The sequence below is a fragment of the Streptomyces sp. NBRC 110611 genome, assembly GCF_001590865.1.
In the GTDB taxonomy this organism is placed as follows: Bacteria; Actinomycetota; Actinomycetes; order Streptomycetales; family Streptomycetaceae; genus Streptomyces.
Genome location: NZ_BBUY01000021.1, coordinates 35170 through 92840 on the forward strand (window position 1 = coordinate 35170; position 57671 = coordinate 92840).

The 57671-nt window shown below is 70.1% G+C and carries 41 protein-coding genes and 1 pseudogene; 19 read left to right on the forward strand and 23 right to left on the reverse strand.

What is annotated here, in order from left to right:
* Positions 1 to 251: pseudogene (locus AZE13_RS38530) on the forward strand (hypothetical protein); the annotation flags it as partial.
* A gap of 191 nt (positions 252 to 442) precedes the next feature.
* Here the strand turns inward: AZE13_RS38530 and AZE13_RS28920 are convergent.
* The 3 genes from AZE13_RS28920 to AZE13_RS28930 form a co-directional block, all read right to left on the reverse strand.
* Complete coding sequence (locus AZE13_RS28920) at positions 443 to 1189, reverse strand: SAVMC3_10250 family protein (protein WP_066938403.1); 747 nt, start codon at positions 1187 to 1189, stop codon at positions 443 to 445.
* Between the two features lie 230 nt (positions 1190 to 1419).
* Positions 1420 to 1650 carry a DUF397 domain-containing protein gene (locus AZE13_RS28925; protein ID WP_066938405.1) on the reverse strand — a complete coding sequence of 77 codons (231 nt, stop codon included), beginning with the start codon at positions 1648 to 1650 and terminating at the stop codon, positions 1420 to 1422.
* Positions 1647 to 2510, reverse strand: a complete 864-nt coding sequence (locus tag AZE13_RS28930) for a helix-turn-helix domain-containing protein (RefSeq protein WP_066938408.1) — start codon at positions 2508 to 2510, stop codon at positions 1647 to 1649. Before AZE13_RS28930 ends, AZE13_RS28925 begins: the two co-directional genes overlap by 4 nt.
* Before the next feature lie 376 nt (positions 2511 to 2886).
* On the opposite strand from AZE13_RS28930, the gene AZE13_RS28935 reads away from it, so the two are divergent.
* From AZE13_RS28935 to AZE13_RS28955, 6 genes are all read left to right on the forward strand, one after another.
* Positions 2887 to 3315: an ATP-binding protein gene (locus AZE13_RS28935; RefSeq protein WP_258528051.1), complete on the forward strand. Its 429-nt coding sequence runs from the start codon at positions 2887 to 2889 to the stop codon at positions 3313 to 3315.
* A gap of 142 nt (positions 3316 to 3457) precedes the next feature.
* Positions 3458 to 3820: a hypothetical protein gene (locus tag AZE13_RS28940; protein WP_147264749.1), complete on the forward strand. Its 363-nt coding sequence runs from the start codon at positions 3458 to 3460 to the stop codon at positions 3818 to 3820.
* Between the two features lie 261 nt (positions 3821 to 4081).
* Positions 4082 to 4228 carry an albusnodin family lasso peptide gene (locus AZE13_RS35970; RefSeq protein WP_107288496.1) on the forward strand — a complete coding sequence of 49 codons (147 nt, stop codon included), beginning with the start codon at positions 4082 to 4084 and terminating at the stop codon, positions 4226 to 4228.
* 543 nt (positions 4229 to 4771) lie between these two features.
* Complete coding sequence (locus AZE13_RS28945) at positions 4772 to 5989, forward strand: albusnodin/ikarugamycin family macrolactam cyclase (RefSeq protein ID WP_258528052.1); 1218 nt, start codon at positions 4772 to 4774, stop codon at positions 5987 to 5989.
* Entirely contained in the window at positions 5986 to 6618 is a 633-nt protein-coding gene (locus AZE13_RS28950) for a lasso peptide biosynthesis B2 protein (protein WP_066938413.1), read from the forward strand. The genes AZE13_RS28945 and AZE13_RS28950 overlap by 4 nt, the downstream gene beginning before the upstream one ends.
* Positions 6615 to 7190: a GNAT family N-acetyltransferase gene (locus AZE13_RS28955; RefSeq protein WP_066938416.1), complete on the forward strand. Its 576-nt coding sequence runs from the start codon at positions 6615 to 6617 to the stop codon at positions 7188 to 7190. Before AZE13_RS28950 ends, AZE13_RS28955 begins: the two co-directional genes overlap by 4 nt.
* A 95-nt stretch (positions 7191 to 7285) precedes the next feature.
* Here AZE13_RS28955 and AZE13_RS28960 read toward each other — a convergent pair whose 3' ends face one another.
* The 6 genes from AZE13_RS28960 to AZE13_RS38535 are packed head-to-tail and all read right to left on the reverse strand — an operon-like array spanning position 7286 to position 13136.
* Positions 7286 to 7780 carry a hypothetical protein gene (locus tag AZE13_RS28960; RefSeq protein ID WP_066938418.1) on the reverse strand — a complete coding sequence of 165 codons (495 nt, stop codon included), beginning with the start codon at positions 7778 to 7780 and terminating at the stop codon, positions 7286 to 7288.
* Position 7781: 1 nt separating this feature from the next.
* Positions 7782 to 9959, reverse strand: coding sequence for a hypothetical protein (locus AZE13_RS28965; RefSeq protein ID WP_066938420.1), 2178 nt, complete (start codon positions 9957 to 9959; stop codon positions 7782 to 7784).
* The gene (locus tag AZE13_RS37200; RefSeq protein ID WP_181690481.1) at positions 9956 to 10120 is read right to left on the reverse strand and encodes a hypothetical protein; all 165 of its coding nucleotides are present in this window, start codon (positions 10118 to 10120) and stop codon (positions 9956 to 9958) included. Before AZE13_RS37200 ends, AZE13_RS28965 begins: the two co-directional genes overlap by 4 nt.
* Complete coding sequence (locus AZE13_RS28970; protein ID WP_079124484.1) at positions 10069 to 11682, reverse strand: hypothetical protein; 1614 nt, start codon at positions 11680 to 11682, stop codon at positions 10069 to 10071. Before AZE13_RS28970 ends, AZE13_RS37200 begins: the two co-directional genes overlap by 52 nt.
* Complete coding sequence (locus tag AZE13_RS28975; RefSeq protein ID WP_258528053.1) at positions 11682 to 12980, reverse strand: site-specific integrase; 1299 nt, start codon at positions 12978 to 12980, stop codon at positions 11682 to 11684. Before AZE13_RS28975 ends, AZE13_RS28970 begins: the two co-directional genes overlap by 1 nt.
* Positions 12981 to 13136 (reverse strand): hypothetical protein, encoded by a 156-nt coding sequence (locus tag AZE13_RS38535; RefSeq protein ID WP_258528054.1) that lies wholly within the window; start codon positions 13134 to 13136, stop codon positions 12981 to 12983.
* Positions 13137 to 13279: 143 nt separating this feature from the next.
* Here AZE13_RS38535 and AZE13_RS28980 point away from each other — a divergent pair, with 143 nt between their 5' ends.
* Positions 13280 to 13705 carry a hypothetical protein gene (locus AZE13_RS28980; protein WP_066938423.1) on the forward strand — a complete coding sequence of 142 codons (426 nt, stop codon included), beginning with the start codon at positions 13280 to 13282 and terminating at the stop codon, positions 13703 to 13705.
* 144 nt (positions 13706 to 13849) lie between these two features.
* Here the strand turns inward: AZE13_RS28980 and AZE13_RS28985 are convergent, their stop codons facing one another.
* Positions 13850 to 14542 carry a tRNA-dependent cyclodipeptide synthase gene (locus tag AZE13_RS28985; protein WP_066938425.1) on the reverse strand — a complete coding sequence of 231 codons (693 nt, stop codon included), beginning with the start codon at positions 14540 to 14542 and terminating at the stop codon, positions 13850 to 13852.
* A gap of 717 nt (positions 14543 to 15259) precedes the next feature.
* On the opposite strand from AZE13_RS28985, the gene AZE13_RS37205 reads away from it, so the two are divergent.
* Positions 15260 to 15436, forward strand: a complete 177-nt coding sequence (locus AZE13_RS37205) for a hypothetical protein (protein WP_181690482.1) — start codon at positions 15260 to 15262, stop codon at positions 15434 to 15436.
* A gap of 726 nt (positions 15437 to 16162) precedes the next feature.
* On the opposite strand, the gene AZE13_RS28990 is transcribed toward AZE13_RS37205, so the two are convergent.
* Complete coding sequence (locus tag AZE13_RS28990) at positions 16163 to 17209, reverse strand: hypothetical protein (protein WP_066938428.1); 1047 nt, start codon at positions 17207 to 17209, stop codon at positions 16163 to 16165.
* Positions 17210 to 17411: 202 nt separating this feature from the next.
* Positions 17412 to 18089: a hypothetical protein gene (locus AZE13_RS28995; protein ID WP_066938431.1), complete on the reverse strand. Its 678-nt coding sequence runs from the start codon at positions 18087 to 18089 to the stop codon at positions 17412 to 17414.
* A 991-nt stretch (positions 18090 to 19080) separates the two neighbouring features.
* On the opposite strand from AZE13_RS28995, the gene AZE13_RS29000 reads away from it, so the two are divergent.
* The 3 genes from AZE13_RS29000 to AZE13_RS29010 are packed head-to-tail and all read left to right on the forward strand — an operon-like array spanning position 19081 to position 22952.
* A complete protein-coding gene (locus AZE13_RS29000) occupies positions 19081 to 20073 on the forward strand; it encodes a sensor domain-containing protein (protein WP_079124486.1) in 993 nt (330 codons plus the stop codon).
* On the forward strand, positions 20070 to 21863 hold the full coding sequence (locus AZE13_RS29005) for a DNA/RNA non-specific endonuclease (RefSeq protein WP_066938436.1): 1794 nt from the start codon (positions 20070 to 20072) through the stop codon (positions 21861 to 21863). The genes AZE13_RS29000 and AZE13_RS29005 overlap by 4 nt, the downstream gene beginning before the upstream one ends.
* A 48-nt stretch (positions 21864 to 21911) precedes the next feature.
* Positions 21912 to 22952 carry a hypothetical protein gene (locus AZE13_RS29010; protein ID WP_066938491.1) on the forward strand — a complete coding sequence of 347 codons (1041 nt, stop codon included), beginning with the start codon at positions 21912 to 21914 and terminating at the stop codon, positions 22950 to 22952.
* 5 nt (positions 22953 to 22957) lie between these two features.
* Here the strand turns inward: AZE13_RS29010 and AZE13_RS29015 are convergent, their stop codons facing one another.
* From AZE13_RS29015 to AZE13_RS29025, 3 genes are all read right to left on the reverse strand, one after another.
* Positions 22958 to 23569: a hypothetical protein gene (locus AZE13_RS29015; protein WP_147264750.1), complete on the reverse strand. Its 612-nt coding sequence runs from the start codon at positions 23567 to 23569 to the stop codon at positions 22958 to 22960.
* A 130-nt stretch (positions 23570 to 23699) separates the two neighbouring features.
* Positions 23700 to 25295: a sensor histidine kinase gene (locus AZE13_RS29020; RefSeq protein ID WP_079124488.1), complete on the reverse strand. Its 1596-nt coding sequence runs from the start codon at positions 25293 to 25295 to the stop codon at positions 23700 to 23702.
* Positions 25288 to 25986 carry a response regulator transcription factor gene (locus tag AZE13_RS29025; protein ID WP_066938442.1) on the reverse strand — a complete coding sequence of 233 codons (699 nt, stop codon included), beginning with the start codon at positions 25984 to 25986 and terminating at the stop codon, positions 25288 to 25290. The genes AZE13_RS29020 and AZE13_RS29025 overlap by 8 nt, the downstream gene beginning before the upstream one ends.
* Positions 25987 to 26267: 281 nt before the next feature.
* Here AZE13_RS29025 and AZE13_RS29030 point away from each other — a divergent pair, with 281 nt between their 5' ends.
* The 3 genes from AZE13_RS29030 to AZE13_RS29040 all read left to right on the forward strand — a co-directional run bounded on the left by AZE13_RS29030 (position 26268) and on the right by AZE13_RS29040 (position 29699).
* Positions 26268 to 27020, forward strand: coding sequence for a polysaccharide deacetylase family protein (locus AZE13_RS29030; protein ID WP_258528055.1), 753 nt, complete (start codon positions 26268 to 26270; stop codon positions 27018 to 27020).
* Between the two features lie 146 nt (positions 27021 to 27166).
* Positions 27167 to 28453, forward strand: a complete 1287-nt coding sequence (locus AZE13_RS29035; protein WP_066938445.1) for a glycosyltransferase family 4 protein — start codon at positions 27167 to 27169, stop codon at positions 28451 to 28453.
* A gap of 187 nt (positions 28454 to 28640) precedes the next feature.
* Complete coding sequence (locus tag AZE13_RS29040) at positions 28641 to 29699, forward strand: aldo/keto reductase (RefSeq protein WP_066938448.1); 1059 nt, start codon at positions 28641 to 28643, stop codon at positions 29697 to 29699.
* Positions 29700 to 30168: 469 nt separating this feature from the next.
* Here AZE13_RS29040 and AZE13_RS29045 read toward each other — a convergent pair whose 3' ends face one another.
* Positions 30169 to 31470: a hypothetical protein gene (locus AZE13_RS29045; protein WP_079124490.1), complete on the reverse strand. Its 1302-nt coding sequence runs from the start codon at positions 31468 to 31470 to the stop codon at positions 30169 to 30171.
* 873 nt (positions 31471 to 32343) lie between these two features.
* Here AZE13_RS29045 and AZE13_RS29050 point away from each other — a divergent pair.
* Together AZE13_RS29050 and AZE13_RS29055 are read left to right on the forward strand one after the other, a co-directional pair.
* Positions 32344 to 33450: a DNA/RNA non-specific endonuclease gene (locus AZE13_RS29050; protein ID WP_079124495.1), complete on the forward strand. Its 1107-nt coding sequence runs from the start codon at positions 32344 to 32346 to the stop codon at positions 33448 to 33450.
* A gap of 31 nt (positions 33451 to 33481) precedes the next feature.
* Positions 33482 to 34531, forward strand: a complete 1050-nt coding sequence (locus AZE13_RS29055; RefSeq protein ID WP_066938453.1) for a hypothetical protein — start codon at positions 33482 to 33484, stop codon at positions 34529 to 34531.
* Positions 34532 to 34793: 262 nt separating this feature from the next.
* On the opposite strand, the gene AZE13_RS34645 is transcribed toward AZE13_RS29055, so the two are convergent.
* From AZE13_RS34645 to AZE13_RS29090, 6 genes are all read right to left on the reverse strand, one after another.
* A complete protein-coding gene (locus tag AZE13_RS34645; RefSeq protein WP_079124491.1) occupies positions 34794 to 36593 on the reverse strand; it encodes a M60 family metallopeptidase in 1800 nt (599 codons plus the stop codon).
* Positions 36594 to 36654: 61 nt separating this feature from the next.
* Positions 36655 to 38172, reverse strand: a complete 1518-nt coding sequence (locus AZE13_RS29070; protein ID WP_066938461.1) for a hypothetical protein — start codon at positions 38170 to 38172, stop codon at positions 36655 to 36657.
* The gene (locus AZE13_RS29075) at positions 38169 to 41990 is read right to left on the reverse strand and encodes a hypothetical protein (RefSeq protein WP_147264751.1); all 3822 of its coding nucleotides are present in this window, start codon (positions 41988 to 41990) and stop codon (positions 38169 to 38171) included. Before AZE13_RS29075 ends, AZE13_RS29070 begins: the two co-directional genes overlap by 4 nt.
* A 35-nt stretch (positions 41991 to 42025) precedes the next feature.
* Positions 42026 to 44359: a hypothetical protein gene (locus tag AZE13_RS29080; RefSeq protein ID WP_066938464.1), complete on the reverse strand. Its 2334-nt coding sequence runs from the start codon at positions 44357 to 44359 to the stop codon at positions 42026 to 42028.
* Positions 44356 to 49773 carry a DUF6603 domain-containing protein gene (locus AZE13_RS29085; RefSeq protein ID WP_147264752.1) on the reverse strand — a complete coding sequence of 1806 codons (5418 nt, stop codon included), beginning with the start codon at positions 49771 to 49773 and terminating at the stop codon, positions 44356 to 44358. Before AZE13_RS29085 ends, AZE13_RS29080 begins: the two co-directional genes overlap by 4 nt.
* Before the next feature lie 9 nt (positions 49774 to 49782).
* A complete protein-coding gene (locus tag AZE13_RS29090) occupies positions 49783 to 50964 on the reverse strand; it encodes a ComEC/Rec2 family competence protein (protein WP_066938468.1) in 1182 nt (393 codons plus the stop codon).
* A gap of 500 nt (positions 50965 to 51464) precedes the next feature.
* Between AZE13_RS29090 and AZE13_RS29095 the strand changes: the two genes are divergently transcribed.
* Positions 51465 to 56543 carry a DUF6531 domain-containing protein gene (locus AZE13_RS29095; protein ID WP_066938470.1) on the forward strand — a complete coding sequence of 1693 codons (5079 nt, stop codon included), beginning with the start codon at positions 51465 to 51467 and terminating at the stop codon, positions 56541 to 56543.
* Positions 56544 to 56661: 118 nt separating this feature from the next.
* Entirely contained in the window at positions 56662 to 57459 is a 798-nt protein-coding gene (locus AZE13_RS29100) for a DUF4253 domain-containing protein (RefSeq protein WP_079124492.1), read from the forward strand.
* A 9-nt stretch (positions 57460 to 57468) separates the two neighbouring features.
* Here AZE13_RS29100 and AZE13_RS37210 read toward each other — a convergent pair whose 3' ends face one another.
* Complete coding sequence (locus AZE13_RS37210) at positions 57469 to 57633, reverse strand: hypothetical protein (protein WP_181690483.1); 165 nt, start codon at positions 57631 to 57633, stop codon at positions 57469 to 57471.
* Between the last annotated feature and the right edge of the window lie 38 nt (positions 57634 to 57671).

Here is a 57671-nt window from a genome sequence, read left to right on the forward strand (position 1 = left end):
CCCGCCAAGCCCGCACCGGCACCGAGGGCTCGGCGCAGGACAGCGGGCTGCCGGCCCACAGCTATCTGTTGGCCACGCGCATGCTGATCAAGCTGGACGAGCAGCAGCTCGGCCGGAGGGCCGCCGACCACGGACGAGCGCGCGGTGACGATCCGGCTCTGGCCGCTCAGCGGGGGCTGCTGATCCAGTCCGCCGGAGTCGTTGCACTTGCCGTGTCCCACACATCCTGTGTCGCTTTACACGGCGGTTGACCCGTCGGTGCGCATCGCGCCTGTGTGGCCCATCGTGTCTCTTTCGAGGTCTGCCGAGTGACGGAAGTCACGGTTCTTGGTGTTCTCAAAGCGTGTGCTCAAGAACCTCAGTATGCGGTACTGCCCAGGTTGCCTTCTGTGGAATCGGGCGGGTCTGGCACTCGACCACATGGGTCGCCGGGCTTGGCTTCTCAGCGCGGTGCGTATTCCAGGTACAGGGGAGTGGCCAGGATCATGTGCCGCCCATCGCGGTGCTGCTTGACCGCGAGTACGCGTGCATGGCCCGCGAGCCGTACAGGGGGCGACCACTCGTCGTGCGACGACCTGCCGTTCCGCCCTGACGCCCACAGAAATCCAACGGCAGTGAACACAACTGGGGCAGCGATCGGAGGGGTCGTGCCGCCGCCCGCGGCCTCGTCGGGCAGATCACGCAGACGCCGCGCGTACATGCGGAGGCCCTCCACGTAATAGCGGCCAACCTGTCGGCCAGGCGGCTCTTCCGGGGGCCGACGGTCAAGGACATGGGCTGCGGACCCGACAAGTACGAACGCTGGGGCATCGGCAGATGCGAAGTAGACCAACCCCTCGATCGTGGAGTGGCGACCCCGGACCCCGGGCCAGGCGTCGCCGTACCTGAACTCCTCCTCGAACCGGATCCAATCTCCGGCTCGGATGTCATCGTCCGTACGCAGACGGCGTCCGTACTTGCCCTCGATCAGGTTCACCACAGCATCCAAAGCGCCGACCGGGGAAGGCTGTTGGTTCTCACCGGCCGCCAGTGTGGCCTTCATCGAGATCAGCCCCGCATTCAGGCCCGCTTCGGCACCCAGCCGTTTACGAATCCGATCCGGGAGTTGCGGAGCTAGGGCGGCCAACTTGCTCTCGGACAGATACAGCAGGTCACGCATCGCCCCAGCCCGGTGTCTGCGCAGCGGCATGGCCCCCCACCTTGGGCATGAACACGGCCAAGTTGTTACGGGAAGAGTACAACCATTTGGTGTGCCCTCGCCGGGCCCGATGAGAGCGAGGTGCCCTCGGGGTTGCCGGGACACAGGGGCGGGAATGGGTGAGACTTGGTGGCCGGTCCGGGCGACTGGGGTTCGTTCGGACCGGCCTATGCCGCTGCCAAGCTGGTCTGCAGCCAGCGGGTATGGGGATTTCCCCGGAGTCAGGGACGGTTGAACTCCCCGCCCTGGGCTCCGTGGAGGAAGGCGTCCCACTCGTCCGGCCAGAACAGCAGAACGGAGCCGTGGGGGTTCTTCGAGTCGCGCATGGCGACGGCGCCTTCGGGGAAGGCGACTTCCACGCATGCGCCGTTTTGGGCACTGCGGGTGCTCTTGCGCCACACCGCGCCGTTCAGGTCGACCTGGGGCGTCTCGCGCCTGGCCTGGTTGTTCATGTCTTTTGCATCTCCCTTGCGATGCCCTTCAGCAACGCGGTTGTTTGCTGTGGATCGGGGGCTGCCGCCCGCAGCAGGTCGAAGCTCTGGGTAAACCTGCGGACATCGCGCTCCTTCTCCAGGTAGATGTTCCCGGCCGCAGATTCGACGTATATGACCGTGGGGGTCATCTGGCCGAAGTCCATCAGGGTGAAGGCTCCCACCATCGCCGCGTGGGCACCCTTGGCCAACGGCATGATCTGGATGGTCACGTTCGGCAGGGCGGCCACCTCGATGAGGTGGTCCAGCTGTTGCAGCATCACCTCCTTGCCGCCGACGGGCCGCCGCAGCACCGTCTCCTCCAGCACCACCCACAGTTCCAGCGGGCCGGATGGCCTCTCCAGCATCTGCTGGCGTCGCAGGCGGAACTTCACGAGCTGCTCGATGTCGGTCTGGTCCATCGGGTTGCCCGAGTCCATCAGCGCTCTGATGTACGGCTCGGTCTGCAAAAGGCCGTGCATGACGAACGGCTCGAAGGACCGCAGGGACACGGCGTCGGACTCCAGCCCGGCGTACGTGCTCATCCCCGAAGGCAGCACGTCGTCGAACTGGGCCCACCAGCCCTGCTGCTGGGCATCTTTGTGGATCTGCATGACCGCTTCCACCTGAGCCGCGTCATCCACGCCGTACCAGCCCAGCAGATCCCGCACATCCCGGGCCTTGATCGGGGCCTGCCCCGTCTCCACCCGGCTGACCTTGGACTGGGAGCACTCCAGGTGCGCTGCCACGTCCTCGATCTTCTTGCCGGCCTTCTCCCGCAGCCGACGCAGCTCGGCACCGAGCTGGCGTCTGCGGACTGTCGGACCGCTCGCAGGACTCATCGCCCCTCCTGACAACAACGTGCTGACGGTGTTGCTCTACGCAAGTCTGCCGCACCGGGCCGCCTCCGCGCTGCCGCCCAGGTGTTCGTTTGCGCGATGCCCAGACAAGTGAATATGCCACCTCCTCCACGCACTTGCGTGAGAGAACTTCGCTCCGCCATTCTGATGACGCTTCACGATCCGTAGCGCAACCGTCGCCGATCGTTCATGCGGGGTGTGTGCGGACGCCGTCGAAACGGGAGGAGCCCCGGCGATGCGAGCGGTGCCAGACCTGACGCACGAGCGGCCAAAGGACGACATCCCCACGCACCACCTTGCGGTCGGCGTGGTCAACACACGCCATCTGTCCTTCTCTGTCAACGCAGTTGAACCTGCGGTGCCTCTCGCACGCCGCGAGGTCGCCGCCCAGCTGGCTCTGTGGGGGCTGCCGCGCGGGTCCGCAGTGGTGGACACCGCCTTGCTCGTGGTCAGTGAGCTGGTCACCAACTCGGTGCAGCATGCCGCCGACGCCTCGCCGACCGTGGACGTGAGCCTCGCGTTGGGCGGCGGGGAGCTGACGGTCGCTGTGCACGACCGGCATCCGCGGCTGCCCCAGCCGGTGGAGGTCCCGCACCTGGACGGCAGCGGCGGATGGGGCCTGCGGCTCGTCAAAGCCCTGGCCGCCGAGGCGGGCGGCCAGGCCCGCATGCCGCCGGATGCGGACGGGCTCGGCAAGACCGTCACCGTCCGGCTGCCCCTACCAGCACTTCGGCCGGCAGCGGCACGCTCCCCCGTAACGCCGCTGCCCGCCGAGCCACACCCCTGACCCGGGTGTGTGGCGGGCGCCGCCCCCTCCCTGCGGCGCCGTCGGCGGCCCTGCCCTGCCACACATCAGCGGCGGGGCCGCCCCCAGGACTCGACCGAGACCGGCCAGCACATCGACTGCCACCTCACTCCAGGAGGAGAAAATGCCGGAACCAGCCCCCGCGCAGATGCCGTTGAGGGTCGAATTCGATGCCGCCAAGCGCGAGGTCGTCGTGGCGATGACCTACGGCGTCCCGCCGGACCAGACGACGCGGCGCAAGGCCATATCGTCGCTGGAAGCTCTCGTGATCGAGATCGCCGAACACCGCCACGAAGCCTTCCTGCAGACCCGTCTCGCCCAGCACCTGACCCGGGCGGCCGTCCAGCACCTCGAGGCCGATCCGACCCAGCTGGAGGCCGCCGTGCGCTCACTGGCCGACCCCACGAACGCAGTGCCGCTGGCGACCATCCTGCATGGCACATCCCAGCAGGCCGCCGCGGGCACTGCCCCGGCCGGCCAACGCTGACACCCCAGACTCCGGTCCCGCCACCGGTGATCATCCGCCCGTCCGGCACCCCCGAGGCCGACGGACGTCCACCGTGCCGGTGGCGGGCCGGTCCAGACGTCCGCCCAGTTCCCTGAACCGAGGCGGACCGGGCCCGCAGCAGTACGCGGGCCTCAGCACCACCTCGCCGCGACGGCCACGGGCCCGGCCCGGCGGCGAGTCATCCAGGCCCTGCCGCAGGCGGGGCGTTGTTCCACTCAACGGCGGAGAGGAGGAACGCACATGGAACACCAGAGTGGTGAGACCAACCGGCACGAGCGCGAGGAAAAGCGCATCCGGCCGACGGTGATTGACCTGGGCGACGCTGCCACCCTGACCAAGGGCAACAACAGCACCAGCGTCGAGTCCAAGCAGACGCCGTACAGCTGACGCGAACCGGCGGCGGCCTCCCTGACGGGAGGCCGCCGTCTCGCTGTTCAACCCATCAGTGTGGAAAGGGGTTTCGATGCGTTGGTTCGGAGGGTGTGCCCCAGGCGGCAGGCCGGTGGTCCCCGCGGATGCCCGGATGGTGTGGCACGATCCGCCGCTGTGGACGGTGGGACCGTGGCCGACGCGGCTGCTGCACACCTGCGACGGCGGCGGCGTACGGCTTGCCGTGTTCGGTTCCTGCTCGGCCGGCGAGGAGGACCTCGCCGCAGCGTTGACCGCCCGCGACTTCGCCGCCGCTGTCACAGGGTGGGCTGGTTCGTACACGGCCGTCCGGCTCAGCGCGACGGGGGTGGTCGAGGTGGTCACCGACGCGGCCTCTGCCTGCCCCGTCTATACCGTGGACACGCCGGGCGGCACGGTGTGGGGTTCGAGCTCGCGGGCCCTGTCGGGCCTGACCGGCGGGCGAGTCGATGCCGAGTGGATGGCCTCCTACCTGCTGGACCGCCAAACCCCCGGGCTGACCGCAGTTCCTGGGAAGGCGTCGTGCCCGTCCCGCCCGGGTGCCGGCTCGCCCTGGACGCCGACGGTCGGGCGAGCGTCTCGGCCTGGTGGACGCCGGTGTCGAGGCCGTACGAGGACGCCCTGCCGCTGGTGCACCGCGCACTGACCGCGGGGGTGCGGGCCCGGGTCGAGACGGCAGCAGCGGTCTCGACGGACCTGGCCGGGATGGACTCCACCACCGTCACGCTGATCGCCGCCCAGCACGGTCCGGTTACGGGCATCACCGTGCATCCCGACGGCATCACCGAGGGCGGGGACATGGCCTATGCCCGCGCGCTGACCACTTCGGGCCTTCGCCGGGTCAGCTTCCCGCTGCGGGCCGAGCACCTGCCTTTCACGCCTGCCGCGGACCGGCTCCCGGCGACGGATGAGCCCGCACCCTCGGCCGTCGTGTGGGCGATGCTGTCCGCCCAGCTGCACACGGCCATGCTGGACGGCTCCGTGTGCCATCTGACCGGGGATGGCGGGGACAATTTGTTCCTGGCGCCGCCCGCCCATCTGGCTGACCTCGCCCGCCGAGGACGTCTGCTGAAGGTGGCGGCCGATGCCCAGGCATGGGCCCACTTACGGAAGATCAGCCCCTGGCCGGTCCTGAAGTTCGCTCTGCGGGGTGAGGCGGCCCGGCTGGCTCGCCCCTGGCTCGCCCGACCGCCGTGGGTCACCACCACGGCGGCGGCTGGGGCCGTCAACGCGGCGGCGGGCAACGACGCGGACGCCGTGCTCGTCGCCGACGTCCGCGGAGCCGCCCGCCTCGCGAGTGCGGACGTCCAGCTCGCCGACGCGCTCGGCATCGAGTTGCACAACCCGTATTTCGACGGGGCTTTGCTCGATGCGGTCGTCTCCGTCCCCTCCTGGAGGCGGTTCTCAGTCCGCCGCTACAAGCCCATGCTGGTCGACTCGATTGGGGACCTGCTGCCCGAGGAACATCGTCAGCGGGACACCAAGGGCGTGTTCGCCGCCGACTTCCACCACGGCGTGCGGGCCAACCTGTCGCGCGTCCTCGCGCTGGCCGACGCTCGCCTGGCGGGGATGGGGCTGATCGATCCGGCGCCGCTGCGGGCCGCCGTGCACGGGGTGGCTCTGGGGGCGGACACGATCTGGCCCTCGCTGCTGACGGTGATGAGCGCCGAGATGTGGCTCGAAGCCGTCGAGACGGCACCGGCCACCAGCTGGGGCCCGGCGAAGGAGGTCGTGGCGTGAACGATGCGAACACGGTGTCGGTGATCACCCCGGACGCGTGTGTCACGATCGACTACCGTACGGGCCATACCCAGTTGAGGCCCTTCGCACCCGCCTCGGGCCCCGCTGGGGCCGGTAGCGTGGTGCGGCATGACGGCTCAGCCTTCTCCTGGGGGACGCTCGAAGTCTCCGCCATCCTCCCCGCCCCCACCGTGGTTCCGTTGCGGTGGCGGATCGGGGCCGTGCCTGCCGTGGCAGTGACCGCCGCAGCCCTGGTGATCGGTCCCCGCAAAGGAAGGTTCGCCCGCATGGTGCGGCTCGCCCGCGCAGGCCACTGGCTTCCGCCGGCCACTGATCAGCAGGCAGCGTATGCGGTGCGGGCCATGCGCCGGGCCGCTGCGGTGATCCTTGCCCGCTGGGCCTGCCTGGAACAGTCCACCGCCGCAGCCTTTCTCCTCGCCCTCGCCGGGCGGCGGGCCGAATGGCGCCACGGCCTGGCCACCGACCCCATACGGCTGCACGCCTGGATCGCCGACCCGGCCGGACGCCCGGTCGAGGAGCCGGCCGACACAGCCCTGTACACCCCGACCTGCACGCCAGACGCCCCCGGCCCCGCCAACCAGCGGGGCGCGAAAGGGAAATCCGCATGAGCAGTCCGCACATCCTCCTGTCCGGCGACCGCCTCGCCCTGGGCCAGCCCCGCCACGAGATGCTCGCCGAGTACCACAAGTGGGAGAACGACCCTGGCACCATCCTCGGCTACGGCAACCAGTTCCCCCAGTCCTGGGAAGTCCGCGAGGCCGGGTGGGAGGGCCAGCGCGGCAACCACAACTACCCCCAGTTCGAGGTCGTACGACTTGAGGACATGACGCCTGTCGGCATGACCGTGCTGCAGGTCAACCAGTTCGTCCGTACCGCCGAGTTCGTCATGGTCCTCGCCCCCGAGGCCCGCGGAAAGGGGCACGCGACGGAGGCCGCCCGCCTCACCCTCGACTGGGGCTTCCACCTCGGCGCCCTGCGCATGATCTGGCTGAAGGTCCTCGAACCCAACCAGGCCGGCATCGCCGCATACGAGAAGGCCGGCTTCCGGCCGGTGGGACGGCTTCGGCAGTCCGGCTACTGGCTCGGCCAGCCCGTCGACGAACTCATCATGGACGCCCTGCCCGCCGACTTCCCCGGCCCCTCCGCCGTCCGCACCGCCCTCGACACCGACTGTCCCTGACTACCGACAGTGGCCCCATCAGCAGTGGGGGTGCCGGGCGACCCACGCCTGGCACCCCCACTGTCGTCACAGCGAGCTTCGCGGGGTCGTCACCGTCAGCTGCACGACCCGTACGGTGCCGTACCGCTGGGCGCCGGGATTCGACGGACGTTGCCGCCAGCGGCAGCTTGCTTGCGCAGACGCTCGATCTCGTCGTGCTGAGCGGCAAGCCGGGAGATCGCCAGGGTCTTGAAATGGATCAGCTTCGCCAGTTCCTCGTCGCGAGCGGCGATGCGCTTTTTCAGCTCGGAGTTCTCCTTCTTGAGCCGTTCGATCTGCGCGACCCGAGGATCGACGACCTCTCCGGCGTCCTGGAGCTCCTTCACCCGCCGCTCGAACTCCTCGGCCAGGTGCTGGTAGGTGCCGGGCCGGGCGGTGCCGTCGCGGTTCTTCTTCGGATAGAAGCCGGTGCGGGTCACACTCGCCATGGAGGCGAGGGTCTTGAGGTCGGCTTTGCCGCCGGGCGGCAGGTTGCCGCTGAGGATCCGTTCCATGGCCGCGCGGATCGCGGCCTCGTTGCGGGTCTTGTCATCCTCGGTGAGCCGGGCCACCTCAGTCCTTTCCTGCCGGTGCCGTGGAGGCAGCGGCGTCGATCTCGGCGACGACCCGCAGGGCACGGTCGCGTTCGGGCACCAGCCGCGTCTTCTCACCCTTGGCCACCCGCGGGCTGTCGAGGAGGGCGTCAATCGTGGTGATCGTTCCGATCCACACCGGCCGCTGGCTGCGGTGGTGGGTGGCCTGCGGGCAGCGGGCCGAGTCACACAGGCCCACCAGGGGGCGCGTCGCGTCAGGGGTTCCCGCGAGGCGCAGGCACAGGGCCTTGGACGGATCGCGGAACCAGCAGAAGTTGGCCGGCCCGACATGCAGCGCCTTCGCCAGCTTGCGCAGGAGGCTCTCCAGGTGGCGGTCGTCGGTGAGGACCTTCGGGTCGGTACGGGCCGCTTCATTGAGCTGGGCATCGACATGGCGGAGCGCATCGATCAGGCCCCGAGCGCCGGGCCCGGCGGGCATGATGCCCGCCTGTGCGTCGCGGAATGCCTGTAGGGTCAGCTTCATGTGGTGCTCTTCCTCGGCCGCATGCATCTCGGCGTGGAACAGGCGCTGGGAGCCGCCGGGGCGGGCGGCATAGCCCTCGGCCGTGGCCACAGAAATGTGCTTCAGAGCGATCTTGGCTGCCAGCAGCCCGCCGGGGCGCTCGGCTATCGACAAGGCGAGCGTCCGGCGCAGCATCCTTGGACTGGTCGGGCCTTGAGGGATCACGGGCAGTCCCCAGTGCTCCCGGTTTCCGGTGCGCTCCAGCCAGCCGCGCAGGTTCTTCACCCGATCGCTCAGGCCGACGGAGCCGAACAGAGGGGCGCCCTGGGGACGGCGCACCAGCCGCTCGGCGAGTGCGACGGCCCGGTCTACCTGCTCGATGACCACCCACTCGTCAGGCACGCCGCCAAACCGCTTCCCCTTGATCAGGCGGCCCGCGAGCCCGTACCGGATGCCCCCACCCGGCACGCTGCGGGACTGGCGGCAGCCCACCGAGAGCTCCAGCAGTTCACTGGTCCGCATACCCGAGAGGGCCGACGTCAGCACCAGGCAGGCTGTGACCACGTAGTTCGCCATGAGCTGGAGGTCTTCGTCGCCCACTGGGTCAGTCCACGGGACCTGTTCGCCGCTGTCGGCCTGAGCGATGAGAGCGGCCTGCCGCGCCCACGGCCGCTCGATCCCCACCTCGGCGGCCAACTCCTGGACCTCCGGGAGTACCTGCTCGCGTGCGTACTCGTTGAAGACGCTAGCCCCGGCCATGCGGGCGAGCCGGCCCCACGCCAGATGAGTCAGTGGATCCGCTCCGTACCGTCCGACGCGTCGGCCCACCACGTCGGTGGAGAGCGCGGGCAGCGGTTCGCCGGCGGCTCGCAACCGTGCGAGGACCTCGCGCACGGCGGGCACACGCTCCTTGGTGACCCTGGGTAAATCCTGGCCGGAATCGGCCTCGGCCCGCACCACGTCGAGCAGGTCGGCTACGTGCGGGCCCACGACGTTGACCAGGTACAGGCAAGTGGCCAGCAGCGGCTGCAGAACGAGATCGGGGACCGCGGGTACGCGGTTTGGGCCGCCCTTCTTGAGGCCCACCACGGCGGAGGCGGACTTGCCCTCCCACGGGGCGAAGCCTTCGGTGCATCCGTCTCTCGACAGCAACTCGCCATAGAGCACCGGTAGTTGCATGGCGCGGACGACCTCGGCCATGGTGTCCGGTTCCAGGCGCCGCCGCGGCTCGCCGGGCACCGGCACGCTCCAGTGGCGCTCTTCGAGGTAGCGCTCGCACATGTGCTGGGTGACATCGTCGAGGCGGGTGACGCCCTGGTCCGTCAGCCAGTTGAACCAGTCGGTGAACTGCTGCAGGAAGCGGAAGCAGGTGCGTGGGCTGCGGACCGACCGGATCGCGTGCGCGCACTCCAGAACGGCTTCGTGCTGCGGCGCGAGCAGCGCCAGCAGGATCTCCTTGGCCACCGTGCGCCAGCACGGGTTAAGGATCTCGGCGAACTCCCAGATCAGTTCGCGATCCAGGACCATGCGGTGCGCGTCGATGAGCGCGGCGAACACCCATCGGTCTTGCTCGAACAGGACACGCGCCGCGCCGGGCGCCAGCCGCAGTCCGGCGGTCTCGCACACGTCCAGGCCAGTGAAGGCTGAGACCATGCGTCGCGGCCGGGCGGCGGGTGCTGGGGGACGGGGCATCATGCGGTGATCTCCTCGGGGCGGAGCGGCAGCTCGGTGCCGTCGTCGTTCGCGACTTCCTGTTCACCCTTCGCCTTCGCCTCGGCGGACAGCTTGGGGAGGATCTCGCGGGTCAGACGGTCGGCGTACGGGCCGAAGACCCGCAGGTAGTTCTCGGTGGGCATCTGCTGGAACTGGCGGGCGAAGAAGGCGTCCAGGCGCAGTAGATTCGCCGCGTGACGTGGCAGGAAGACGGCCAGGGGGCACAGCAGGCAGACCCATGGGCGTGCCGGCACGGCTGTCCAGCCGGTCCGTGAACGCCGGCCAGCTGGTCCGCACAGGCGGCGGTGAACACGTCCCGTTCACCGCCGACCAGTTCCCCGATCGCGTCGGCATCCAGTCCGAGCCGCTTCAGTTCATTGGGGAAGCCTTCGGCGAACGCCGCAGCCTTCTCGGTCGTCAGGACGACGGGTGGTAGGGCCTTGCGCAGGATGTCCGACATCCCGTCTTCGATGATCGACTCGACGGCGTCAAGCTGGGCCGGACTGGTCGGGGCAACGTAGTGGTCGCCTTCGGTCCGGGGCGTGTGGTTCGGGTCGATGGTGGCCCGGCCGGTCCAGCCTCTCCTGGCGAGCCGCTCCTCGTACGTCGCCCGGATCCGACCGCGGTGGATGGCGAAGGGCTTCCCGGTGTCGTCCACGAGGCCGAGTTCCTGGACGAGCACCTGCTGCGGCCGACCGGTCGGGGCCGTGCCGACAAAGCCCTGGGGCAGGGCGAAGGCGAGCCAGAAGCGGTCTCGGTACTCGGCGGGCGCGAACCGTCGCAGCGGCGTTGAGAACTCCAGCCACCGTTCCAGAAGGTGCACCGCCCGATCCGCAAGGTTCAGGCTCTCCTTCGCGGTCCGGCCCTTGAGGTACGTCAGCAGGACCGTCGTGTCGCCGGCCCAGTCGATGTCGCCGAGGTCCAGGCCGTCGATGCCATCGGGGACGACGCCGGAGTAAACGCCAAAGAGGAGCGCGTAGGCGATCTGGACGGATCGGGTGGGGAAGAGCCCTTCCCGGACTCTTCCTACGGTGGCGCGGACGGGGTCGGCAGTGCGTCTCGGGGCATATCCGCCCACGTACTCCTGATACCCGTTCTCGAACGACAGCGGGCCGTCGCGGAGCATCAACCAGGCGATGTCCTCCTCGCTGTGACGTCCGCTGACCAGAGGGTCCATGCCCTGCTTGGCCGCGGCCAGCAGGCGCTTGTGCCGGGCCCAGCGGTCGTCCACGGCTTTGCGGCACGCGGCCTCCAGCCGCTCCCACTCACCGTCGGTGTACGCCTCGTGGGCCTTGGTGACCTGGTTGGCCTGGATCGGAGCTCCCTCGAGGTAGGTCCGAACGTCCGGGCGCAGCCCACCGGTTACCTGGTCGAAGCCCTTGAGCAGCAACCGAGTTTCCGACTCCCGGGCGCGCGTGCTGGCCAGCCAGTAGCGCATGAGCACGGGGCGGGTCAGGTCCGATGCCGCTCCGGTGAACCCCGCTGCGGACAGCTTCTTCACCATCTGCCGAAGCGAGACGGCCCGGTACTCGGCCACCCGCTTCTTGCCGATGGCGCCGGTCGGATGGGTGTTCTCCGCGAGCCCCAGTGCGAGGTCCCGGGCCAGTCGGGGGTTCGGAAGGCCCTCCAGGTTGGCCGTCCACTCGGTGCCGTCTGGCAGAATGAAGTGGACGGACAGCGGCTTCGTGATGACGGTCGCGGGCATCAGTCGGTCTCCTCATCGCTGAACTCGGCCGCCACCTCGCGTGCTACTGCCGGGTCCGGGCCGACGGCCGTGGCCTTGTAGGCGTCACGGAAGATCCGGTTCACGTCGAGTCGAGCGATGTAAAGCTCCGTGGACGTGACGCTCCAGTGCCCCAACAGGTCCCGCAAGATCACCATGGGGTCGTTCGTCAGCAGGTACAGGGCCATTGCCGCGTCGTCGCCGGTGTCCGAGACCAGCGCCGCGGCCCGCTGATAGTGGCGGGTCATCAGCCACTCCAAGGTCTGCATGGCCATCGAATGACGGAGTCGGTGCGGAGCTACAGTCGGGAAGCGCGGCTCATAGCGCTCGCGGATCCGGGCCGACGTACGGCGGAAGACCGTCGCCCAGTCCACGAACGGCTTGCCCGTGGACTGCAGGCCCACCAGCGGAGACTGCCCCTCCGGTGTCACCAGGCACAGGCGCTCCTGTGGTCGCAGCTTCCGCCACGACCGGCGCACGCCGTTGAAGTGCGCCCCCTCCCAGTCGGGGTTCTCCACCAGCAGCATCGGCCCCAACTTTGCTGGTGGGTGCCACTTGAAGCCCTCTGCCGATGCCGCCCGGTCCAGGTCGATGTACTGGTGCATCGCAGCGAGCCGGTCGTAGTGGATCCACGTCGTGCGGTCCTTCTCCCCCTTGGTGATCGCACGCGCGAGGGGGAACAGCACCGGCAGCGTCGTCGGGCGAGGCGGCAGCGGAGGCACCTCGTAGAGCGTCAGGTGGGTGAACTCCTTCTTCCGCAGCCCGCTGGAGAGGACCAGCCCGCCCATCGCGGAATTCCGGGCGCCCTCGCGCGGCCGGCGGTATCGGGCATCGGGCTCTCCATCCGGCCCCAGCCCCTCCAGGGCCTGAACGAACAGCTCGGAGAAGTCCCGCTCAAGGTGCTTGATCGTCGTGTGCGGGCGCGGTTGCCGCACCTTCGCAAGGTTGCGCTCCACGTCCACCAGCACCCCCTGCGCCATGCGCTTGCCGGCCTGGTAGGTGAAGGGCATGGCCACGGGGAGTCCCTCGTCGCGGGCCCACCGGTAGAAGTACGACAGGATCCCCACGTGAAGGTTCCAGGTGGTGTGGTCCCATCGCGCCTCCAGTGGACCGGCGAGCCGGTACTGCGCGTACATGCTCAAGGCCGCACGAAGGACCTTCCGGTCGGCCAGCAGGTCGACACCCCGCCCCTTGAGGAAGACCATCCAGTCGCGCAGGCACCTGGCGTTGTTCTCCCAAGTCCGCTGCGCTGGGGCTCCGTTGAGAGGCAGGTCACGCAACTACTGGTTCACGTACACCGTGGGGCGTGGGGATCCCGGAGCGTCCTCGAAGACCAGGTCCTCGTCGAGGAGGACTGGCATCTGGTCCCGTATGAGCGGCTGATGAGCCACGTCCCAGGACTCCCACCCCGCAGGGGCGAAGTTGATCAAATACATGGCCGGGACAGTAGGTATCCGACTCACTCTGATGCAACAGACTGTCCAGCTCGCCCCGGGCCTCCGCGGACAGAAAGCGACACGAGCATTAAGCAGCGACTTCCGCCGCCTACACCGCCGGCCGCACCGGCGACGCCGCCGGAATGCGGGAGCTGACCGGCGAAGCCGCGGCCATCGCCAAGCAGCTGGGCGGCACGACGCTGCTGCGGAACCACAGCGGCGGATTCAGCCCCACAACCGTCCAGCTACACCTCATCTCCGCCGAGAACTCCGCCGGCGACCCCTCCACCGCACTGGCCGCCGCGAAAGCAGTGGCGCCGCAGAGCCTGCCCAGCACCGAGCGCCGCGCCCGCTACTGCACCGACATCGCCGCCACCTACGGCCACTGGGGCCGCCGGGACGAATGCATCCGATCCCCCTCCTGGCCGCCGAGCACCACGCTCCCGAGGAGACCCGCAGGCGACCTGCGGTCAAGTCACTGGTATCCGGGTTACTGGTCTGCGGGCTGCTGGTCTCCGGGCGGACGACTACCGAACTCCGCGGACTCGCCGCCCGCGTCGGCGTCCTGAGTACGTGACGCTGTCGAGGACCTTGAAGAGCGGGACCGCGTAGGCGTTGCCGGCCAACGCTGCTCGTCTTCCTGCACTGCAGCCGGCTCGTGGCGGCGGCGCCGACGCTCACCACCAGTCGAGCAGCACGCCTCGCTGTTCCCCTCAGCCTCGTCTGGCCTCGAGGACGCGCACGCCGATGTAGGCCTGGCCGGCAAAAGCCCGGTAGCGGGAGACAGGATCGAAGAAGTAGCGGAAGAGCGCGGCCGGCCGACTGTAAGCGGTGACCGCTTCGGCCGAGTCGAAGATGCCGACGGCATTGAGAACCAACGGCAAGGCCTTCTCGCTGTGGATCAGTCCAGCCTCGATCTGCTGCTCGGTCGGCTCCCAGCCTCCGGGCATCCGAGCCTTGGCCGCATCCCGAGTCCCCTGCCGCTGCAGGGACCGGTAGACGGGGTCGTCCAGGGCCGCCTGCCGGGCATAAGCCCGCGCCCGCTGGTACTCGGGATGGCCACTGAAGTCCCCGAACTCACTGACCCGCACACCCGGATCACCGGCCGCCTGCCGGGCGCGGCGGATCCGCGAGGCCATCTGCCGGATGTCCGCCCGGGCCTTCTTTGCTGCCACCTGCGCTGTCCGGCCCTGGGCCAGGTAGGTGGCCGCCGTCATCTGAAGATCGGACACCACGACGTCCGCGCGTTTCATCTCCCGCGCAGCCCACCGCAGCAGGACCGTCAAACGGGAGACGGAGAAGTACGGGTTACCGGGACTCACCATCAACACGAGATGCTCCCGCCCCGCCAGGATCTCGGCACACCCATCGCTGCAGGGCTCGATCTCCACCAGGTCCTCTGTCACGCGGGTTTCTCACTCCCTTCCGCCAGCACGATCACAACTAGCACATACAGAACCAAAACGACTGACACGGCGGCTGGCGAACGTCGCACGGTCCTGCACGGGCGAACGTGGAGCGGTGGCGTCAGGCACAGCACCGGCCGACGGCGTGGGAAGCGCTCAGCGCGGAGCAGCACGACCGGCTGACACAGCTGGGGCGACGCCGACGGCCGGGCCGTCGAGGCCGGCGTCGACGGCCGGCGGCGGCCGGCCGACAACCCGACAGAACCAAGCACCAGCAGCGCACATCTGCGGTCCGACATCGGCCGGACACGGCGGATGTCGCACGTGGCGTAGGCGGCACCGGCAAGCGCGGTGCACGAACGGCCGGGCGTCTGCGGTTGGGCAGGGCCGCCGCTGGAGTGTCCGCGCCCTGGGGCTTGGCGGGTTCTGCGTCTGTACGGCGGTGTGGGAAGGCGGTCATGGTGTTGGCGGGCTTGTTGCCCCGTATGGCCACCAGAGATGAGGAGGCCCAAGTGATCGGCTTCAGCGAGACCGTGGCGGTTCAGACCGTCGAGGAATTCCTCACCCCGGACGAGGCCGCTCAGCTGGTCAAGATCATCGATGCGCACCCGCGGGAATCCGGTCTGGTGCACCGGAGAGCCCCGGAGGAGGCGCAGGAGATCCTTCAGCACGCGGTACACCGATCCTTACCGGTGATCCCTTCCGCACCACCCCTGCGTGCAGGAGTACGAACAGGCAGCCACATGGATCGACGCACTGCCACGCACCCGGTGGCTCAGTGACACCGCCACCGGCACCGCCACCCTCTACGGCGTCCAGGTCATCCACGGCGTCACCCCCGTCACCCAGGGCCGGCTCCGCAAGTTCATCAGCACCCTCACCGCCAGCACCTGACACAGCACACACCCAAGCCAGCCACGACGGGCAGAGCGCCGGCGCCAAACGACGCCACGGAGGCAACCAACACACCCCCGGGAAGGCGCCCGAACGACGGTGGAAGACGTGGCGAGTTCCGACCGGTCGAGTCGGTCAAGCGCAGGCCCGTTGGGAAGTGAGACGGCCGACGGTGAGCCGGTCGGGTGCGCGCGGTGGAGCGAGGTGCCCGCGCACCGTCGCCGAGTCCCGCCTCAGCGGGTCCGGCGGGCGGCAGCTGGCCGCCGCGGTCCGGCGGCGCACCACCGGTGCACCCGCCACCGCCGTGCCGGTGGACGAAGGGGCGCGGCGCCTGGCCGGCCTAGGCCACCGAGTCGACCTTCCAAAAGACCGGGTTCACCGTGCCGGCCGCTCACAGCTCCTCGTGGGCCGGTGACCTGCCCTCCCGCTACGCCCGGTGGCGCCTTTGTCGACACGACCGCTGACGAGCAGATCACGAACGAGCAGCGGATCGGCGACGACGAAGGCAGCGCGGCCAGCCAGCGACAGCTCAAGTACCGGGCCGTGGGAGCGCAGCGAGGTGAAGAAGTGCAGGGGTTGCGGGCCAAGGCGGCCAGGTGGCCGAGGACGGGAAGAGCACCGGGGGCACGAGGGGGCAGACCGTTGGCGGGCATCGCTCTCCTCGGTTTACCGAGGCCGTAACTGGCGAGACGCGGTCGTAGCTCTCCCTGATTTCCGAACATCATGTCAAAGAGTCCGGAAATCTACCAGATCAACACAGCCTGCACGGCAAGCAATTTCCCGGTAACGCTGGAACTTCACCACGTTCCTGCCACCACTTCCACACTCGGCAACGAGGTCCTTCATTCGATATCTCTCGTCGCATAAATGCCAACGAACATACCCTCGGACAAAGCCATTCACCACCTTTAGCACAGACGCAGATTGCCTGCGCTCAAATAAGCACCTCAACTGCCGTACGGCCCTTACGGCGCCATCGATGATTCTCCTGAGCGCCTGTTCGACATCTATACCCTCCGTTACGCAAAGGGTATTCACCAGGCAAATGTCGCCAGCGAGCCCATTCTCTTCTTTATAGAAAGAGAACACGTCATTCACCAAGGCGATGACTGGGTCAACGTGAGCGACGACAGTCACAATGTCCCCAAAATGCTCATCCTCGTCGAGCTGTCCAATGGGGAACAGGGCCGCCCCGGAGAAATCCCCCAGTCCGTTCAGGCGGCGGAGGAACATCGAATATTCACTCGCCCCCGCAAAACCTTGGAACTGATGGCTTTCGATCCAAGATCCCTGAATATACTCCAGGGTGCTCTTGAGCATGGTGAGCTGTGAGAACTTCCCATAGTGGCGAAGCAGGTCCGGGAGGAAGCGGAAGATCGCCCTGTACCTCGGATGCATCAGTTCATTCCCGCACACCAGATCGCACACAAAGGGATCCATAAGATTGGAGTCCTTTAGGAATGGATCACCTTCGGGGTCGTCTTCCATGATGGCATGTGAATAGTAAATATTCAGGAGGAGCATGACATTTCGCGGAAGGTTCCCCCAGCCGAAAACGGTCATCCGAGTGATCGTTCGCACAATACTCATCAGCTGCTGATGATCGAGCGATATTCCCTGCATGTGCGACTGACTGAAATACTGTATTGTTCCGTGAAATATGAAGCGTAAAGTCTCTGCACGCTCATCGACGGAGCCTTCCGGCTCACCGTATTCGATTTCCTCCAGGAATTCTACGACCATGTCGAGGTATCGTTCCGCAGGGACGTCCATGCTCGGGTCTCCTCCAGATTCACCCATTAAGGCATCAGAGAGCAGTTATTGAGTTGATCGCTCGATAATGCTTCTCGGTCGATGAGCCCATACTGGTCATTGCCCGCAAGGAATGCCGCGCAGGCTCTCCCGCAAGAGATTGGCTCGAACTGGATTCTCTGAGACCTGGCCGGTCGGCTCGTCGCCATTCGCGGCGCGTCCGTCAGGGCCGAGCATGATCTGGTGTTTTGCACCTGGAGCGCGGACCATTGATCAGCCACGCTGGTTGAGAGCCCGCGTGAGTTCTCAGTTGGCGCTCCGCGTGCTGTCCCGGTTCCTCGACGCCTTCGCTGAGCACAGGACTGAACGTTCCGCCACCACCGCCGGTACCCGTGCTGCCGGCGTCGTTGTTCGGGCACCGGCTGGGGACGTACCCGGAGGCGGCGTTGCTGTCGGCACTCCCGCCGTTGCCGCCGTTGTTACCGGTGGTGGTGCCGGCGCGGCCGAGGTCGACGCCTTCCTGCATGGCGGTCATCAGCGCGACCAGAGTGGCCTTGCCGGGCAGGCCGAGTTTCTTGGCGACCTTGTCGATGGTCTGGGCGTTGGTGATCTGCTGGGCGTGGACGCTTCCCGTTGCCGGACTCGAGCCGCCGGTGTCGTAGACGGTGGTGGCCGAGTCGGTGCCCGGCCCGGTGTCCTCACAGCTGGAGGCGGCCGACGCGGGGGCGGGGAGCAGTGCCCCTGCCAGCATCAGCAACAGCAGGAAGACGGCCGCGCCGATGACTGCGCTCTTGAGCAGCAGGCCGCGCTTGACGAACTTGGCGGCCGTGAGGGTGGCGTGGGTGATCTGCCGCTGGTCCGCCGCTACGCCTCGATGCCCAGGACACGGGTGACCATCCACGGCCGGCCGACGTCGGCGCGGGAGACCTCAAGGGTGAAGTGGCGGGTGTCGCGGTAGGCGTCGGTGCCCTTGACGTCGACGGTGACGGTGGCCTGCCGCCAGACGCGGGCGGTGGTGTCGGGGCCTACCGCTGTTTGCCGGCGGGCTGGCCTATCTCGACCTGTGACGGTTTGGCTTCAGTGGCCTGGGCGGCGCCGAAGGGCTGGGGTGCGTGCCGGTCGCGGGTGGGGCCGTGGGACTGGGGGCGGCCTTCGGCGTGAGCTGGTCCTTGTTGCTGGGCCACAGCCAGGCGGCGCCGGCGACCAGGCCGGCGACGGTCAGGGCGACGATCGGCACAGTGATCGGGGTGGGGACTTTGCGGCGTTCGGCCTTGATCCACGCGATGCGTGCATCGCGCCGGGCGGAGCGCCATGCCTTGTTCGCACGGCGTCGCTTGCGGAACCGAGGTCGGGGAACTCGTCGGACAGCTGCTCGACGCGAAGGGCCTTGCGCCCTTCGGCGGCGGGACCGCGGAACTGCCGCTGTACGGCCCGTCTGCTGCGTGCTGGTGGTGTTCTTCCGGCGCCGATGGCTGCTGGGGTTGGTGGTGGGGTGCGGGGTGTCGTGGTCGTGCACAGCTGGCTTCGTACGAGGTGTGCGTGGGCAGGGCGGCATGACGGGATGGCCCCGTGGCGGTCCGGCCGCGCGTGGTGGCCGGACCGAGGGACTGGGTGAGGGCGGGGCGCGTTGAGGGCAGCGTTGTCGAAGTCGTCCCGCCACTCGTACCGGGCGGCGGCGGTCTGCCACCGTCTGGCTGGTCACATCGCCCGCCCGTCACTATCGCGTGACGCCTCCGTCGGCCGGACGGTCGGCTACGCCGGCCATTCCGCGGTGGCGGCGCGCCCATGCCTTCCCATCAGCGGGTCCATTGCTCTGTCAGCGGGATTTCATCGGCCGTGGCTAGCGTCAGCGGCGTGTGATGCAGGCGATAGGGGAATCAGGGGGAATCAGGATGGCTGACGGCGCCGAGTACAGCATCCAGCCGACTACGGATCCGGGCAGCGGTGCGCCGGTCGGCGGTGTGCCGGTCGGCGCCGCCGGGCCTCCTGCCAGGCCGCTCGAGGAAGGGGGCGCACCGCGGCTCCCGGTCGGCCCACCGCCGGGCGCGGCCGGACCGGCGGCCGGTTCAGGGGCGGCGAAGCCGGCCGCGTTGCTTCGCTCGCTGCGGGCGAAACGGCGGCTGTTGGCATCCGGTGCGGCCTCCTTGCCGCAGCGACCGGGTCCGCAGTCGCAGCCCGCCTCTTGGCGCAGTGCGGGCAGGCGCCGTCTGCCTCGGTTGCTGCGCCACTGGCCGCTGCTGGTGGCTGCCGTGGTGCCCTGCCTCGTGCTGGCCGGCATCGGATGGTGGCTCTGGCCGCAGCAGCCGGCCGGCGGTCCGCCGCACATTGCCGCGGGCACCGTCCAAGCGGACCTCGTCAGCCCTGACAGCGCCAGCCGGGTGGCCGGGACGACGCTGGTCGCCGGCGCGCAGTCGAACCGGCCCAACCCTCCACTCACCGTGTCACCGTCGGACTGCGCCGTCGCTGCGGGACCGACGACCGAGTCGGTCTACGGGCAGGCGTGGACGGCGTTCCTGTCGGCTACCTATCAGGACGCGGGGGCCACGGGCGCCCACACCGTGAACCAGGTGATCGGCGTGTTCCCGGATAGCAAGAAGGCCGATGCGGCGTTCACGACCCTCACCGAGGGCCTGTCCAAGTGCCCGTCCTCGACACGCACCGACCAGGCCGGCCGTACCTCGAAGTGGACGTACAAGGCCCATCCTCCGACCGAGATCGCCGTGGCGTGGACGGCGGCACAGGACGGCAGTGCGCACTGGGCCTGCTCCCACCAGGCACGAGTGAACGGGGCGAGTCTCGTCCAGGTCTCGGTGTGCCAGGCCGGTGACAGTCAGCCGACCGCCGCGAAGCTCGCCGACAAGCTCGCCAGGAAGGTAAGCCGATGACCACGATCCCGCTCAAGCCGACTGCGCGCCGCCTGCGCACCATGCGGCGCGTCGTCCTCCTGGTGCTGGTCGCACTCCTGGTGCCGGTCGTCGGCACGGGAGCGCCGGCGAGCGCGGCCACCAGCGCCGCGGGGGCCCTGGCGCAGCCGGGCGCGGTCTCTCCGCTGGTCCCGTCCGGGGACATCACGGCCGCCTCGGCGGAACTGGTGCGGCAGGTCGAGGAGTTCAACCGGCAGGAGGCGGAGATTGCGCGGCAGGCGAAGGCCCTGGTCGCCGAGGCTGAGCGGATCACCAAGGATGCCGCCGCCTTGCGCGCCGACACCTCGTCTTTCAACTCCAAGACCGCTTCCGTGAACCAGAAGACCAGCGACTTCAACTCGCGTGCGACAGCCCTGAACGGGAAGATCAGCGCCCACAACAGCAAGCCGCACACCTTCCGGCTGCCCGCACAGGCCGCCGCGGCCAACGCGTACGAGGCCGAGGCGAGCAGGCTGAGGGCCGAGCAGTCCCAGCTCCGGAGCACGAAGAGCAGTCTGCAGAACGAGCAGAGTCAGCTCAGGGAACAGGGTTCCAAGCTCCGTGCCAAGAAGTCCCAGCTCGCCGCGGCCTCCTCAGCACACGACGCGAAGGCCGACGCGCTCCGGAGCAAGGAGCAGCAACTGCAGTCCCTGGGCCAGCAGTTGCTCCAGCAGATGGCGCAGGCCGTGCAGAGCCTCGTGGACAATCCGCCGAACCCGGCGGCGATGATGGACCAGGGCGGTGACGCGGCCGCTCCGCCGCAGTACCGCGACCAGTCACAGAGTCAGGAAGCCGGCCTTGCCGACAGCCCGTCCCGGCAGCCGCAGGCCTCCGCCCTGCAGGCGTATGCGCAGCGGAACGACACCACCGTCGACATGCAGCCGGGCACGGCGTATCTGACGCCTGAGGCCGTCGGGCGGCTTCCCGCCGCGCAGGCAGCGCGGCTCGGCAGCCCCTCCACCACGTACGACGGGCTGGTCCGCCAACCGAACGGGCACTACACGGCACTCCGGGTGCAGACGCCGGGGGCTTCCGAGACTCCGGGGCAGAAGGCCTTCAAGACCGCCCTGACCGGCCGCGGTCAGCTCGTCGCGTACAAGTCCGGTGTGAAGCTCATCATCGACGAGTTCAAGCCCGTCCCGGCACCGAACTCCCCGGCTCCCGGCCCTGGCAATCCGCCGCCTCCTCGGGACGGCAAAGCTGCCTGCCTGACCGCCAAGCCGGCCTGGGCGAGGGCCAGCGGGGGCGGGTGGATCGCCAACACCAGCCAGAACGTGGCCCTCCACAACAAGACCGTGGATCCGGGCCCCTCCGGTAGCCGGGCGGCCACGGCAGAGGCCTGTCTGACGAAGCCCCTTGGCCCGGGGAACGAGGCCCAGGGTGACATCACCGGCTTGGAGGACGCCAGGGCACAGGCTCCCCACGGTGGCCTGGCCCGCTGCCACCTGATCGCCAACGTCCTCGGAGGAAGGGGCCGGTACCGGCCGGACCGGGCGAACCTCGTCCCGTGCTGGCAACGCGGAATGAACACCAAGGGGAAGAGCATGCGGCACTATGAGATACGGGTCAAGAAGGCGGTGGACACGCTGCCCAAGGACGCGGCCGTGCACTACGTGGTGGCTCCCTTCTACCGGAACGCCTCCAGCACGATCCCGGAGGCTGTCAGCATCAGTGCCACGGTTCAGCTGCCCAACGGCGCGTCATGGCCCGTCTTCCATGAGATGAGCCTGCTGAACATCCCGCACGACGGTGGGCCCAACCTGGGGAACTGAAGCCCGGTCCGAGGAACTGTGACAGTCCGATACCACGTGGAGTCCGGCATGACCCGCACGACCCCGCCCAGGCCGGCCGACATCGCCGCAATCTTCCCGCGGCTGGCCCCGCTGGCCCGGACGGCGACCCGGCTGCACCCGCGGCCCGGATCGCCGTCCCCGCAGGACAGCTCGGTCGGAGGCCCACTGCTGTGGCCCTCCGCCGAGCCGTGGCCGCACTGCGCGGGCACGCACCAGGCGCCGGATGTGCTGCCGGCGACGTCCCCGGCGGATGTCAGACTGCTGCGCGAGATGCGGGCAGCAGCCGGAAGCCGACCTCAGGACGCTGGTTTCTACACGCCGGATGAGCGCGCCGTGGTGGAACGGATCCACGCCGGCCGCCCGTGTCCCAAGGAACCGGTCGCGATGCTGGCCGTCGCCCAGTTGTACGTCCGCGAGGTACCCGACCTGCGCCCGCCCGAAGGCGCGGACCTGCTTCAGGTGCTGTGGTGCCCCTTCGACCACCCAGGGGAGAACATGCCCAGGACCGACCTGTTCTGGCGGTCCGCCCGAACAGTCGGCGATGTCCTCACCACGCCTCCGCAGCCGTCCGCGATCCAGTACGAGGACTATCTGCCGGAGCCGTGCCTGGTCTCCCCCGAGCAGATCACGGAGTTCCCCCTGGCCGTGGAGCTGGACCCGGACCTGCGCGCGCAGGTCCTGGCGTGGAGCGCCCGGCAGAAAGCCGGGGCGCGGCCGGGCAGCGCCTACGACGGGGCGGAGGACACGTACTACGACCGCGAGTTGTCCGTCTCCCCCGGCTGGAAGGCCGGCGGCTGGGCGCCCTGGAGTTTCACCGATCCCACTCCCCAGCACTGCCGCGTCTGCAGCAGCCGGATGGAGCCGATGCTGACCATCGCGTCGAAAGAGCGGGAGGTGGACTTCGACAGCTGGACGCCCTACGAGGACCAGACGGCCGCCGTTTCCCGGGACACCGTCCACCCCGGCCCGGCGACTCCGACCATGGTCACCATCGGCGACGGATACAACCAGCAGATCTATGGTTGCCCGATGGCGCCGGAGCACCCGCACGCCGCACTGCTGCAGTAGCCGTCTCAGTACGCTCGCGGGCCGTCCACGGTGGCCCGCATCGGCTGCGGGTAGTACACCTTCCCGTCCTTCATGACCTGCTGGCACGAGTACTTTGTGAGACCCAGGGGCACCGCGACGGCCTCGGGGATGTCATTGCACCGGATGTGGTCCACGGAGTCACCGCCGTTGCCGAAGATGATCCGCTGGACACCCTCCTTCGCGATGATCCCCTTGCGTGGGTTCGCGGTGAAGGTAACGAAATTGTCCGACCAGGACGACTTGTCGCCAATCGCGACGTCCCACTCCACCTCTGCGCCCTTGTAATGGGACGTGCAGACGACCGTGGTGCCCTTCTTCGCACCCACATCCTTCGGGCACTTGGCGGTGACCTCCCCCGTGGCGCCCGCCAGGGTGAGGGTCTTTTTGCGGAGCTCGTACTCCAGGTTCGCCGCGAACGGCGCGTCGGCGGCCGGAGACGGCTGCAGCTCGCCTTCCGGACGGGGCCCGGGACGATCCAGCCTGTTCGGCAACTGGCTGACGGACGGCTCCGGCCTGGCACTCTTCGAGTCGGAACCCCCACACCCCGTGACCAACAGGCCCATACCGATCATCAGCCCTGCTCCGGCGCTCTTCATTCGCATGATCGTAAGACTAGAGCCCCGCCACGGACCTGCCGACCGCAGCACCGGGGTGATCTCCAGCTGCGGAAATCTTGCCGGAGCGCTAGCCGCGCACCATCTCGTATGCGATCTTTCCGGCGCGTCCTCAGGAGGTGGTGTCCGCGTCGGAGGGCCGGGCCGGGTGCGGGGCTGTGGGGATGTGGAGGGTGAACGTGGTGCCCGGGGGCGGGTCGGCGGGGTGGGCGGTGAGGGTGCCGTGGTGGCGGTGGGCGATGTCGCGGGCGATGGCGAGTCCGAGGCCGCTGCCGCCGGCGTCGCGGGTGCGGGCCTCGTCGAGGCGGGTGAAGCGTTCGAAGACCCGCTCGCATTCGTCGGGGGTGAGGGCGGTGCCGTCGTTGTGGACGGTGATCGTGGTCGTGCGGCCGTCGTCGGTGACGTTGAGGAGTACCGCGGTGCGCGCGTGCCGTACGGCGTTGTCGAGGAGGTTGCGCAGCAGCCGGTGCAGCTGGAGGCCGTCGCCGCGTACCGGTGCCTGGTCCGGTGCGCGGGACAGGGTGACGGGATGGTCCATGTGCTGGTACTCCAGGACGAGTTCGCGGGTGAGCCCGGCGAGGTCGACCAGGGAGTGGGCCGCGGGCCGGTCGGGGCGGGCCAGCAGGAGCAGGTCCTCGGTCAGGCCGTGGATGCGGCGGGTGGCGACGAGGGCACCCTTGAGGGTTTCGGCCGGGTCGATGCTGTCGGGGTGGTCGAGGGCGGTTTCCAGCTGGTAGTGGAGGGCCGCGAGGGGGGAACGCAGTTCATGGGCGGCGTCGGCGACGAAGCGGCGCTGGCTGTCGACCGCGTCCTCCAGGCGGTCGAGCGTGGTGTTGGTCGTCCGGGCGAGGGAGCGGATGGGGTCGCGGCCCTCGGGGACCGGCACCCGGCGGTCGAGGCTGGAGTCGTTGATCTCGGCGACCTCGCGGCGGATCGCCTCGACGGGGCGCAGCGAGCGCCGGGTGACGGCCCAGGCCGTCGTGGCGACCGCCAGCGCGGCGGCGGGGACGCCGAGTGCCAAGGGGAGGGTGAGTGTGCCGGCCACGTACTCGGCGACGTAGGGGGCCACGAGGACATAGAGCGTGGACCGGCAGGATCCGTCGGGCTCGGTGGGGTGCTCGCACCGTCCCGCGGGAGCCGTCACGGGGGTGGCGACTACTTTGATGAGGCGGTGCGAGAGGTAGTGGGCCTCGGTGTGGGCGGACAGGTCCTTCGCTTCGGGGAAGCCGCCGGAGATCGGCCGCAGGCTGCCATCGGGGAGGTGGAAACGGGCGCGCTCCGCCTCGTCGACTCCTCGGAGGCGGACGGTGCCGTCCCGCGGCTGGCCGACGGCCTTGCCCGGTGGCGGGCCCGGGGGTGGCGGCGGGAGCAGTGCCGGCAGGTCCGCGAGGTCCAGGGCGCCTCCCGACCCGGTGACGATCCGGCCCGTCCGGTCGATCTGGAGGAACGTCCCGTCGCCGGGACTGGCGGAGGTGCCCTTCCAGCCGGTGGCCGCCTGGCCGGCCAGCCGCAGGGACAGCTCGATCGCGCGCTGGTCGGACTCCTGGTAGACGGCGTCGTGGACGTACTGGCGGAACCACCACGCGGCGCCGCCGGACAGGAGGAGGGCGGCGAGACCGGCCACGAGCGCGGTGCGCAGCTGGGCGGGCAGCCGGCGCAGGGGCGCCGGCACCCGGCGCGTGCCCGCGGGACTGCGGCGCTCAGGCATCGCGGTGTTCCTGGCCGCTGTTGAGGCGGTAGCCGCTGCCGCGGACGGTCTCGATGCTGTGCGTACCGAAGGGGGCGTCGGCCTTCTTGCGCAGTGTGGAGACGTACACCTCGACGATGGCGGTGCCTCCCCTGTAGGCCGGGTCCCACACCTCGTCGAGGATGGCCTCCTTCGACACCGCCCGGTCCGGGGTGTGCATCAGACAGGCGAGGATCGCGAACTCCTTGGGCGTGAGGGCGAGCTCCGAGGCCCCGCGGCCGGCCCGGCGACCGGCGAGGTCCACCCACAGGTCCCCGGCGCGCAGGAGGGAGCGCCCGTCGGTACCCGTGGCTCCCCTGCGCAGCAGGGCGCGGAGCCGGGCGAGGAGGACGACGGAGGAGAACGGTTTGACGAGGTAGTCGTCGGCGCCGGTGTCCAGGCCCTCGGCCTCGTCGTGCTCGCCGTCCTTCGCGGTGAGCATCAGGACGGGCGTGTCCACACCCGCGGCGCGCAGGGCGGAGCAGATCCGGTAGCCGTTCAGGCCGGGGAGCATGAGGTCCAGCACGATCACCGCGTGATCGCCGGTCAGGGCTCGTTCCAGCCCCAGCCTGCCGTCGCCGACGAGCTCGACGCGGTACCCCTCGGCGGTGAGTCCGCGGCGCAGGGCGGGGCCGAGCTGAGGGTCGTCCTCGACGATCAGGATGCCGTTCATGCGTCCAAGAGTTGCACGGCATTTGTCTGATTCCTAAAGAGGATCTTCAGGATCTTTAGCTGGTCTTTGGGATCGGTCCCGCATGCTGCTGGCCCGGCCGGACGCCGGCTGCCTCTCGTCCATCTCCCGTGACCAGCCCCGGAGGGCTCTCTCCCATGCTTTACCTATCCGGCCATGCAGAACATCCCGGCCAGCCGGCCCACCCCGGTTGGGTCGGGCGGCTCCACCGGCTCCACGAGCTCCACCGGCGCGGCCGGGCCGGCCGGCGTCGGGTCGTATCCGTGGCCCTCGGCCTGGTCGTCAGCGGCGCGTTCCTTGCCGGCTGCGGTCAGGGGCGCACCACGCCCGCCGAGGCGCGGGCCCAGGCCGACGGCAACGCCAGGGCCGCGATGACGGAGGCGGCGGACGGCAGTGGCCAGGCGGTGGACTGCTCGAAGGCGAAGTGCATCGCGCTGACCTTCGACGCCGGCCCCGGGCCGCACACCCCTCGGCTCCTGGACATCCTCAAGGAGAAGAGGGTGCATGCCACCTTCTTCCTGCTCGGCAAGAACCACGTCGTCCCGTACCCGGACCTGGTGCGCCGGGAAGCCGCCGAGGGACACGAGATCGGCAACCACACCTGGAGCCACGAGCGCCTCGACCAGATATCCGACGATCGGATCCGCGACGAACTCGGCCGCACCCAGGACGCGATCAAGAACATCACCGGCAAGGCACCCACCCTCATGCGCCCGCCCCAGGGCGGCACCAACGACAAGGTGCATGCGGTAGCCACGTCCCTCGGCCTGTCCGAGGTCCTGTGGAACGCCACCGCGAGCGACTACGCCACCACCGACACCAAGCTCATCGGCGACCGCATACTCCAGCAGGCCACCCGCGACGGCATCATCCTCCTCCACGACATCTACGACGGCACCGTCCCCGCCGTCCCGAGGATCATCGACGAACTCCGCTCCCGCGGATACACCTTCGTCACCGTCCCCCAACTCCTCTCCCCCGCCCGCCCGCAGCCCGGCACCGTCTACCACCCCTGAGGTCGCACCGACCGTCCGCCGGACAGCCGCCCTCGCACCACCCACTCGTCAGCCGTGAGCGATTCCTCAAGTCCCGGCCCACGTGACGTACGGCCGGCATCTCCTGGCCGAAGAACCCCGTGCCCCAGCGAAAGACGTGCCGCCCCATGCGCATCTCCTTCCTCCTTCACAACGCCTACGGCATCGGTGGAACGATCAGGTCGACGTTCAACCTCGCCGCGGCACTCGCGGAGCACCACGACGTCGAGATCATCTCGGTCCTCCGCCACCGCAGCGTGCCGACCATGGGCGCGCCCCCCAACGTGCGGCTGACCCCTCTGGTCGACTTGCGCACGACCACCGCCGACAGTGACGCCGACGACTCCCGGCACGCCCGGCCCGCCAGGGATTTTCCCCGTGCGGACGGCCGGCACAAGCAGTACAGCCGGCTCACGGACGAAAGGATCGGCCGGTACCTGTCGGGTCTGGACGCCGACGTGGTGGTCGGAACCAGGCCGGGTCTGAACGTGCACATCGCCCGCCAGGCACACCACGACGCCATCCGCGTAGGGCAGGAGCACCTGACCTTCGCGGGCCACGGCCGGTCCATGCGGCACGAGATACGCCACCGCTACCGGCTGCTGGACGCCCTCACCACCGTGACCGACGCCGACGCGTCCAGCTACCGGCGGCTCGCCCTGCCCGGCCTGAGGGTGGAAGCCGTGCCGAACAGCGTTCCCGCCGCCCCCACGAGCCGGCCCGACGACACCAGCAAGATCATCGTGGCGGCAGGACGGCTCACTCCGGTGAAACGCTACGACGTCCTCATCCACGCATTCGCCGAGGTCGCCGCCGCCCACCCCGACTGGCAGCTACGCATCTTCGGCAGCGGCGACCACACCGGCAACGAGAGGGCGAACCTCTCCGCCCTGATCCACGAACTCGGCCTGACCCGACACGTCCACCTCATGGGCAGCGCCGAACGGATGGAAGCCGAATGGGCCAAAGGTTCCCTCGCGGTCTCCACCTCCGACCGGGAATCGTTCGGCATGACCCTCGTCGAGGCCATGCGCTGCGGTCTGCCCGTCGTCTCCACCGACTGCCCCGTCGGGCCACGCGAGATCATCACAGACCGCGTCGACGGACGCCTTGTCCTCCCCGGCGACCCACGAGCCGTCGCAGCCGCCCTGCTCGAACTCGTGGACAACGACGCGCTGCGCCGGCAGATGGGCGAGGCCGCCCGGAAGAACTCCGCCCGCTTCGCCCCTGCCCGCATAGCCGAGCGACACCTCGACCTGTACGAGGACCTCCTGCGACGCGGCCCAGGGCGACGCTCACTCGGACCCGCACGGGAAGCCGCACACCGAGCCCGCACCACCGTGATCGACACCGCGCGCACAGCCCGTTCCACCGTTCGCACCCTCACGAAGAACCGCCGGGTGCACGCGGGATGACCGGCGGCCCCCTCACAGGCGCTTCATAGCCACAGGAAGAGGATCAGGCCCACCTTCGCCCGCAGGACCGGCCGGGAGGCGCCGCACCACCCGCGCCCTCCGGCCACCCGTCGGCGGGAATGTCGGCTTGCCTTCGAGCGCGCTCCAGCTCCTAGCGTGTGATCCACCACCGACCAGAGGGGAACACATGCGGTACACACTGTTCGGCAGGACCGGCCTGCGGGTGAGCGAACTGGCCCTGGGCACCATGACCTTCGGCGAGGACTGGGGCTGGGGCACCGCCAAGGACACCAGTGCCCGCATCCTCGACGCCTACGCCGAGGCCGGCGGCAACTTCCTCGACACCGCCAACAACTACACCGGCGGCACCTCCGAGACCATGCTCGGCGAACTGCTCGCCGACCGCCGGGACCGGTTCGTGCTGGCCAGCAAGTACACCTGCGCCACCGCGAGCGGCGACGTCAACGCCGGCGGCAACCACCGCAAGAACCTGGTGCAGTCCGTCGAGGCCAGCCTGCGCCGGCTGAACACCGACCGCCTCGACGTGCTGTGGGTGCACGCCCGGGACAACTTCACCCCCGTCGAGGAGGTCATGCGCGCCCTGGACGACCTCGTGCGCTCCGGCAAGGTGCTCTACCTCGGCGTGTCGGACTGGCCCGCCTGGGAGATCGCGCAGGCCAACACCCTCGCCGAACTGCGCGGCTGGACCGCGTTCGCCGGCTCCCAGCTCCGCTACAACCTGCTGGAGCGGACCGTGGAACGCGAACTGCTGCCGCAGGCCCGCGCCTTCGACCTGGCGGTGCTGGCCTGGGCCCCGCTCGCGGCCGGCAAGCTCACCGGCAAGTACCGAAGCGGCGAGACCGGCCGGCTGACCACCGAGGACGCGGCCACCTTCCAGGACCACAACGAGGACGAGACGATCACCGCCGTCCTGGAGGTCGCCGAACAGGGCGGCTGGAGCCCGGCCCAGGTGGCCCTGGCCTGGCTGCGCCAGTGCCCCGGCAACATCATCCCCCTCATCGGCGCCACCAAGGAGAGCCAGCTGGCCGACAACCTCGCCGCCGTCGAGGTCCGGCTCGACGCGGATGCCGTCGAACGCCTCGACGCCACCAGTGCGGTCCCGCTGGGCTTCCCGCACGCCTTCCTCCGCGAACCGGGCATCACCGAGACCGTCTACGGCGACCGCTGGGCCGACATCGAGGACCGGCGCTCCACCTACCGGCGCACCCCGCACGACATCCACTGACCCGAACCGAGCCGGACCCGAGTCGACCGCACGCGAAGGGCACGCGCACCGACCAGCCGGCCCGGCCCAGGCGTGGTCGTGGGACGCCAGCAGTACCTGCGCCACAAGGGCTACAACGTACCCGTCGGGGGCAAGGCGGCCAAAGCAGCCGGTTTCCTCGGCCAGCTGGGGGGGTGGCGCCTTCCCGGGCCAGACGCCTAGGGCCTGTCTGATGGGTCGGTGGCGAACCGAGACGAGAACTCGTTGGTCACCATCAACCGGCCTCGTATACGCGTGAGTTGACCTCGATCCTGTCGTCGAGTTGAAGCGCGCACCGCTCTGGGCAGGGGTTCGCCGTATGCAGCAGGGGACGTTCGACCGCGGGCACCGGTCCCCGAGGCTGGGCTCGGGGTAGAGACGCGCAGGGCCCCGCACGGAACCGGGAGGCCGGGGGTTCACGTGCGGGGCCGCGCTCACGGGGTGGGGGCCGTCAGACTCCGGTCAGGTTGTACGTACCCGTACCGTCCTGCCTGCCGCTGGAGTATTGGCGGATGAGCTCACCGTCCGCGTACCGGTCGTGGCCCATCATGGAGCCGGTGTACTTGTTCTGCACACCGATCTTCGAGCTGCCGGGTACGTCGCGGTAGATGTAGAACCGCTGGAGGTCGTCCTCCCCGCAGGTGGCCGTCGTCAGGTATGCCTGTTCCAGGTTGGCGATGTTCGCCGGGACGGTCGCGCAACCGCCGTTGCCCCAGTTCCACAGGGACGCCTCGATGACCCCGTTGTTCTCCGTCACATTGCACAGCCGCCAGTTGTCGAGGTGGGCACTGGTCCAATTGGACTGGCGCAGGCGGATGCCGTCGTTGGCCAGGAGCGGTGCGCTCCAGTTCAGGGGCTTGCCGGGGACGTCGATCCTGTAGACGGCGGGTTGGCAGTTCAGGGCGGCGCGCGGGGCGGGCTTGGCGGCCTGGGTGGCCTTCATCCTCTGGGCGGCCTTGGCGGCTGTGGCAGCGTTGTCGGCGTCGTGCTTGGCCTGGTCGGCCTTGGCCGAGGGGACCGGTCCGGCCGGGTGCTTCGCGGTGGCGGCGGGGGAGCCGCAGTCGAGGAGGTCCTGTGCCTTGCGCATGATGCTGCCGGCCGGGACGGTGTCCTCGCAGCGGACCGCGCCTTCTTCGAGGGTGGTGTAGGTGGTGTAGCTGCCGCTCTCGGGCCCATCGACCCACTTGGTGGCGTAGGTGCCGTTGCCGGTGTCGACGCGGTTGCAGTTCAGGCTGCCGTACTGCCCGGTGACCTTGCGGGTCCCCTCGTATAGGGCGTAGTAGCCGGGTCTGCGGAAGTCCCAGGAGATCGACTTGGACTCACTGCTGGTGGTACTGGAAGATATCTGCACGTTCAGGCCCAGGGTCCCGCCCACCTGGCCGAGCAGCTCGACCTGGAAGCTGCCCTGGATGTTGGCGGAGAGGCCGACCTGGACCGTGACCACGGTCTGTGTGCTGGTCTCGATTGTCTGGGAGCCTGTCGACCCCTCGGTGACGTACCAGCCCTTGAAATGCGTGATCGTCGGAACGACCTGCGTGGACTTGATGTACGGGTAGCGCTTGCCGAGGTCGGCCGACGTACAGGAATCGCCGGGCTTGGGTTGACCGGCCGCCGGAGTGGCCGGCTTGACCGCAGCCGGAGCTGCCGCGGCCGGAGCGGTCGTCGCCGTTGTAGCGGCGAGCGCGGAGGCAGCGAGCGCGGTGAGGACTGTCAGCCCTCTTCTCCAGAGGCCGGATGATCGTGAATGACGCATCGTGCTCATCCCCCTTGGACCAGGCTCCGCGTTGGGGCAAGGGGGAGTCCCGGCCGGTGGTGTGGTCGGTGTGATGGTGGATGGTTCTTGATCAGGATGAACTTAGCGTCGGCAGAGGCGGAGTGACGATGACGGAATCGGTCGGTTTTGGGGCGCAACCCGTGGTCTTTCATGGACGGTTCGACAGGCTTTCCTTGAACGGTTTCATCAGAATTTCATGTGCGGAGATATAGTCCGCCGCAATCAGTGTGGAGATGGCTGCTTGGCCGTGAATCTGCTGCCACGCCCCCGGCAATCAGTGAGTTTCGGACCAGTTCCTTCATGATCTGCCGGCGCGGCCGACCGCCATCAAATAGTCACGGCATTCAGCCAATTCGCGTATTCCGAAATCGAGTGCCTTCGGCGGCCGGGGTGGCCTCGATATTTGTGCGCTTGCCCAAACAGCCCTAAGAACGACGGAAGCAGGCCGTCACCAGCGCGATGAGGGGACTGCGGCAAAGGTGGCGCGCCTGCCCTCTGGGGGTTCCGTCTGGGCAAGAGGCGGACATTTCGATCGAGAAGACCATGTCAGCGGCCCGGCGACGTCCGCATGCCCCCCGAGCGCATCCGGTACGCGAACCGAGACCGTATCAACCGGAAGACACGGAGAAGAGGATGAACATGTCCATACCAGGTTTACGTCGCCACCGCGGAGGGCGGGGCCGAAAGCCGAACAGGCTGCGCCGTGCCCAGTCAGGGGCGACGGTGGCCGCGACGGCCGCCGCTGTCGCGTTCAGTGGTGGCACAGCGACGGCCGCCTCCGCGCCCACGTACCCCGCCGACCGCGGGAGCGCCGTCACGGAAGGCCCGACGGAACACACCATCACGTCCAAGATGACCACGGTGCGGGTGACAGAGCTGGTCACCACAACGCCGGACCGCGCGGGCAACGTCACCGTGCGGCTGGCCGACGGGAAGACCATTTCCATCCCGGCGGCCCACAAGGACCTTGTGATGCGCCGCGCCGCCCAGCAGGCCAAGACCCAGCTCAAGGCCGCCGAGCCCAGACCATGCGGCATCACCTGGGTCAGGCTCAAGGAGAAGTCCAACCACCACCCGTTCGCCATGGAGACCGGGTTCGATGTCTTGGGCGGGTCAGCCATCGGCTACAAGTGGCGCGTCACCATCAAGGGGCCGAACAACTACGCCCACGAGTACACCAGTCAAGGCAACCTTGCCTTGCGCGGCAGCTGGCAGGGCGGCTACACGAGCGATAAGAACCAGGACGAGGGACTCTACACAGCCGAGGTCGATCCCGGCGTATCCCACTTCCAGTTCCTGAACGGCGACATCTGCGTTGCGGAGCCGGCGCGCAGAACGGAGCGCCTCACCAAGCCGAAGGCCGCATGCCTGAAGATGATGCAGGCCAATTCCGGCGACGGGTGGATCCTCAACAGCACCCAACCGGTCCCGCACCGCAACCAGACCGACCCGACCAGCCCGGCCGGTACCCGGGCAGCCGGTGCGCAAGCCTGCCTGCGGAAGAAACTCGGCGGCGGCAGCCTGGCTTCCGGGAACATCACCGGCTGGCAGGACGCACAGGAATTCGCCCGCCCGCACACCGCGCCCGGTACCCCAGCACCGTACGGGCTCGCCCGGTGCCACCTGATCGCCAACATCCTCGGCGGGAAAGGGCAGGTACGGGACGGCGGACAGGACAACCTCGTCCCCTGCTGGCAGGTGGGGATGAACACCGGAACACCCAGCATGCGGACCTACGAGAAGGAGGTGAAGGAAGCGGTCGAGGCGACCACCATGGGGCCGGACGATGCGGTCTACTACCAGGTGATACCTCTCTACAAGAACGATGCCAGCACGATCCCCACGGGCGTCACCATGAGCGCCGCGATTCAGCGGGCGGACGGAACGCAGAGTCTGCTGCCCCTCACCGGCGTCACCAACACCAAGGGGAACACCGGGCTGCTCAACCTCGGAAACTGATCTCAACCAGTTAGTGCCTACGGGAGTCAGTATGAGTCGCACCAGCCCGCCGCGGCCGCTCGACGTCACCGCGCTCTTCCCTCAACTGGCCCCGCTAGCGCGCACGGCGACCCGGTTGCACCCCCGCCCCGGGCCACCGTCGGTGCACGACAGTTCCGTCGGCGGGCCGCTGCTGTGGCCCGCCGACGAGCCGTGGCCGCACTGCGACGAGCCGCACGAAGGACACGGTGCGAGCGCAGGCCCCTCGCCAAAGGACGTGCGGCTGCTGCGTCGCCACCGGGCGGCGATAGAAGACCGGCGGCGCCGCGAACCTCAGGGCCCCTGGGCCACGCTCCAGGAACTGGCGACCGACAACCGGCTCCAGGCCGGCCGCCCGTGGCCCGAGGGCCCGGTCGCCATGCTGCCCGTGGCCCAGCTGTACGTGCGTGACATTCCTCAACTCTGCACGCTCGGGCCGTCCGAGGCCGATCTCCTCCAGGTCCTCTGGTGTCCCTTCGACCACCCGGCGAACCCCAGGCCCGTACTGCTCTGGCGGTCCGCCACCGAGGTCACCGAGGTCCTCGGCGCCCCTCCCGAGCCCTCCGCGATCCAGTTCTCCGACTACCTGCCCGAGCCCTGCCTGTTCACACCGGAGCAGGTCACCGAGTACCCGAACTTCCTGGAGCTCAGCAAGGAGCTGCAGGAGCAACTGGGCGACTGGAACAGGTGGCAGGCGGCCGGATCAGCGGTGGACGGCTCCTACGAGCCCGCCCCGGAGGAGTTCTACCTGAACCACCTCTCGGTCTCCCCCGGTTGGAAGGTCGGCGGCTGGAGCAACTGGGGCCTCACCGACCCCATGCCCCGGCGCTGCCCCGGGTGCGACACCGAGATGGACCCGCTGCTGACGATCGCCTCGACCGAATGGGACGGTGGCAGCGAGAGCTGGGCCCCCATCGAGGACCAGGCCGGCGACACACCGCCCCTGCCGCAGGGAAATCCCCCGGCGAACTTCACCAGGGTCGTCCTCGCCGGGGGCTATGGCATGCAATTTCACATCTGCCCGGCATCCCCAGACCATCCGTACATTGAACTGATTCAGTGAGGTTTTCTCAGACACCATCCGCTTGTCGAACGTGATCGTTTGATTCGGGGGGGCATGAACTCCGGCCGGTGGCGGGAGAGATGGCCTGCATCGCGTACAGGCCCTCGTGCCCGCTGACCGAGGGTTGCCGGGCGTTCCCGGCGGTGATGTACGACCGGCCGGTCAGGGCCCGGGGCAGGCCCTGACCGGCTCGTCGCAACCGCCGGCTCACACGATCATTCAGACGCCCTGCTGCTCGGCATCCGGGTCCGTGTCGGCCTCGTCACCGGGCAGCGGAGGCCGCAGGAGGGGCCAGTCCGCACCCTTGGGCCTCCACGACTGCAGGCTGGTGTCCCGCGTTCCCCTGAGTTCGATCCTGGTGTACTCGTCGTCGGACAAGACCCAGTACTGGGCGCCGGTGCCGGTGGCCGAGCCGGGCACCTGCATCACCGAGTCGAGGGTGCTTCGTCCTTTGAGGGAGGGCCAGTTGTCCGAGATGCTGCGCCAGTCCTGGAGATGGGTGTCCGTGGTGCCGGTGAGCTTGATCTTGGCGTACTGGTCGCCACTGAAGATGTAGTACTCGCCGCTGGTGCCGGGAACCGCCAGAGAGGCATCCACCTGGGTCCTTCCCCGCAGGGAGGGCCAGTTGCCGGTCGTCACATCCCGCCAGGACACCACGATACGGCTTGATCCGTCGGCTCCCACCGCGAGCCTGGCGTACCGGCCGCCCGAGAAGATCCAGTATTCCCCCCGTGTTCGGCGTACTGCCGGACCCCGGGACCTGCAGGATGTTCTCGCCGAATCCTGCGGAGTACGCGGGCAGACGGAGCGTGGTGAGGTCATGGTCGGGTGCCGGGAGTTTCAGCGCGGCGATGGCCTCGCGCGTCCTGGCGTCGGGCTTCATTCCCCACCTGACGAAGAAGCCCGTGAGGTCCTTCCCCGCAGCCTTGGAAGCGGTCAGCATGAAGTACTTCCGGTACTGGGCGTCTCCTTGGTACAGAGCGCTGTTCCCGTTCGCACGCGCCTCCTTGTGGAAGTTGGGGTAGTACCCTTCCCCGAAAGCCAGACGGAGCTGTTCGTGCATCACGAGGCGGACGAAGAGGTCGGCCTTGGCGATGTCTTTCTCCGCTTCCGGGATGGCCAGGTACGTCTGCGCCGCATCGTTGGAGTCCGCTGCCCGGGACTTCTGGCCCAACGCGCGCTGAACAGCCAACGAGTAGATGTTCACGCTTGTCTCGTCGAGGACACCCGGCGTCCAGGAGATCTGCTGATGCATATGGCCCAGTTCATGCCAGATGCCCCAGGAATCGTTCAACCCCTTGACCGTGAGCATCAGCCGGTCGTAGCCCCAGCTGTTCGGGAGGGAGACTCGGAAGTTGGACGCGTTCGGATTTCCGTCCACTTTCTCGGACACCAGGATCCACAGGGGCGTCCTCATGTCGCGGGCGGTACGACCGTCCTGTCCGCTCACACCGTCCTCGAACTGCTGGATACGTTCCCACGCGTTCAGCAGCTCGTCAGGGTTCTGGTCCCGGTGGCGCAGCGCGCTCTCACGCCACACGGTGAGCACGGTTTGCTCACCGACCAGTTGGACAGGGGAGCGGTTCTCCTTCATCTCCGCGTGATCGAGCATCCACGGCCAGTCGGCGGGAGTGTGCTCACCCTGCCGGTAGACCGGGACGCGCCGGATACCCGAACCGGTGATCTCGATGCGCGCCGAGGCTTTCGCAGACCACATGTCGGAAACCGCGCGGATCCAGACCAGACCGCCGGTGGCGTCCTGGATTTTATTGACTCCCGCGGCGAGTTGATAAGTGCGCGGATCTTCTGTGCCCTCCTGGAGGAAACCGCCATACCCGTGGGTCCCGACAACAGCTTCCATCGTCGTCCCCGCCGGGATACCGGAGACCTCGATCACGATGGGTTCATCGGCATTGGCGTAGGCGCCGGTCGGCTGCGTGTCGGAGCGCTGGAACCACAGGCCGAGCCGCTTCCTTTCCGCTTCGCTCGAGGGGGTGATGCGGAATTCGTGGCCGCCCGCCATTTTCACGTCTACCGGGTTGCACTCTGTGGCGTATTCCATGATGCCCTCCGATCGTTCACTGCTGAAGTCCGGCAAAGCGAACCAAGCCCACCCCGCCCGCTCAGTTGGGCGTGCTGTCGGGGTCGGCCCGTGGCGCGTCGTCAGCCTGTGCTGCTCCCCCGCTGTCCGCGTTCTCCGGCGCGTCCAGCGTTGTGCCGGTGGAGTCCCGGGACACCTGCCATTCGTCCGAGTTCACGCGATTGCCTGGCTTCCACCTGAACACACGTGCCCGGTCACCGTCGTAGTCGAAATAGTCGTTGGCGGCGTAGAGCCATCCCGGATACCTGGTGTTCTTGAGGCCGATCGTGTCGTTGTGGCAGATGGCACCCTTGCCGTTCCGGGTGATGTCCTGCGATGCCGACAGTCTGGCGGCGGAGAGCGTCCCCGCTACGCTGAGGCCCCCGGTGACCGTGCCGTTGACCTGCAAGTCCTGCCCCGCGATGAGCTTGTTGGGCGTGTAGACGGTGACGTTGTGGTAGAACACCGACTCGCCGGCCGAACCCGTCTTGAACGCCTGGTTGACCTGGACGTCCCCGTCCGCGGTCAGCTTCCCCGCAACCCCGAGCGTCCCCGAGACGGTCGTGTTGCCCGTGACGCCCAGCGTGCTCTTCGCGGTCACCGCTCCGGTCACCTCGAGTGCCTGCTCGGCCTTCACCGCGCCCTGGGCGGTCAGCGGCCCGCTCACCGTCAGGCTCGCCAGCGTCTGGTCCGTGACACACACCGTCAGGTGGTCCCACCGGGTCACATACCCACCGTCCGGCGTCGGCGTCACCGTCTTCAGTGCGAACGCCGTGTCCCGTGCCATCCGGCCGGCCGCCACCGGGTACGCGCTCCCGCCCGCGATCGAGGAATCCGTCACCCGCTCCCCGTCCATGTACAACTCGTGGTTGTCGCCGCGCGCATGGTGCCACTCCAGCCGTACCGGCGCCCCTGCCCCGATCCGTGTCGCCGGCGGCCCACCGACCCCGGTGACGGCCACCAGCGCCCGCCCGACCCCCGGCGAGGGATCCGCCCCGCTCCGGAACGGGAACTTCGCGACCTCCAGCACCCCGGAGTTGGGCGTGGTCGGGATGGTGGACCCGGTGGTCGCCCACTCCTCGATCCCGATCCGGGCGACACCCGTCTTGTTGCTCACCGCGATGTTCTTCAAGGTGATGTACAGCCCGTCGACCGTGACCTCGCTCGCCCCGCCCCTCGGCTCCACGCTGAACCGCACCTTCGACGGTTCGCCCGTCGTCTCCCCCGCCGCCGGGAACACCGCCGTCTCGGCTGTCGGCACGGCGAGCAGCACGTCCGGCTGCGGACCGACGATCGTCCAGCCCGACGAGGGCTCGACGTACCCCGAGATGCCCTCTCCCTTGAGCGCCAGGTCCTGGGCTAGCGAACCCACCGGCAGCACGATCGCGATACGGCTGCACCGCACCGGCGTGCTGCCGCTGTTGGAGATGACGAGGTCGATGGCCCCGTAGGCCAGCTCGTCCTCGTTGCCGGGGCCGACCTTGGGCGGGCTGACGGTCAGCGGATTGGGGACGGTTGTCAGCGCGTAGCTGAGCACACACGGCGTGGACGCGTCGGTCATCGGCGGTCTCCTTCGGTCTGGTCGGCGTCGCTGGTCGGGCGCAGGGTGAGGCGGCCGGTGCGCAGGTCGGGGGCCGGGTGCGGGTGGCGAGGTTCGCCGTCGGAGGCGTGTGTGGCGGTCTCGCTCCACGCGTCGGCGGTCTCGTTCTGCACCCAGGTCCAGGTGCCGTAGCGGTCCGAGGGGCGCGGCAGGACGAGCGCGGGCGGCTCCCCGGCGCGTACCGCTTCCGGGCCCGGTGCGTAGGCGCTCACCGGCAGCGGCCCCAGCCGGAAGGACACCGGGAGCTGGGCGAGCGGCGGTTCCACCAGCCGGGCGGGCAGGCGGACCTCGGCACACGGCAGGACGTCGGTGGTGGCGTGCACTGTGCCGCGCGGGTCGGCGAGCAGGGTGAGGAAGGCGGCGTTGTGGTGGTCCGGGTCGCTGCCCGGCGGCCTGGCCGGGAGTTTCAGCGATGCGCCGGTGCCGATCGGGTCGAAGTAGTTCCGTGCCTCCTCGGGGAGTTCGGCGTCACTCAGCACTGTGTGCAGGATGCGGTAGTCGGTGGTGCGGTGCTCCCCGTGGAAGTAGCCCACCAGCCCGTCCGTGAGCTCGTTGCGTTCGCCGAGCCGGACGGGCCAGCGGTAGCCGGGGTATTCCGGTGCCTGCGGATCGCGCAGGTTCTGCCACGCGGGGTCGGCGTACGGCGGCCCGTCGAGATCAAGGCCGAAGCGTACCCGCATCAGTGCCAGCGGACGGCCGACGAGCACGCTCGGGGTGTACGGGGGTGCCGCGTCACCGGTCGGGGCGGTGGTGGACAGTGTGCGGTCGATGACCGCGAGGAGGGAACGGAGCGCGGCCGGGCCCCGGTCGGGGGCGACCAGCGCGGTCAGGAAGCCGTGCAGGTGCGGGTAGTTGTCGCGCAGGTCGTCGAGCGTGCGGTACCGCGAGTACGGCAGCGCGTGCCACGTCACCCGTGGGACGCCGCTCGGCGGCAGGGTGGTGCGCAGCTCGCCGAGCGGGGCGCCGTCGGGCCCGTATGCGTACAGTGCGCGGTCGAGGTAGCCGGGGACCAGCCAGGCGGAGACGGGGGTGGTGCCGGGGTCGCTCGCGGTGAGGACCGGGTTGAGGTCGTTGCGGGCGTCGAGCAGGGTGAAGCCGGCGCGGGCGGGCTGGGTCAGTCGTGGGGTGAGCTGGGTGAAGCGGTACCAGGTGGGCGGGTTGATGGTCCAGTGGCCCTGGCCCGGATTCCCGGGGTCCTTCAGGGAGGGAGTGAGCTCTTCGGGCAGCTCGGGCGCGAAGCGGCGTGCGGGCACGCCGACGCCGATGACGTCCCCGGGCTCGTTGCCGGGTGCGAACCGCAGGGCGTGCGGGTCCGGGAAGATCGCGGGCAGGGCGTGTCCGAAGCGGTCGATGACGGCGAGCCGGGCGAAGGCGAACTGCCCTGCGCGCAGCGGCTGGTACGGGCTCGGGTTCCAGCCGGTGAACGGGCGCGGGAGGGCACCCGGGTCGGGCGGCAGGGTACGGGCGGCGGCCTCGCTGAGCGCGGTGCGCAGGTCGGCCGGCAGCTCGGCGTGCGGGTCGAGGGCGGCCGGGGTGGCGGCCCTGGCGGTGAGCTGTTCGGTGAAGCCGGCCAGGGGCTGGGAGAACCAGTCGGCGTCCTCCTCGACCTGCCGGGCCAGTGCCCGCAACGCGCCGGCGCCCGGCCCCGGATGGGTGCGGGCGTACTGGCGCAGCGCGGCGGCCAGGGTCTGCGCGGGGGCCGGGGTGAGGAACTGCCGGCCGCTGAGCGTGACCGGGACGGAGTGGGCACCGGTGCCGAGCCAGTGGTACTCGGTGCCGTCGAAGCTCCAGTTGTCGCGCCCTGGTGCGCCGCCGCCCGGCTCGCCCTGCCATGCGATGGGGAAGTAGTCGACCTTCCACTCGAAGAACAGCGGCTGCCAGGGCTGCCGCCACTGTGCGGTGTACGCGCCGGGGGTGCCGATGGCGTGGGTGCACGGGGTGCGCATGGCTGCCGCCAGGGCCACCACGTCCCCGGTGAAGCCGGTGACCGCCGCGAGCGTACGGGCATTGGCGGAGGCCAGGTGGAACAGCTCGCGCAGCAGGGCCGGCAGCACGCCGGACAGTCCGTCGGGGGAAGGGAGGTGGGGCGGCTTCGGGGTCTGGTCGTCGGTCGCGGAGACCGGGGTGCCCGTGACCCGTACGCCGGTGACGAGCGCGTCCGGCCAGCGGCACACCAGCGGTGGGGCGGCGTCCTGCTCGCTGTCGTCGTAGCCGCCCTCGCGCACGGTGTACGGGTCCGCGGCGGCCAGCTGCTCCGGGCCGGGCGGGATCGGACGGTCCTTCGTCCCCCGGATGACCACGACCGGGTCGTTGGGCCGGTGGTGGTCGGGGAGGACGGCACGCTTGAGGACGACCTCGGCGCCGGGCAGGCCGTGCTTCTCCTGGTAGTCGCGGATGGCGTCGGCGAGTTCGTCGGGGGTGTCACCCCACGGGATGTTCCGCCGTGCGGCGGCCACCGCATCGCGGGTGGCCCTGGCCTCGGCGGTCGCGGCGGTCACCTTCGCGTTGAGCTCCCGGCGATAGGCACCGGGTTCCTCCCCCGGCGCCTCCGGCACCTTCGGCAGGTTCGCCGCCCACCACAGGTCGTACAGGCGGCGCTGCGCCGCGATCAGGTCCCGTACCGCGGCGTCGTGCGCTGCCTGGGCCGCGTTCAGCTCGGCGAGAGCTCGGGCATGGGCGGTCCGTGCCGTACGGGGCCGGCGGTGGCGTACGGGCTTCGGCTTCTCGGCCTCCTCCAGCACCCAGGTGTATCCGCCGGGCTCGGGAGTGAACCAGGAGGCGTGCACGGCGCGTTCGGCGTGGATCTCGCCGTCGGGTTCTTCGAGCAGGTCGAGCACCCCGGAGTGCACCGCCGACAGCAGTGCGGCCAGTTCGGGCGGGGAGCCGGCCCGGCGGGCCGCGTACTCCTTGAGTGCCTTGGTGGCGTGCTCGGTGTTGTTGCCGACCGCGACGGTGACATAGTCGGGCCGGTCGGAGGCGGGCAGGCCGCTGCCCCGGCGCTGCCACCGCACGTCCAGCGCGGTGCCATGGCAGACCGTGCGGGCGGCATCGGGCGCCGTGCCGGTGGCCGTCCAGCCGAGCGCGGCCATCCGTTGCGCGAGGTCGCCGGCGAGCGGATCGGCGGCGGGGTCGCCGTACCAGCCCGCGACCAGGTAGTTGAGCTGATAGGCGGTGTCCGGGTCGAGGTCGTCGGTGCGGTCGTGCACGGAGAACACGTCGAGGTTGTACGGCTGGTACGCGGCGAAGGTCGGCAGCCCCGGGCCGACGGCGGTCAGGAACAGGCCGCCGGGCGTGCCGGGTTCGCGCCATGCGCCGTCGGCGAGGTCGATACGGCGGCCGATGCGGGTGAGGCGGCCGTCCCGGTCCAGGTAGCTGCTGGAGCCGTGGGCCGGGTCCAGGTGGTCGCTCTCGACGATCCAGCCGGTGTCGGTCCGTGCCCCGGAGCTGTCGGCGACGGCCTGCCGGACGACGAGCCAGCGGTTGGGCACCAGCGGGAAGACCGGGACGCCGTCGCCCCGCTCGTCCACACCGTGGGTGAGGGCTTGCGGCAACTGCCAGTGCAGGTAGACGCCCTCGCGGCCGGGGTCGGCGTTGAAGGCGGTGTCGGCGTTGGAGAACGCGGGCGGTTCGGGCGAGAGGTTGAGCCGGGTCAGCGCGTAGTTGGCCTGCCAGCGCTGGAAGACCTCGGCGCACCGGACGCGTTCGTTGACGGTGAGCGCCTCGATCTGCATCGGGACGACGAGAGGTTGCGAGCCCGGTGCCGCAGAGGGTGGCGTCACGGCGCTGTCCTGCCCTTCCTTCGGGGTGTTCGCGGTCATCGGGGTGCCCCGGCACGGGTGATCAGCTGGCGGCGGGGCATGTTGACGAGCTGGACGGCGAGCCCGGCGGGGCCGAACTCGGCGGCGGCCTGCTGGCCGAGTTCGGTCAGCCGGGTGCCGAGTTTCCGCAGCAGCCGGTCGGCGGCGGCCGGGCGCAGGTCGAGAACGGCAGGGCGGCCCGCGGGGTCGGGGCGGAGGTAGGCGTCGAGTCCGTCGTCGCCGACGGGGCGCGGGAACGCCTCGCTGTCGATCTGCCGGGCGACATCCGGTGCGTCGACGCGCCGCAGGTCGATGACCCGCTTGCGGTCCAGGTCGAGATCGATGCCGAAGGACAGTCCCTCGGGCGGCTCGGCGAGCTCCACCTCGTCGGGCACCTGCTCGAAGAGGACCAGCAGGACGTCCGGTCCGAGGGCGTCCTGCCGCAGCACGGCCAGCGGCGTACGGCCCTCGCCGTGCCCCCGGTACGGGCGGACGAGCAGCCCCGGGCACTCGTGCACCAGGGCGGAGCGGATCAGCACGCCCGCCCGCGGCGTCGGCTCCTGCGCGTCGGTACGGTTCCAGGGCGCGGCGATCCGGGCGAGGGCGGCGTCGGTCTCGCCGGTGAGGGCGATGCCGGCCGCGCCGGAGACCAGCCCGGTGAGCCAGCCCTGGTCCACGTAGAACAGGCGCAGGGACTCGGCGGGCAGCGCACGCTCGTCGGGGACCAGGTCGGCGAAGGGGAGGGTGTGCAGCAGGCGCAGCCGCTGCAGCCATGCGCTGATCGGGGCGGCGGCGTCGGCGAGTTGGGCGGTGAGAGCGGTACGGAGCGCGTCCGGTGGGTCGGCGAGCAGCTCGGCGGTACGGGCGGCCCGGCCGGCCCCGCGCCGCCCGGCGGCGGGCGCGCGGTGGAACGGCTCGGGCGGGGGCGTGTGCCGTGATCCGTCCGGGTGCGTGCCGGCGCGCAGCAGCCGCGCGGCGGCGCCACCGGCGGCGAGCTCTTCGAGCAGGGTGCCGAAGGGGCGGGGGGTGAGGGCACGTGCGTCACCGGAGTCCGCGACGTCCAGCCCCACCGCCGCCAGCCGCTGCGCCAGCGCCGCCGCCCGGGTCCGGGCCTTCGCGTGCCAGGCCGTCAGCATGGCCGCGAAGTCCGCGTCCGCGAGCGCCAGTGCGCGTCCCAGGGTCCAGGCCGCGCCCCAGCCCGCGTCGAACAGCCCCCACGCCTTCTCGTACGCCATCAGCTGTGCGGCGCTCGTCCAGCCGGCGGCGGGCGCGGCCGGCAGGGGCTGCGCGGGCTCGGCGGTGAACGGCCCCCGGTACCAGGCACAGCTCCGCTCCCCGGTCTCCAGCCCGTACGTCAGCGGAACCCGGCCCGACACCAGCCGGGCCCGGGCCGTGGCGTACGCGGCGGGGTCGGCGCCGGCCGGCGGCTCGGGCGGGGGCTGGGGGACGCGCAGCAACAGGTCGCGTTCGTTGTGCTGCTGGTCGAAGAGGAAGTGCCGGACCCGCCCGGGGAAGCCTCCGCCCGGTGCGGGGTCGCTGAGGAACGACCAGCTCCGCAGTGCGGCCAGGCGGATGCGTACCCCGGCGGTCAGCCGCCCGGCGTCCGCGTCGGCGAGGATGGACCGGCAGCCTTCCAGCGCGACGAGGTGCGCGGCATAGCGGATCCGGTGTTCACGGTCGGGCAGCCGGTTGGCGAGGACGACCGCGTAGGTGCCCTCGGCGAGCTGTTCGCCGCGCAGTCCGGCATCCGTGCGCACCTCTCGAACGTGGGTCAGGTGGCGCAGTTCGTCGGTGCGCGGGACGACGGCCGTGAAGACGTCGCCGGGGATCTCCACGGTGTGGCAGATCGCGGTCGGGTCGCCCTCGATCTGCCGGACGCGTGGGTGCCGCACCCCCGGCGCGTCGGCGAGCAGCTGCTCGGCGGTCAGGGGCACGGTGAGCCCGGCGGACTCGGGATCGCCGGGCAGCTCGCCGGCCGCGAACAGCAGCAGCGCCAGCCAGGGTTCGGCGGGTGGGGCCTCCAGCGCGCCGGGTTCGTCCAGACGGCGCATCCACGGCAGGAGCGGGTCGGTGAGCGTGAGGTGCGCGAGGGTCGTGGAGTAGTCGGAGCGGGCCTCGGGTGCCGGGTTGGCGGCGTGTACCTGCTCGTCGGCGAGGGCGAACTGCGGTGCGCGGACCTCGAAGATCTCCTCGACCGGCTTGAGGTAGTCGCCGGTGTCCCCCACCACGCCGGGCAGGGTCTGGGTGGCCTTGACCCGGTAGCGCCCGGCGTCGACGGCGGGCTCGCGGTTGTCCTGGAAGCGCAGGACGAAGCCGGGGTCGGCGGCGGGCGCGTGGCGCTGGTCCGTCATCGGGCGGCCCCTTCGAAGGAGTGGTCGGCGAACACGGTGTAGAGGGCGGCCGACGCCACGGTGCCGGGAGGCAGCGGCCATCGTTCGGTGAGGACCGGCGCGTCGTCCTGGATCTCGACGACGGCGACGCTCGCGTCGGCGCAGGCGACGAACGCGCGGGCGGCGTCCGGGGTGAAGGTGACCGACAACGGCCGGGCTCCGAGGCCGAGTTCGCCGATCAGGCGGCCGCCGCCGACCACGGACACGGCCGCCGTGTGCAGTACCCAGGCGCGGTCGGCGGGGTCGAGGACGAGGGCGCGTGGGGCGGGGCCGATGGGCACCGAGGATTCCGCGATGGTGTCCTTGGTGGAGCCGTGCCGCTCGTAGAGCGTCACCACCTGGCCGCCGTCACCGGTCTCGCGCAGCATCACGCCGCGCCGGGCCGAGTTGGTGAGCAGGGCCAGTCCCCGGCCACGGGCCGGGAAGTTGTACGGCTGGTACCAGTCTCCGGGCGTGGGGACGGCGACCAGCTGCACCTGTCCGTTGGTGCTGGCCTCGGCCCCGTAGACATACACGCGGCCCGGCTCCCCGGGAGTGACGAACGTGGGTGTCGCGGGCCCGTGCACCGTGCCGAGCTTCGAGCCCACCGAGGTGTCGTAGGTGACGGTCTTGCTGCCGTCGTTGGCGTTGACGTACAGCCGTCCCGCCTCGACGTCGACCGCGATGCCGCCGAAAGCCTGCACGTCCTGCCGGTCCACATCGGTACGGACCGGCTCCGCGCTCCCGGCCAGGTCGACGGAGGCGGCCGCGATGCGATCCGGACGGGCCAGCACCGCCCGGGAGTCGTCCTTCCTGACCGCGAGCAGGGTGGGCCGGCCGGTCAACTGGATACCGGTGCGCGGTGCGCGTACCTGCTGCGCGACGACGTCGACGACCTCCAGCTGCCGGGGATCCGTCCCGGCCGCGTACAGCGTCGCGCCGTCCGCCGAGGTCGCCGCCAGGTACGGCCCGGGCCGGCCGAGCGGCACCCGGCCGACGACAGCGGTCGTCGCGGGGTCGACGGACAGGATCGCGCCGGTGGTGTCGTCGAGGACGAGGACGACGGGTCCGGGGGCGGGCGGTGCGGGGTCCTGGGTGAGCAGCAGCGGATCCGCGTCGAGTCCCGCGGTACGGGCCTGCTCGGCGTAGTCGCCCACCGTGCCGTTGGACAGCGGGATGTCCGGGCAGAGCCCGGCGAGCACGCCGTGCATACGGGTGCGGGCCGAGCCCGCCGCCAGGTTGGCGATCTGTTGGGCGACTACGCCCACTCCGGCCCCGAGTGGATCGGCGAGTGCGACCGGAGAGCCGGTGGGTCCGGCATCCGGGTCGAGCGGCAGGGTGGCGTCCGGGTGGAGCTTCTCCCAGGCGAGGTCGGCCTCGGCGATCGGCCCGAGGTCCTGGCCTTTGACCGTGGGCGGGGGGACGGTGATGTGCAGGCCGGTGCGGTGCTCGAGCAGCGGGTCCTGACCGAGGGTCTTGTCCTGGGGGACGTCGGGGTCGCCCCACAACGCGAAGGGCACCTTGCTGCGGACCGGGTCGCTCAGCCACCGGTCCTCGTCGGGGAGCGACCGCCAGGAAGCGCGCTGCCCGCGGCGGGTGTCGCTGTACTCGACGGTGACGTGCAGCAGTCCGTCGACGTGCTTCTGTTTCATGGGCCGGATGTCGACGGTGCTCCCGCCCTCCGGGGGGCGGTCGTTGAACCGGACCCGGGCCGTGGGCACCACGGTCGAGACCGCGAACGAGAAGCCCGCCGGGTCGGCCAGCCACGGCTCCGCACCGGCCTTGATCCGGGCGGCCTGCAGCGCGTGGTCGGCGTCGGAGTCGGTGCGCAGCCCGGTGAGCGGGTGCGCGGTGAGCGGTGCCTCGGGCGGCAGGAGCTGGGTGCGGAACTCGGCCCAGGTGAGCGCCGCCGGTCCGGACAGCGCGGCGCCGAACCCGACGGTGACGGTGATGAAGACGAACGTCGCGGTGACCGTGCCGCCGGTGGGCGGCCCCCACAGATCGAGCGAGGCGCCGATCTCGCCGCTGACCGTGAACAGCAGCTTCACCCGGGCGCCGACGCGGACCGAGATCCCGGCCCGGAAGTGCAGGGGCGCCCACTGGATCAGCAGATCGGCACGCGCGGTCAGCCAGGCCTCGACGTTGCCGGCCTTGTAGCGCACGTCCAGCGAGCCGCCCGCCATCACCGCGTTGGGGGTGAGCGCGAAGTACGCCCCGCCGCTGACGGTGACGGCGGAGCCGACCGACCAGGTGAAGCCGAGGCGGGGCACGACCGGGAAGTAGTCGGGCCTGGCCTTGTCGTAGTCGGGGTGGTAACCGCCGACGGTGAGGACGAAGTTCCCGGCGTGCGGGCTCGGTCCGAACCAGGAGTAGAAGGCGAAGCCACCGGTGAGCACGCAGGACGGGTCGATGACGTAGGAGTCCACGAGCTGTGCGGTGGCGGCGAGTTCGCCGCGCGCGGACTGGTAGACGATGCGCAGGTCGACGCCGACGCGTGCGTACTTCTTCGTGCCCTTCTTCGGAAAGCTCGCGGTGGCGCGTCCGATCAGCGCGAGGGTCAGGGAGTTGCCGGCTTCCAGCAGCAGCAGGACGCGTGCCTGGACGAACTCGAAGGAGGTGAAGTCGATGCCACCGGCCAGCCAGATCTGCCCCTCGGTGGGCCGGACCCAGGGATGGGGCCCGTCGGTGAGCAGAGCGAGCGTCTTGAGCGGGTCGTCGTCGAGGCCGCCGTCCAGCCCGGAGACCAGCGGGAATTGGGCGATCTCGGTCTGCTCCGGGACGCGGACGCCGCTGTTGTAGCCGAAGCCGAGGGCGAAGCCGGTGACGCGGAAGGGGGGCGGCCCGCCGAACGTACCGGTGAGCCGCCCGAAGGCGAACAGCGAGGTCATGCCGTCGCCGCGGCGCTGGTACGCACCGAGCGCCACCGCCCCGAACTTCGGCATCTCGACGACGAGCATGCCCTTGACCATGATCTGGTAGCCAGTGGGCGGGGGTTGCTCGTTGACGAGCGCGCCCGCGATGTGCAGCGGGTTGCGGCGCAGGTCGATGGCGAGCCCTTGGAGGCGGGGCTCCACGCTCATGGTGTCGAGGTCCAGGGCGATGCCCAGGCCGAGCACCCCGAGGGTGAATCCGGCGGCACCCATGCTCGCGTCGAACAGCACCAGCACCTTGCCGGAGTCGAAGCCGGCGCCGATGCGCTGCACGTGCAGTGGTCCGAAGGAGCGGCCGATGTCGGCCCAGGCGACGGATCCCGGCGCACTGTCGCCGCTCCGGACCGCGAGCTGCTTCTGACCGCCGCCGAAGGCGACGGCGAGGGGCTCCTGTGCCCGGCCCGCGATCTCGTACGGGAGGGAGAGCACGGCCCCTTTCGGGAGACCGGCCGGTGGCTGCGGGAGCCGGGGGAAGCGCTTTCCGGTGGCGGTCTCCACGGCCGCGATATCGCCGTTGACCGTGCCCAGTTGCGCCGGCGTGAGGCTGCCCGAGGCGAGCAGGAACTGTACGCCGGTGACACCCAGGTCGGCCTCGGCGGGTACCTGGCCGGCCAGGAGCGGCAGGTCCGACAGCCGGGCCGACAAGGACGCGGCCACCAGCGCGGCCCAGGTGCGGCCGTTGGGCTCCGCGTTGCCCGGTACCGCCGTGAGGACGACCCCCGCGCCGGCGGCCGTGGCGGACGCCAGCAGCAGCCGGCCGGCGGGAGACGCGTACCGCAGCGCCAGCGCCTCCAGCCTGGGAAGCAGCCCGGAGGGGAGCCCGGGCGGCAGCTCCAGCCCGATCGCGGAGGCGAGGTCGGTCAGCGGCACGCCCGGGGTGGCGGCCGCCGTGGCCGTCAGCACGCTGGTGGTGCCGCTCTCCTCGTAGGAGACATCGAACCGCAGCGCACGTGTGCCGCCGGCCCCGTCCGGTACGAGGACGGTGAGCGTGCCCGCGACCTCCTTGTCGTACCCGCCGGAGAGGCGTCGCGTGAGGTGGACCCCGAGGTCAAGGGTGGCGTCGGCATCGCCCAGCGGAAAGGCGCAGGAAGAGACCACATCGAATGCCTGGCCGGCGCTGTCGAAGGACAGTGTGACTTGGTGGACCGTCACCTCGTTCAGCAGCGCCGGTGGCGCCACACCGAAGAGACCGAAGAGGTCGCCCGGCCGGATGTTCCGAGCGGTCCCGGTGAAACTCCACCGGCCGCTGTCGTACGCGGCTTCGAGGGCCAACGTGGCCGGCCCCACGGCCAGGTCCGCGAGCAGCCGGCCTGCGGGACGGCCGCTGCCGGTGCCCTCGACGGACAGGCGCATCCCGGTCAGTGCGACGGCGTCCGAGATCCGCCAGGGCCCGGCCACGTCCAGGCTGACGGCATAGCTCTTCGAGCGCGCGTTGATCCAGGCGCTGAACGCTTCGACATCACCGGTCGGCATGGTGGCGTCCGGCAGGAACAGGCGGAAGACATCCACCAGCGGGAGCGGCTGCAGCAGCCCGGCGTCCAGGTCGAGCTCGGGAACCACTACCGATGCGCCGACGATCGCCTCGCCGATGCGCAGGGTGGCGCCCAGTCGCGCGCGCACGCTCGGCGAGTGGCGTGGCGAGGTCACCGCGTACTCGACGTCCACGTCCGCCAGCTCGAACTTGCCGGGCAGCAGGGGCCATTGGGCGGGAATGTGCACCCGGAGCGAAGCGCTGAGCACGGATTCCAGACCCAGCGAAGCGTGGTCGGGGTCGACGGCGCACACGAGACCGACTCCGGCGAGCTCCAAGCGCCCGGGAAGCTCCAGCCCCGGCAGGTCCGGCAGCGCGAACTGCCCGCCGCCCGCCCCGGGCGCGATCCCCGCCAGCTCGGACAGGTTCGCGAGCGTCACACCGGAGAAGTCACCCACCAGCGAGACGGTGCTGGCCGCCGCGCCGGTCAGCGGTACGGCGCGCAGCCGCAGCCCGCGTGGTCCGGCGGCGGCGAACGGCAGGTCCGCACCCACGGCCGCAGCGGAGGAGACCACTCCCCCGGCCCGCGGTTCGGCCGACAGCACCAACAGCAGCCGGTCGCATCCGTACACCCGGAGGAAGCCCATATGGGCGCGGAGATACGGGAGTTCGACCTGCCAGGCGTCCGGGTCGGTGTCGGTGGTCAGTGTGACGTCGGCCGTGATCCCCGCCACGACCGGCGGAACGGCCGTGGTGTTCGCGCCGAAGGAGACGGTGATCTCGGCGCCGGCGGGACAGTGCGGGATGGTGATGTGCCCCGTCAGGGTGAGCGCCTGGGGATCGGCCTCGGTCACGTCGGTCAGGTTGAGGTCTCCGCCGAGATAGGTCTTGAAGAGTTCTTCCGTACCAGGGATGTCCAGCTCCGCGAAGGTCAGCGAGAATTCCCCGCCGACTTCCGGAAACCTGCGCCTGAGTTCGTCCACTGTCATCGCCATGACGCCCGCCTAGAATCCGATCTCGACCGTGCCGGTGTTGTCGATCGTCAGGTGCCAGTTGCCGCAGATGAAGCGCTGCTCGTCCGGCATGGCGTCGGTCCAGTCAGGATTCACCATCAACTGTGTGGTGAAGACCGCCTTGTCGGATGCGTCGATCTCGAAGGCCCTGTCCTTGTAATAGGTGTACTCGTGCGGTGCGAAATTCCCGACCTTCCCCGACCACGTCTTCACCTGTTCCAGGTGGGCGAACTGGGGAATGCCCGTGCCGTTGAAGGATTTCGTGCCGGAGCTGACCACCAGCCGGTGGGGCCGGAGAAACTCCACCAGCGGCCTCCCCGAGGAGGTTTCGCTCCCGTGGTGCCCCATCTTCAGGGTCATGCTTTCGCCGGCTCTCGACGAGAGACCGTTCCTGGAGAGGGGCGGATTCTCCAGGGCACGCAGGAGAAAGTCCTCGGTTTGCGTGGTGGCGTCGCCCATCAGCCAGACGGATTGCTGCCGGTAGTCGAGTGCCAGCACAATACTGTCGGGGTTCGGGTCGTAACGGCACAGTTCCTTGTGCAGCCGGACCTGTTCATGGGGGTCCGTCGAAGGGGTCAGGTACCTGATCCACTTCGCGTAGCGGGTCGCATACTGCCCGGTGGCGTTGGCTGCCACGATGTACAGACCATCACCGGCGCCCCCGAGGTTCACGATCGGCTGGCCGTATCTCCACGGGGTGTTGTCGTCGCCTCCCGGAGTGGGACCCATCATGGCCAGGGAGTTGGGCAGCGGTCGCGCCCCGTGATCCTGCATCCACTTGTACGTCCCGTTCCCCGGGCGGGCTCCGTCGCGACCGTTCCAGTAGTCCTCCAACACGCCCGTGTAGAAGGTTTTTTTCACGGTGTAACCGGGCAGCGCGCGCACGATGAGGTTGTAGTGGTCCTCGTCCGCGTGTGTGATGAAGAGATAGTCGATCGCTTTCCCCGGTACGTACGTGCGGAGAATCTCCTTGACGTTGTCCAGGGCACTCACGATCCGCTGTGGTGGCCCGGGAATCAGGCACTTGGCGTCCTTGGTCGACCCGCAGTCGATGAGCACGACCTCTCCGGTGCCGTCCGGCGGCGGCGGAAAGACAATCAGGGTGCAGTCCCCCTGGCCGACGCCGATGAAGATCATCCTGATATGGGGGCGGGTGGGGGTCGGAATCGCCATCACGAACTCCCTCGCTCGTGGGAACGCATGCGCATATCGCCGGACCGCTGCGCCGTTCTCGGTGCCGTCAGTGCGTCCGCACGGAAATCTCACCGCACTTCGGGTCGCTCACTGCGGTGAATTGTGTCCAGTGGCGTGTTCTTGAGGACAGTTGGCCGGATGCCCGCAGACTGGGCCCCGGGCCGCCGTACGCGGGGTGGTTCTTCGGGCGGGAGTTGCGGGGGCGACGGCCGCGGGGGCTGTTGACGGTGCGGCGGTGGTGGGTGTGGGGCATCGTGGATCGCCGATCCGGTCGAGAGGCTGCGGTGGTTCGTCTCCCGCGGAGCCGGCGGCAGCGGTCGCCCCCGGTTGCCGTTCGACACTCAACTGTGATTGCCTCCAAAGGACTTGACGTCACATCAGCCACGCTGTTGTCATGCGTAGCCCAGCCCGCTCCATGAGGAACGTCGCCAGCGGTGCCACGGGGTGCTCCGAGGCCGTTGGCCGTAGGAGGTGGATCCATGACGTCTCCGGCCGGATCACCGATCGCCAGGCCCGTCCGGGAGCTGCTCGGCAGGCAGCCCGACTACGGCTTCGCCGGGGACGGGGTCAGCACCGCGACCGGCAACTGCACCCGGCGTGTCACGGACCTGGCGTTCCCGGCGTCCACGCTGGGGCTCCTCGACTTCATCCGGACCTACAACTCGCTCGGCACCGCCGACGGGCCGCTGGGGCGCGGCTGGAGCACCTCGTTCAGTGCCCGTCTGGCGGAACAGCCGGACGGGAACGTCCTCTTCCATGACGAGGACGGCCGGGTGCTGACGTTCACCAGGCGGCCGGACGGCGGATACCGGCGCCCACAGGACCTGGAGGCGGACCTCACCCGGGACGCCGAGGGCGGCTGGACGCTGCGCACCCTCAGCGGCCTCCGCCGGCTGTTCACTCCGGACGGGCGGCTGACCGCCCGCGAGCGTGAGGGACAGCGCGTGACCTTGTCCTACGGCGGCGAAGGACGTCTGCTGTCCGCCGCGCACTCGTGCGGGCGGCAGCTGTCGTTCTCGTACGACGGCGAAGGACGGCCGTCCGCGGTCACCGCGGACGACGGGCGGGCCGTCAGGTACACCCACGATGGCGAGGGACGGCTGACTTCGGCGTCGGGCCCTGCCGACGAGGCGACCACCCGCTACACCTATACCGAGGACGGCCGGCTCCGCCAGGAGACCGATCCCGACGGGACCCCGGTCGTCGTCAACGCCTACGACGACGAGGGCCGGGTGGTGCGCCAGGAGCACCCGGCGGGCAGCAGCACGGCGTTCGCGTACGACACCGGCGCGGGCGCAGGCGCGGGCTCGGGCGCGGACGTCACCACGGTGACCACGGTGACCACCGAGCCCTCCGGAGCCCGCAGCACCTACCGCGGGGATGCGCAGGGCCGCCTGGTGGCGCTGACCGACCCGGCCGGGCAGACCGCGGCCTTCCGCTACGACCGCAACGGCAGGCTCGTCCGTGCCACCCGCCCGGGCGGCACCGAGCTGACGCAGCGCTACGACGACCGCGGCAACCTGCTCCGTTCCACCACCGCCGGTGAGATGTCGACGTACCGCTACGACGACCGCGACCGGCTCGTCGACGAGACCGATCCGGAGGGCGGGACCACGCGGTACGCGTACAGCGGCGACAGCCACGTACCGTCCCGGATCACCGAGCCGAACGGCGGTGTCACCACGCGGACCGTCGACAACGGCCTGGTCACCTCCTCGACCGACCCCGACCGGCACACCACCCGCTACCACTACAACGAGCGCGGCGAGCTGACCTCGGTCACCCTGCCGGACGAGACGGTCAGCCGCTACCGCTACGACCGGGCCGGGAACATGACCGAGGCGACCCAGCCCAGCGGCAGCACGCTGCGCTGGACGTACGACGCCGCCGGCCGGGTCACCGCCTACACCGGCCCGCTCGGCGAGGAGAGCCGCCAGGAGTGGTCGCCCGGCGGCAGGCTGCTCCGCCAGACCGACCCGGAGGAGGGTGAAACCAGGTTCGGCTACGACGACGCCGGCCAGCGCACCAGCGTCACCGATGCCATGGGGCACACCACCACCTCCGCGTACGACGCCGACGGCAACCTGACGCAGACCACCGACCCCGAGGGCGGCGTGACGGCGTACGCGTACGACGCCCTCGGGCAGGTCGCCCGCACGACCGACCCGGCCGGGACCGAGACCTTCTACCGCTACGACGCGGACGGCAACACCGCCGAGGTCGAGGACCCCAACGGCACCACCCGCACCGACTTCGACGCGGTCGGCCGCCCCGTGGCCGTCACCACCCCGTCCGGTGCCACGACCCGGTACCGCTACGACAAGGCCGGGCGCCCCACCGGTGTCACCGACCCCGCGGGCGGCAAGTGGCGCATCGAACACGACGCGTCGGGCGATCCGGTACGCGTCCTCGACCCGACCGGGGCGCTGGCCACACAGCACTGGACGCAGAGCGGCTACCTGGACGAACTCGTCGACCCGGCGGGCAACTCGGCCCGGATACGCCGGGACCGGCGCGGCAGGGTGGTCGAGGTCGAGGACCGCCAGGGCGGCGTCACGCGCACCGCCTACGACGCCGACGGCCGCCCCATCGCCGTCACTTCGCCTGCGGGCCTCACCGTGCGCACGGAGTACGACGCCTCGGGCCGGGTCATCACCCGCACCGACCCGCGCGGCTGGGTGACCCGCTACGCGTACGACCGGCGCGGCCGCAAGACCGCCGAGACCAGCCCCTCCGGGACCACCACGCGTTACCGCTACGACAAGGCCGGACGGCTCACCGCGGTCATCAACGGCGAGGGCAACCAGACCCAGTACGGCTACGACCGGGCCGGGCGGCTGATCTCGGTGACCGACGAGAAGGGCGCCGTCGTCCGCTACGACCACGACAAGGCCGGACGCGTGATCGCGGTCACCGACCCCCTGGGGCGCACCACACGGCGGGCGTACGACCGGGCCGGAAACCTCAGCGAGGTCACCGACCCGGACGGCGGCACCCAGTACTTCAGCTACGACAAGGAGGCACGGCTCACGCGCTGGCACGCGGACGACGGCACGGAGGTGACGTACGCCTACGACAAGTCCGGGCGCCGCACCAGCATGACGGATGCCACCGGCACCACCCGCTTCGACTACGACAAGGTCGGCAACCTCATCCGCGTCACCGAGCCGGACGGCGGCGTGGTCAAGGCCGGCTACGACAAGGCCGGACACCTGTCCCAACTGGGTTACCCCGACGGCCTGGAGGTCGACTACCGGTACACCCCCAACGGCCGCCTGATCGCCATGGCCGACTCGCGGGCCGGCCGCGCCCAGTACGCCCTCGACCCGGACGGCCGCCTCCTGACCGAGCAGCTGCCGGGCCGGCTCGCCCGCCGCTATGCCTACGACCACGACCGGCTGTGCCGGTTCGAGGTATGGCGCGACGGCCGGCCGGCGGCACGCACCGACCTCACCCGCGACCCGGACGGGCGGATCCTGACACAGCGGGACACGGACCCGGTGTGCAGCACCTTCCGCTCGTTCCGCTACGACCGGCTCGGGCAGCTGGTCAACGCCCGCACCTGGGAGATGCGCCCCTGGCCATGGCAGCCGCCGGAGCGCCGGCCCGAGCCGACCGTCCACCAGCCCGACGACACGTACGGGTTCTGGGCGGAGAACCCCCGCGAGGCGCTGGACCTCACCTACGACGCGGTCGGCAACCGCACCGTGCGGTGCCTCGGCGACACCGAGACGCACTACCGCTACGACGACGCCGACCAGCTCGTGTCGTCGCGGTCGCACGGCCTGCACACGCGGTACGCGTACGACTCCTCCGGGCGGCTCACCGAGGTCCGCACCGGCGACTGCCATCAGCGGATCTCGTACGACGGCTTCGGCCGGGCGGTACGGGCGGTCACCGACGACGGCGCGCCACGGGAGGAGGCCGAGGCGACGTACAACGGCGACGGGCTGCTCACCCGGCTCGTGCTCACCCACACCGACCAACGGCACGACGCGGTGCGGTCGGCGTCGGTGCGCTACCGGTGGAGCCCGGAGCGGATCCCGCAGATCCTCAGCCAGCGCGCCGACCCGGAACTCGCCGACACCGAGCGCGGCCACCCCAGCCCGTACAGCGCGGACTTCAGCTACGGCTACGGCCGCACCTTCGCGACCTGGCACGGCGGCAGCGAGACCTTCCACCGGGACGTGTACGGCTCGGCCGTCCGCACGCGCGGCACCCGCGCCTGGGCGCAGGCCGAGCGGTACGGGCTCTTCGGCGAACCGGGCGGTGACGGCCACGGCCACCCGGGGTGCTGCTGCCGGGAGCACTGGCACCACGGGCACTGCGGGCGCGACGAGCACTGCGGGGAGCACGAGGGTCATCACGATGGGGACCGTGGGGAGCCCGGGGAGCACGGTGATCGGCGGGGGCACGGTCACGGCGATGCCGCCCGCGGGTGCTGTCACCCACACCTGCCCGCGCCGGCGCTGCCCCGCTTCGGCTACCGCGGTGAGCAGACCCTGGGCGGTCTGCTCAACCTGCGGGCCCGGCTCTACTGGACCGGCCTCGGCCGCTACACCTCCCGCGATCCGGTCACCAGCGAGAACGCGGGAGCGGGCGGCGCCGAGCACCCGTACGTCTACGGCCGCAACGACCCGCTGAACCGGACCGACCCGCGCGGCCTGCTCTCCAGCCCCGGCGCGGCGCTCCAAGTGAGCGCCTGGGCGGCGCTCTCCGGCGGCACAGCGGCCCAGAGCGCGGTCGCACAGCGGCGCAGCAGCTCGCACCGCCAGGTCTACGGCATGGTCGGGGCGCTCGCAGGCCCCGGCCCCCGCGGCGGCAATCCGCTCCACGACGCCGCCGCCGAGACGGCCGGCACCGTGCTGAAGGGGCAGGTTTTCGGGGGCGGCACCATGCACGTGGACACCTATGTCATCGAAGGTGGCACCAAGGCCCACCGCTACCGGCCCGGCACCCCTCCCCAGAACCCCAACCCGGGCTCCCGGCCTGGCTATCCGGACCTCCTCTACGAGCGCCCGGGCAACAAGACCGCGGCCATCTGGGAGGTCAAGTCGAAGAGCCAGGCGTACAAGGCAGCGCGCGAGGTGGTCCACTACCGCAGGCGGTTCGAGCAGTTCAAGGCGGCACAGGGTGACCCCGGCTGGAAGGCGTTCGCGGGCCAGCCACTGCCCGGCACGTACTTCGTACTCGGTTATCCGAACTGGGAGGTGAGTTCACCCGGCGCCAACTGGGACGGGAAGATCATCTATCGGCAGTCGAAGCAGCGGAACCCGCGTCCGACGGACCCCCACCCCATACCGGTGCCGGTGCCCCAGCCGAATCCCCAGCCGCAGCAGAAGCCAGACCCCTGGTGGGATGTGGACTGGGAGTGGCCATGGGAGTGGGACCTGCCGTGGAAGGAGATCGGCCTCGCCGTCCTGGGCGCCGCGGCCGTCATCGGCGTGGTCGCCCTGGCGATCGCCGCCTCTCCGCTGGAACTCGCCGCGGGAGCGGTGGCCGCCGTCGCCGGGGGCGTCGCGGCCATCGTCGGAGGGATCGGAGCGGCCTTCTCATGACCCTCACATCACGGCCAACCATACGCACGGCCGGACGCATCGGAACCGGGCGGCTCGGCGCCAAACAGCTCAGCGCCGACCAGCTCAGCGTCGGACACATCGGAGCTAGCCTCACACCATGACGCTTACCGCGGAACAGCTTCCCAGGGGACTGCCACCGGGCCGCCTGGTGGTGCCGGACGCACAGTTCGCCGGCCCCGCCGCGCCCAACCCGGTGCTGTGGGTATCGGAGAAGCCCCTGCCCGAGGCGGAGGCCGGACCCCGCTGGGGCGAACTGCTCCGGCAGCACCGGGTGACCGGACTATGGCCCCTGCTGCTGGGCGCACTGACCGACACCCACGGCACCACCCTGCGGCCATGGCACAACGGCGAGCTCGCGCCGATGCCCACCACTGCGCCGGATGAGGTGAACGTGGCCGAACTCTGCGCCGTCGAATGGGAAGATCTGACCGAGGAGGGTCTGCAGCCGGTGCCCTACCCGGCCTGGCCTGGTATGGCACCGCCGGCCGAGCCGGAGGGCGACCCCGATCAGCGGGCGGTGGCGCTCGCGGGCAGCCGTGAAGCCGCAAGTGCCTTGCTCCCCGGCAGCGGCCACGGACCCTACCTCGGCCTGGTCGCCGCCCCCGATGGCGCCACAGCCCTCACCACGTGCGGCTGGCGGCCAGAGGTGGGAGCCGAGACCATCGCAGCGATGGTACGCAGCTGGCAGCACCGCTTCGGCGCACGGCTGTGCGCGCTGGGCGGTGTTGCCACGCTCGCCCTGACGGTCGCATGGCCGCCCCGCAGCCGGGAACACGCCCGCCATGTCGCCGCCGAGCACGTCGCCTTCTGCCCGGACCTCCTCCAACTCCACGACTTCGAGACGTACGCGGCCGCCCTCGTCGACGCCCCGGTGTGGACACTGTGGTGGGACTGACCGCAACGATCACGCGAAGCCGCCCTGCACGGCGACGTTCCGGCTCTGCACCGAGGAATCCCCGGACAACGACTCGACCACGCTGCTCTTCTCCGCTACCGGTCGGTCCCCTGTTCTCCGGCCGCGATCACGGTTGAGGGGCTCAAGCTCGCCGCCCGCCTCGGCTTCCAGCACATGAGCACCTTCGAGGCACACGACGCGGAGCAGACCCT

Excerpts from the sequence above, each read along its gene's own strand:
- AZE13_RS34645 (WP_079124491.1), bottom strand. The coding sequence starts at position 36,593 with ATGGAATACGCCACAGAGTGCAACCCGGTAGACGTGAAAATGGCGGGC.
- AZE13_RS29055 (WP_066938453.1), top strand. The coding sequence starts at position 33,482 with ATGAGTCGCACCAGCCCGCCGCGGCCGCTCGACGTCACCGCGCTCTTC.
- AZE13_RS35970 (WP_107288496.1), top strand. The coding sequence starts at position 4,082 with ATGGAACACCAGAGTGGTGAGACCAACCGGCACGAGCGCGAGGAAAAG.
- AZE13_RS29020 (WP_079124488.1), bottom strand. The coding sequence starts at position 25,295 with ATGCCTGAGCGCCGCAGTCCCGCGGGCACGCGCCGGGTGCCGGCGCCC.
- AZE13_RS29090 (WP_066938468.1), bottom strand. The coding sequence starts at position 50,964 with ATGGCGATTCCGACCCCCACCCGCCCCCATATCAGGATGATCTTCATC.
- AZE13_RS28980 (WP_066938423.1), top strand. The coding sequence starts at position 13,280 with ATGCGGGAGCTGACCGGCGAAGCCGCGGCCATCGCCAAGCAGCTGGGC.
- AZE13_RS38535 (WP_258528054.1), bottom strand. The coding sequence starts at position 13,136 with ATGTATTTGATCAACTTCGCCCCTGCGGGGTGGGAGTCCTGGGACGTG.
- AZE13_RS29010 (WP_066938491.1), top strand. The coding sequence starts at position 21,912 with ATGACCCGCACGACCCCGCCCAGGCCGGCCGACATCGCCGCAATCTTC.
- AZE13_RS28970 (WP_079124484.1), bottom strand. The coding sequence starts at position 11,682 with ATGCCCGCGACCGTCATCACGAAGCCGCTGTCCGTCCACTTCATTCTG.
- AZE13_RS29100 (WP_079124492.1), top strand. The coding sequence starts at position 56,662 with ATGACGCTTACCGCGGAACAGCTTCCCAGGGGACTGCCACCGGGCCGC.
- AZE13_RS29085 (WP_147264752.1), bottom strand. The coding sequence starts at position 49,773 with ATGGCGATGACAGTGGACGAACTCAGGCGCAGGTTTCCGGAAGTCGGC.
- AZE13_RS29015 (WP_147264750.1), bottom strand. The coding sequence starts at position 23,569 with ATGAAGAGCGCCGGAGCAGGGCTGATGATCGGTATGGGCCTGTTGGTC.
- AZE13_RS28955 (WP_066938416.1), top strand. The coding sequence starts at position 6,615 with ATGAGCAGTCCGCACATCCTCCTGTCCGGCGACCGCCTCGCCCTGGGC.
- AZE13_RS28940 (WP_147264749.1), top strand. The coding sequence starts at position 3,458 with ATGCCGGAACCAGCCCCCGCGCAGATGCCGTTGAGGGTCGAATTCGAT.
- AZE13_RS28925 (WP_066938405.1), bottom strand. The coding sequence starts at position 1,650 with ATGAACAACCAGGCCAGGCGCGAGACGCCCCAGGTCGACCTGAACGGC.
- AZE13_RS28965 (WP_066938420.1), bottom strand. The coding sequence starts at position 9,959 with ATGATGCCCCGTCCCCCAGCACCCGCCGCCCGGCCGCGACGCATGGTC.
- AZE13_RS29035 (WP_066938445.1), top strand. The coding sequence starts at position 27,167 with ATGCGCATCTCCTTCCTCCTTCACAACGCCTACGGCATCGGTGGAACG.
- AZE13_RS37200 (WP_181690481.1), bottom strand. The coding sequence starts at position 10,120 with ATGCCCACCGAGAACTACCTGCGGGTCTTCGGCCCGTACGCCGACCGT.
- AZE13_RS28990 (WP_066938428.1), bottom strand. The coding sequence starts at position 17,209 with ATGGACGTCCCTGCGGAACGATACCTCGACATGGTCGTAGAATTCCTG.
- AZE13_RS29005 (WP_066938436.1), top strand. The coding sequence starts at position 20,070 with ATGACCACGATCCCGCTCAAGCCGACTGCGCGCCGCCTGCGCACCATG.
- AZE13_RS29095 (WP_066938470.1), top strand. The coding sequence starts at position 51,465 with ATGACGTCTCCGGCCGGATCACCGATCGCCAGGCCCGTCCGGGAGCTG.
- AZE13_RS29080 (WP_066938464.1), bottom strand. The coding sequence starts at position 44,359 with ATGACGGACCAGCGCCACGCGCCCGCCGCCGACCCCGGCTTCGTCCTG.
- AZE13_RS29070 (WP_066938461.1), bottom strand. The coding sequence starts at position 38,172 with ATGACCGACGCGTCCACGCCGTGTGTGCTCAGCTACGCGCTGACAACC.
- AZE13_RS29040 (WP_066938448.1), top strand. The coding sequence starts at position 28,641 with ATGCGGTACACACTGTTCGGCAGGACCGGCCTGCGGGTGAGCGAACTG.
- AZE13_RS29045 (WP_079124490.1), bottom strand. The coding sequence starts at position 31,470 with ATGCGTCATTCACGATCATCCGGCCTCTGGAGAAGAGGGCTGACAGTC.
- AZE13_RS29025 (WP_066938442.1), bottom strand. The coding sequence starts at position 25,986 with ATGAACGGCATCCTGATCGTCGAGGACGACCCTCAGCTCGGCCCCGCC.
- AZE13_RS28930 (WP_066938408.1), bottom strand. The coding sequence starts at position 2,510 with ATGAGTCCTGCGAGCGGTCCGACAGTCCGCAGACGCCAGCTCGGTGCC.
- AZE13_RS29000 (WP_079124486.1), top strand. The coding sequence starts at position 19,081 with ATGGCTGACGGCGCCGAGTACAGCATCCAGCCGACTACGGATCCGGGC.
- AZE13_RS29050 (WP_079124495.1), top strand. The coding sequence starts at position 32,344 with ATGACCACGGTGCGGGTGACAGAGCTGGTCACCACAACGCCGGACCGC.
- AZE13_RS28920 (WP_066938403.1), bottom strand. The coding sequence starts at position 1,189 with ATGCCGCTGCGCAGACACCGGGCTGGGGCGATGCGTGACCTGCTGTAT.